The 49,360-nt window shown below is 59.5% G+C and carries 49 protein-coding genes, 4 tRNA genes and 4 rRNA genes; 22 read left to right on the top strand and 35 right to left on the bottom strand.

Annotation, left to right across the window (positions count from 1 at the left end; genetic code table 11):
* From PHP59_RS01370 to rrf (PHP59_RS01345), 6 genes are all read left to right on the top strand, one after another.
* Positions 1-124, top strand: a 16S ribosomal RNA gene (locus tag PHP59_RS01370); the annotation flags it as partial.
* A gap of 63 nt (positions 125-187) precedes the next feature.
* Positions 188-259, top strand: a tRNA-Ala gene (locus PHP59_RS01365).
* 109 nt (positions 260-368) lie between these two features.
* Positions 369-3,287, top strand: a 23S ribosomal RNA gene (locus PHP59_RS01360).
* Positions 3,288-3,359: 72 nt separating this feature from the next.
* Positions 3,360-3,431, top strand: a tRNA-Cys gene (locus tag PHP59_RS01355).
* Positions 3,432-3,436: 5 nt separating this feature from the next.
* A 5S ribosomal RNA gene (rrf, locus tag PHP59_RS01350) occupies positions 3,437-3,558 on the top strand.
* A 228-nt stretch (positions 3,559-3,786) separates the two neighbouring features.
* Positions 3,787-3,908, top strand: a 5S ribosomal RNA gene (rrf, locus tag PHP59_RS01345).
* Here rrf (PHP59_RS01345) and PHP59_RS01340 read toward each other — a convergent pair.
* Complete coding sequence (locus tag PHP59_RS01340) at positions 3,903-4,355, bottom strand: hypothetical protein (protein ID WP_300162428.1); 453 nt, start codon at positions 4,353-4,355, stop codon at positions 3,903-3,905. The genes rrf (PHP59_RS01345) and PHP59_RS01340 overlap by 6 nt on opposite strands.
* Positions 4,356-4,578: 223 nt before the next feature.
* On the opposite strand from PHP59_RS01340, the gene ppcA reads away from it, so the two are divergent.
* Together ppcA and PHP59_RS01330 are read left to right on the top strand one after the other, a co-directional pair.
* Entirely contained in the window at positions 4,579-6,045 is a 1,467-nt protein-coding gene (gene ppcA / locus PHP59_RS01335; RefSeq protein ID WP_300162425.1) for a phosphoenolpyruvate carboxylase, read from the top strand.
* 161 nt (positions 6,046-6,206) lie between these two features.
* A complete protein-coding gene (locus PHP59_RS01330; protein ID WP_300162422.1) occupies positions 6,207-6,776 on the top strand; it encodes a DUF5698 domain-containing protein in 570 nt (189 codons plus the stop codon).
* A 421-nt stretch (positions 6,777-7,197) separates the two neighbouring features.
* Here the strand turns inward: PHP59_RS01330 and PHP59_RS01325 are convergent, their stop codons facing one another.
* From PHP59_RS01325 to PHP59_RS01185, 29 genes are all read right to left on the bottom strand, one after another.
* On the bottom strand, positions 7,198-7,734 hold the full coding sequence (locus PHP59_RS01325) for a hypothetical protein (protein ID WP_300162419.1): 537 nt from the start codon (positions 7,732-7,734) through the stop codon (positions 7,198-7,200).
* A gap of 336 nt (positions 7,735-8,070) precedes the next feature.
* The gene (locus PHP59_RS01320; protein WP_300162416.1) at positions 8,071-9,369 is read right to left on the bottom strand and encodes a PQQ-binding-like beta-propeller repeat protein; all 1,299 of its coding nucleotides are present in this window, start codon (positions 9,367-9,369) and stop codon (positions 8,071-8,073) included.
* A 26-nt stretch (positions 9,370-9,395) separates the two neighbouring features.
* Positions 9,396-9,923, bottom strand: coding sequence for a hypothetical protein (locus PHP59_RS01315; protein ID WP_300162413.1), 528 nt, complete (start codon positions 9,921-9,923; stop codon positions 9,396-9,398).
* A gap of 460 nt (positions 9,924-10,383) precedes the next feature.
* Positions 10,384-12,063: a glutamate--tRNA ligase gene (locus PHP59_RS01310; protein ID WP_300162410.1), complete on the bottom strand. Its 1,680-nt coding sequence runs from the start codon at positions 12,061-12,063 to the stop codon at positions 10,384-10,386.
* Between the two features lies 1 nt (position 12,064).
* Positions 12,065-13,033 (bottom strand): polyprenyl synthetase family protein, encoded by a 969-nt coding sequence (locus tag PHP59_RS01305; RefSeq protein ID WP_300162407.1) that lies wholly within the window; start codon positions 13,031-13,033, stop codon positions 12,065-12,067.
* 13 nt (positions 13,034-13,046) lie between these two features.
* Positions 13,047-14,384 carry an RNase J family beta-CASP ribonuclease gene (locus PHP59_RS01300; RefSeq protein WP_300162405.1) on the bottom strand — a complete coding sequence of 446 codons (1,338 nt, stop codon included), beginning with the start codon at positions 14,382-14,384 and terminating at the stop codon, positions 13,047-13,049.
* A 20-nt stretch (positions 14,385-14,404) separates the two neighbouring features.
* Entirely contained in the window at positions 14,405-15,448 is a 1,044-nt protein-coding gene (gene fni, locus PHP59_RS01295) for a type 2 isopentenyl-diphosphate Delta-isomerase (RefSeq protein WP_300162440.1), read from the bottom strand.
* A gap of 51 nt (positions 15,449-15,499) precedes the next feature.
* The gene (locus tag PHP59_RS01290) at positions 15,500-16,255 is read right to left on the bottom strand and encodes an isopentenyl phosphate kinase (RefSeq protein ID WP_300162402.1); all 756 of its coding nucleotides are present in this window, start codon (positions 16,253-16,255) and stop codon (positions 15,500-15,502) included.
* Positions 16,248-17,117, bottom strand: a complete 870-nt coding sequence (mvk, locus tag PHP59_RS01285; RefSeq protein WP_300162399.1) for a mevalonate kinase — start codon at positions 17,115-17,117, stop codon at positions 16,248-16,250. Before mvk ends, PHP59_RS01290 begins: the two co-directional genes overlap by 8 nt.
* Position 17,118: 1 nt before the next feature.
* Entirely contained in the window at positions 17,119-17,907 is a 789-nt protein-coding gene (gene amrB, locus PHP59_RS01280; RefSeq protein ID WP_300162396.1) for an AmmeMemoRadiSam system protein B, read from the bottom strand.
* Positions 17,908-17,919: 12 nt separating this feature from the next.
* Complete coding sequence (rpsB, locus tag PHP59_RS01275) at positions 17,920-18,531, bottom strand: 30S ribosomal protein S2 (protein WP_300162393.1); 612 nt, start codon at positions 18,529-18,531, stop codon at positions 17,920-17,922.
* A 2-nt stretch (positions 18,532-18,533) separates the two neighbouring features.
* Positions 18,534-19,721 (bottom strand): phosphopyruvate hydratase, encoded by a 1,188-nt coding sequence (gene eno / locus PHP59_RS01270; RefSeq protein WP_300162390.1) that lies wholly within the window; start codon positions 19,719-19,721, stop codon positions 18,534-18,536.
* Between the two features lie 4 nt (positions 19,722-19,725).
* A complete protein-coding gene (locus tag PHP59_RS01265) occupies positions 19,726-19,896 on the bottom strand; it encodes a DNA-directed RNA polymerase subunit K (RefSeq protein WP_067052597.1) in 171 nt (56 codons plus the stop codon).
* 29 nt (positions 19,897-19,925) lie between these two features.
* Positions 19,926-20,000: transfer RNA gene (locus tag PHP59_RS01260), tRNA-Pro, on the bottom strand.
* Positions 20,001-20,189: a DNA-directed RNA polymerase subunit N gene (locus PHP59_RS01255; RefSeq protein ID WP_300162381.1), complete on the bottom strand. Its 189-nt coding sequence runs from the start codon at positions 20,187-20,189 to the stop codon at positions 20,001-20,003.
* A 32-nt stretch (positions 20,190-20,221) separates the two neighbouring features.
* Positions 20,222-20,623, bottom strand: coding sequence for a 30S ribosomal protein S9 (locus PHP59_RS01250; protein ID WP_300162378.1), 402 nt, complete (start codon positions 20,621-20,623; stop codon positions 20,222-20,224).
* Positions 20,624-20,634: 11 nt separating this feature from the next.
* Positions 20,635-21,063 carry a 50S ribosomal protein L13 gene (locus PHP59_RS01245; protein WP_083523470.1) on the bottom strand — a complete coding sequence of 143 codons (429 nt, stop codon included), beginning with the start codon at positions 21,061-21,063 and terminating at the stop codon, positions 20,635-20,637.
* Positions 21,064-21,068: 5 nt separating this feature from the next.
* Positions 21,069-21,437: a 50S ribosomal protein L18e gene (locus PHP59_RS01240; protein WP_300162373.1), complete on the bottom strand. Its 369-nt coding sequence runs from the start codon at positions 21,435-21,437 to the stop codon at positions 21,069-21,071.
* Entirely contained in the window at positions 21,438-22,262 is an 825-nt protein-coding gene (locus PHP59_RS01235; RefSeq protein ID WP_300162370.1) for a DNA-directed RNA polymerase subunit D, read from the bottom strand.
* On the bottom strand, positions 22,262-22,657 hold the full coding sequence (locus PHP59_RS01230) for a 30S ribosomal protein S11 (protein WP_300162367.1): 396 nt from the start codon (positions 22,655-22,657) through the stop codon (positions 22,262-22,264). The genes PHP59_RS01235 and PHP59_RS01230 overlap by 1 nt, the downstream gene beginning before the upstream one ends.
* A gap of 2 nt (positions 22,658-22,659) precedes the next feature.
* Positions 22,660-23,199, bottom strand: a complete 540-nt coding sequence (locus PHP59_RS01225) for a 30S ribosomal protein S4 (protein ID WP_300162363.1) — start codon at positions 23,197-23,199, stop codon at positions 22,660-22,662.
* Positions 23,200-23,215: 16 nt separating this feature from the next.
* Complete coding sequence (locus PHP59_RS01220) at positions 23,216-23,668, bottom strand: 30S ribosomal protein S13 (protein ID WP_300162360.1); 453 nt, start codon at positions 23,666-23,668, stop codon at positions 23,216-23,218.
* A gap of 29 nt (positions 23,669-23,697) precedes the next feature.
* Positions 23,698-23,782: transfer RNA gene (locus PHP59_RS01215), tRNA-Ser, on the bottom strand.
* A 96-nt stretch (positions 23,783-23,878) separates the two neighbouring features.
* Positions 23,879-24,853 carry a deoxyhypusine synthase gene (locus tag PHP59_RS01210; protein WP_300162357.1) on the bottom strand — a complete coding sequence of 325 codons (975 nt, stop codon included), beginning with the start codon at positions 24,851-24,853 and terminating at the stop codon, positions 23,879-23,881.
* A gap of 1,173 nt (positions 24,854-26,026) precedes the next feature.
* Positions 26,027-26,815, bottom strand: a complete 789-nt coding sequence (locus PHP59_RS01205; protein ID WP_300162354.1) for a CBS domain-containing protein — start codon at positions 26,813-26,815, stop codon at positions 26,027-26,029.
* Complete coding sequence (locus PHP59_RS01200) at positions 26,812-27,651, bottom strand: CBS domain-containing protein (RefSeq protein ID WP_300162351.1); 840 nt, start codon at positions 27,649-27,651, stop codon at positions 26,812-26,814. Before PHP59_RS01200 ends, PHP59_RS01205 begins: the two co-directional genes overlap by 4 nt.
* Before the next feature lie 6 nt (positions 27,652-27,657).
* Complete coding sequence (locus PHP59_RS01195) at positions 27,658-28,599, bottom strand: CBS domain-containing protein (protein ID WP_300162348.1); 942 nt, start codon at positions 28,597-28,599, stop codon at positions 27,658-27,660.
* 4 nt (positions 28,600-28,603) lie between these two features.
* On the bottom strand, positions 28,604-29,362 hold the full coding sequence (locus PHP59_RS01190; RefSeq protein ID WP_300162345.1) for a CBS domain-containing protein: 759 nt from the start codon (positions 29,360-29,362) through the stop codon (positions 28,604-28,606).
* Complete coding sequence (locus tag PHP59_RS01185; protein WP_300162341.1) at positions 29,359-29,922, bottom strand: CBS domain-containing protein; 564 nt, start codon at positions 29,920-29,922, stop codon at positions 29,359-29,361. The genes PHP59_RS01190 and PHP59_RS01185 overlap by 4 nt, the downstream gene beginning before the upstream one ends.
* Before the next feature lie 205 nt (positions 29,923-30,127).
* Between PHP59_RS01185 and PHP59_RS01180 the strand changes: the two genes are divergently transcribed.
* From PHP59_RS01180 to PHP59_RS01165, 4 genes are all read left to right on the top strand, one after another.
* Positions 30,128-30,769: an Era-like GTP-binding protein gene (locus PHP59_RS01180; RefSeq protein ID WP_300162338.1), complete on the top strand. Its 642-nt coding sequence runs from the start codon at positions 30,128-30,130 to the stop codon at positions 30,767-30,769.
* A 5-nt stretch (positions 30,770-30,774) separates the two neighbouring features.
* Entirely contained in the window at positions 30,775-31,146 is a 372-nt protein-coding gene (locus PHP59_RS01175; protein ID WP_300162437.1) for a DUF2073 domain-containing protein, read from the top strand.
* Positions 31,147-31,152: 6 nt separating this feature from the next.
* Positions 31,153-31,557: a Zn-ribbon domain-containing protein gene (locus tag PHP59_RS01170; RefSeq protein ID WP_300162335.1), complete on the top strand. Its 405-nt coding sequence runs from the start codon at positions 31,153-31,155 to the stop codon at positions 31,555-31,557.
* A gap of 184 nt (positions 31,558-31,741) precedes the next feature.
* Positions 31,742-32,866 (top strand): KamA family radical SAM protein, encoded by a 1,125-nt coding sequence (locus PHP59_RS01165; RefSeq protein WP_300162332.1) that lies wholly within the window; start codon positions 31,742-31,744, stop codon positions 32,864-32,866.
* 190 nt (positions 32,867-33,056) lie between these two features.
* On the opposite strand, the gene PHP59_RS01160 is transcribed toward PHP59_RS01165, so the two are convergent.
* The 3 genes from PHP59_RS01160 to PHP59_RS01150 all read right to left on the bottom strand — a co-directional run bounded on the left by PHP59_RS01160 (position 33,057) and on the right by PHP59_RS01150 (position 36,730).
* Positions 33,057-34,655, bottom strand: coding sequence for a PKD domain-containing protein (locus tag PHP59_RS01160; protein ID WP_300162329.1), 1,599 nt, complete (start codon positions 34,653-34,655; stop codon positions 33,057-33,059).
* 65 nt (positions 34,656-34,720) lie between these two features.
* Positions 34,721-35,815 (bottom strand): type IV pilin, encoded by a 1,095-nt coding sequence (locus PHP59_RS01155; protein WP_300162326.1) that lies wholly within the window; start codon positions 35,813-35,815, stop codon positions 34,721-34,723.
* A 9-nt stretch (positions 35,816-35,824) separates the two neighbouring features.
* A complete protein-coding gene (locus PHP59_RS01150; protein WP_300162324.1) occupies positions 35,825-36,730 on the bottom strand; it encodes a hypothetical protein in 906 nt (301 codons plus the stop codon).
* Between the two features lie 122 nt (positions 36,731-36,852).
* On the opposite strand from PHP59_RS01150, the gene PHP59_RS01145 reads away from it, so the two are divergent.
* Positions 36,853-37,854: a 4Fe-4S cluster-binding domain-containing protein gene (locus PHP59_RS01145; protein ID WP_300162319.1), complete on the top strand. Its 1,002-nt coding sequence runs from the start codon at positions 36,853-36,855 to the stop codon at positions 37,852-37,854.
* Positions 37,851-38,615, top strand: coding sequence for a polyprenyl diphosphate synthase (gene uppS / locus PHP59_RS01140; protein ID WP_300162434.1), 765 nt, complete (start codon positions 37,851-37,853; stop codon positions 38,613-38,615). The genes PHP59_RS01145 and uppS overlap by 4 nt, the downstream gene beginning before the upstream one ends.
* Position 38,616: 1 nt before the next feature.
* Here the strand turns inward: uppS and PHP59_RS01135 are convergent, their stop codons facing one another.
* Positions 38,617-39,213: an undecaprenyl diphosphate synthase family protein gene (locus PHP59_RS01135; RefSeq protein WP_366943697.1), complete on the bottom strand. Its 597-nt coding sequence runs from the start codon at positions 39,211-39,213 to the stop codon at positions 38,617-38,619.
* Positions 39,204-40,883, bottom strand: coding sequence for a DNA polymerase/3'-5' exonuclease PolX (polX, locus tag PHP59_RS01130; RefSeq protein WP_300162316.1), 1,680 nt, complete (start codon positions 40,881-40,883; stop codon positions 39,204-39,206). The genes PHP59_RS01135 and polX overlap by 10 nt, the downstream gene beginning before the upstream one ends.
* A gap of 102 nt (positions 40,884-40,985) precedes the next feature.
* On the opposite strand from polX, the gene PHP59_RS01125 reads away from it, so the two are divergent.
* From PHP59_RS01125 to PHP59_RS01090, 8 genes are all read left to right on the top strand, one after another.
* Positions 40,986-41,621, top strand: coding sequence for a metal-dependent transcriptional regulator (locus PHP59_RS01125; RefSeq protein WP_300162314.1), 636 nt, complete (start codon positions 40,986-40,988; stop codon positions 41,619-41,621).
* On the top strand, positions 41,618-43,468 hold the full coding sequence (gene feoB, locus PHP59_RS01120) for a ferrous iron transport protein B (protein ID WP_300162312.1): 1,851 nt from the start codon (positions 41,618-41,620) through the stop codon (positions 43,466-43,468). The genes PHP59_RS01125 and feoB overlap by 4 nt, the downstream gene beginning before the upstream one ends.
* Positions 43,469-43,474: 6 nt before the next feature.
* The gene (locus PHP59_RS01115; protein WP_300162309.1) at positions 43,475-44,173 is read left to right on the top strand and encodes a hypothetical protein; all 699 of its coding nucleotides are present in this window, start codon (positions 43,475-43,477) and stop codon (positions 44,171-44,173) included.
* Positions 44,170-45,345, top strand: coding sequence for a GTP-binding protein (locus PHP59_RS01110; RefSeq protein ID WP_300162306.1), 1,176 nt, complete (start codon positions 44,170-44,172; stop codon positions 45,343-45,345). The genes PHP59_RS01115 and PHP59_RS01110 overlap by 4 nt, the downstream gene beginning before the upstream one ends.
* 62 nt (positions 45,346-45,407) lie before the next feature.
* Positions 45,408-46,157 (top strand): diphthine synthase, encoded by a 750-nt coding sequence (gene dph5 / locus PHP59_RS01105; RefSeq protein WP_300162303.1) that lies wholly within the window; start codon positions 45,408-45,410, stop codon positions 46,155-46,157.
* On the top strand, positions 46,154-46,723 hold the full coding sequence (locus PHP59_RS01100) for a DUF357 domain-containing protein (protein WP_300162299.1): 570 nt from the start codon (positions 46,154-46,156) through the stop codon (positions 46,721-46,723). The genes dph5 and PHP59_RS01100 overlap by 4 nt, the downstream gene beginning before the upstream one ends.
* Before the next feature lie 108 nt (positions 46,724-46,831).
* Positions 46,832-47,857 (top strand): flippase-like domain-containing protein, encoded by a 1,026-nt coding sequence (locus PHP59_RS01095; RefSeq protein WP_300162296.1) that lies wholly within the window; start codon positions 46,832-46,834, stop codon positions 47,855-47,857.
* 42 nt (positions 47,858-47,899) lie between these two features.
* Entirely contained in the window at positions 47,900-48,349 is a 450-nt protein-coding gene (locus tag PHP59_RS01090; protein ID WP_300162293.1) for a bifunctional nuclease family protein, read from the top strand.
* Positions 48,350-49,360: the final 1,011 nt, after the last annotated feature.

Below are 49,360 nucleotides of genomic sequence, written 5' to 3'. Positions count from 1 at the left end.
TCAAACCACCCGAGTGGGGTTTGGATGAGGCTGCGGTTGTTGCCGTAGTCGAATCTAGGTTCCGCAAGGGGGGTTAAGTCGTAACAAGGTAGCCGTAGGGGAATCTGCGGCTGGATCACCTCCTAACGAAATCGGGAAGCGGTTGCTAAACAGACCGTAAAGTTGCCAATGCCAATGAAAGGGAAGAGGGCTCATAGATCAGTGGTAGATCGCCGCCTTTGCGAGGCGGAGGCCGAGGGTTCAAGTCCCCCTGAGTCCACTTTCAATGCACCTGGAGATGCGAATCACCAGGGAAGGGCCGAAGGTCAAATCAATGACCTGTCGAGGCCGTGTATAGGTATGCACAACGGGCGTCAAATGGGTTCAGCGGAAAGCTGGACAAAAACCTGTCAGTGAATGGCTCGGTTCGAGTGCCGATGAAGGGCGTGCCAAGCTGCGATAAGCTCCGGGGAGAGGCATGGAATCTACGATCCGGAGATACCCTAATAGGACATCCTAACACTTCGGTGTTGATCCGTAAGGATCGGGAACGCCCCGAATTGAAACATCTTAGTAGGGGCAGGAAAAGAAATCAACCGAGATGTCGTGAGTAAAGGCGATCGAAAGCGACAGAGTTCAAACTGAATCCCGCAAGGGAGATGTGGTGTGGTAGGCCTGCCGTCTGGTTGTTGCGACGAAGTGGAGGTCCTCTGGAATGAGGCACCAAAGAGGGTGATAGTCCCGTACACGTATGTCAATGCATCCTGGCAGTGTCCTGAGTACCGTGGGTTGGAATTCTCGCGGGAATCTAGGGGTCATCAACCTCTAAAACTAAATACAACTCGAAACCGATAGCGTATTAGTAGCGTGAGCGAAAGCTGAAAAGTAACCCTGATAAGGTGGTTAAAAGCGCCTGAAATTGACAGGTTATAGTGTGTTACGGCGCGAAAGGATCTTCCACATGAAGGAACCCGTCGCGAGGCGGTAGTACGGGTGTGGTTGCCAGTGTCGTAACTTACGTTTTGAAGAACGGGCCAGAGAGTTTATCTTGTTGGCGAAGGTTAACCGTAGAGGGGAGCCGAAGCGAAAGCAACATGTCCGTAGCCTTCGGGTGTGGGACGACGTATTAAAAGTGCGTGAAGTCAATGGGATAAGACCCGAAGCCGGGTGATCTATGCGCGGGCAGGTTGAAGCGTGACGAAAGTTGCGTGGAGGACCGCCTGAGGTTTTGATATGCAAATCATTCTCGTGACCTGCGTATAGGAGTGAAAGATTAATCGAACCCGGCATCCGCTGGTTCCTTCCGAAACATGCCGTAGCATGACCTGGCTGGAGATAGTCGGTGAGGTAGAGCACTGATTGGGGATCCCGGGGAAGAAATTCCTCGCTCCCCTGTCAAACTCCAAATTCCCCGACATCGTAGAAGGCTGGTAGTCCGCATTACGGGGTAAGCTTGTAATGCGTAAGGGAGACAACCCAGACCGTGGTTAATGTCCCTCAATGTAGGCTAAGTGTCAACACTGAAAGGCGTCCTAGGCCAAAAACAACTGGGAGGTGAGCTCAGAAGCAGCTATCCTTCAAAAAGTGCGTAACAGCTTACCAGTCTAGGTTTAGGGCACTGAAAATGGACGGGGCTAAAGCCTACTACAGAGACCACGGAGCACCGAAAGGTGATCTAGTAGGAAGGCGTCCTGCATGGGCAGAAGCAGGGGCGTAAGTTCCTGTGGACCGTGCAGGAATGAGAATTCTGGCAGTAGTAGAAGCATAGATGGGTGAGAATCCCATCCGCCGAAGGGGCTAGGTTTCCTCGGCAATGTTCGTCAGCCGAGGGTTAGTCGGTCCTAAGTTGCACCGTAATTCGAGTGTAGCGAAAGGGAAACAGGTTAATATTCCTGTACCATTTGATCTTTGCGAAAGCGCTGACGCTTTGGGATATACTGAGCGAGGTTGTCGCCTCGTCTAAGCACCGAAGCCGGGGGAGTACCGTTATGGTGAGAACCGGGTGAATGTGTAATGGGGTAACTCGGTCGCGTCCCGGAGCCCATGAAAAGGTGATCAAATGTCCGTACCGAGAACTGACACAGGTGCCCCTAGCTGAATAGGCTAAGGCGTGTCGGATTTAATCGTGTTTAGGGAACTCGGCAAATTGGCCCCGTAACTTCGGAAGAAGGGGTGCCTGCCTGGTGATCAGGCAGGTCGCAGTGACCAGGGGGCTCTAACTGTCTAATAACAACATAGCTGACTGCAACTCCGTAAGGACTAGTATAGTCGGTGATTCCTGCCCAGTGCGAGTATCTGAACACCGGTTTCAACCGGACGAAGGACTCGTAAACGGCGGGGGTAACTATGACCCTCTTAAGGTAGCGTAGTACCTTGTCGCTTAATTGGCGACTTGCATGAATGGATTAATGAGAGCCCTACTGTCCCAAACACGAATCCGTTGAACCTTTTATCCTGGTGCAGAGGCCAGGGACCCCAAATGGGAAGTGAAGACCCCGTGGAGCTTTACTGCAGCCTGTCGCTGTGTTACGGTTTTCCTTGCGCAGTGTAGATGGGAGATGTTAATCCGTCCCTTGCGGGGGGCGGGGAGTCAACGATGAGACACCATCCTTGGTTGGCTGTAACACTAACTCGTCTGAGGACAACGATAGGTAGGCAGTTTGGGTGGGGCGCCACACCCTCGAAAAAATATCAAGGGTGCCCCAAGGTCAACTCATGTGAGTCAGAAACTCACAGAAGAGTGTCAAGAGCAAAAGTTGGCCTGACGCGATTATGAATAGCAAATAATCGCGAGAGGAAACTCGGGTCTAACGAACCAATACGCCTTTTTGGTGAGGGCTATTGACGACAGAAAAGCTACCCCGGGGATAACAGAGTCGTCGCCGGCAAGAGCACATATCGACCCGGCGGCTTGCTACCTCGATGTCGGTTCTTTCCATCCTGGCTGTGCAGCAGCAGCCAAGGGTGAGGTTGTTCGCCTATTAAAGGGGATCGTGAGCTGGGTTTAGACCGTCGTGAGACAGGTCGGTTACTATCTATTTGGGGTGTTTGGAGTCTGAGGGTAAGAAAGAAATAGTACGAGAGGAACTTTCTTTCGTCGCCTCTGGTCGATCGGTTGTCCGACAGGGCAATGCCGAGCAGCTACGCGGCAAGGGATAAAAGCTGAAAGCATCTAAGCTTGAAACCCGGCCCAAAAAGAGACTCCGTTGAGGACATGGGTAAAAGACCCGCTTGATAGGCTTGGGATGTACGCATGAAGACCACGACATGTTCAGTCCGCAAGTACTAACGTCCAAATCCAACTATCCGTTGAACCCAGACGAAACCCGTTGTGCATACCTTTAAACACTATAATGTGTTACATTATAGAGGACACGGCTGCCAAGGTGGCGGAGAGGCTACGCGGTTGACTGCAGATCAACTACATCCCGGTTCGATTCCGGGCCTTGGCTTGGGTGATAGCGGCCATAGCAGTGGGGAAACACCTGGACTCTTTCCGAACCCAGAAGTTAAGCCCACTCACGTATTACCGTGTACTGAGTTGCGCGAGCACTTGGGAAAAGTAATTCGCTGCTATCCCCTTCCTTATGAATTATGACTGTTCTTAGATCATTCTGTTTGTATTTGAGTGTTTCCTGAGTGATTTTGTTTCTAGATTATTATTATTGATATAACTGTCAGGTTTTGTCATTTAGATCCGCCTTTTCTGCTCCTTATTACTTCTTTCTTGAATTAACTCATGTTTCTCTGTTCCGCAATTCCGCCCGCGTGCATATCCTTATATCCCATCATGCCGATTCTATAGTATATAGCGGCCATAGCAGTGGGGAAACACCTGGACTCTTTCCGAACCCAGAAGTTAAGCCCACTCACGTATTACCGTGTACTGAGTTGCGCGAGCACTTGGGAAAAGTAATTCGCTGCTATATTCCTTCTATGCAGTGAATGGTTGCCTGTTTTTTGTTTATTGTTATCTTCTTTATGCCGTGAATAAATTCTCTGCTTGAACTTCTTTCTGGCGTACTCCTGGGTCTGGTATCCAGTATCGTCCTCAATATAATCGGAGAGATGAACGATGCAGGCAAACTCTCTATGGCCTTTAGGCTGCAATACGTCTTGGTGTCGGTCTGGTCATCGGCGGCGGCCCTGTCGAACTGACGATCATTAACAGCCGTCCTGAAGAGTTTGCCTGCACCGTTCCTCTCATATATTCCGATATCTCGATTCCTCCGGGAGAAGAAAGAACTCTTGTGCTGCCGGCAGTTGCCTGTACTGTCCAGCATGGCGGAGACGTCATCCGGATCAGAGGTGCCCATGGAATGGCGCACTCTCCTCCCGTAAGGCCTGATACGATAATCATCTTCGACGGCGATCATTTCGATCCCGACGATTCGTTTGTCCTAACTCTTACGGGACGGAGGGACCACACACTGGTCATTGCCTCTGCCGGCACCTGATCTTCTTTATCCCTTTTCTTGAGAGGCACCATTATCTGGTATATTCTCATATATCATCTGGCACGCTGTCCATGTGATCGGTGTGACCACATCCCGGCCCCCCGCGGGCTTTGTCCCGCTTCCGGGATGTATGGTGATAGAGATGGCAGATATTCCACGAATTTCACGGTGCATGAGCACCCAGCACCCGGACAATGTCCACCTCCCGTTCTTTGCCGAGACCTCCGAACTCGGCGGCGACGACGAGGTGCAGGAGGCGTATTACAGTTACTCCCATCTCGGATGCAGGGAGCAGATGTGGGACTGCGAGGGAAAAGAAGTCGACAACTTCGTCGTCAAAAAACTTCTCTCCAGGTATGAATCTTTTTTCCGGGACAACCAGCTCGGACAAGATCTCTTTCTCACCCTGCGCGTCCCGAACCCTGAGGTCGAACGCGCCGAAGCGAAGATCCTCCTCGAAACCCTGGAGAGCATCCCGCGCTCCTTTGATGTGGCCCGTCTCTTCTCCGGGAATGACGTCCCTCCGATCTATGAGGTGATCCTCCCGATGACATCGTCGCACGTCGCCGTCGACAACATCTACCAGTACTACTGCGACTTCGTCGTCGGACAGCAGCACAAGCGCCTTGGCGGGAGGGACATGACCATCGCCGAATGGATCGGTCCTTTCTCTCCGCAGAAGATCAATGTCATCCCTCTCTTCGAGGACGCGCCGAGCATGCTCAACGCCGCCGGGATTGTCGGGCGGTACATGCAGGACAAAGACCTCACCTACCAGCGTATCTTCCTCGCGCGTTCTGACCCGGCCATGAACTACGGCATGATCCCGGCGATCCTTCTCAACAAGATCGCCCTCTTCCGCCTCCACCTCCTTTCCGAGGAGACAGGCGTTCCGATATACCCGATCATCGGCGTCGGTTCCGCGCCCTTCCGGGGAAACCTCCGTCCTGACACAGTCGAGCGCTGCGTTGCCGAGTATCCCGGCGTGCATACCTTCACCATCCAGTCGGCCTTCAAGTACGACTATCCCCTGGACATGGTCCGCCGGGCGGTCGCCGATCTCGAAGGGCAGAACACTACCATGCCACCCGAGATCGACGAGGACGACGCAGTCGCCCTCATCCAGAAGTACACCGGCGCCTACATGCAGGCGATCACCGGCCTCTCCGACCTCATCAACCGGGTCGCCACTTTCGTCCCGAGCAGGAGAAAGAGGAAACTCCATATCGGCCTCTTCGGCTACTCACGGAGCGCCGGCGGCATCTCCCTCCCGCGGGCGATCACCTTCACCTCCGCGCTGTACTCGGTCGGCCTCCCTCCCGAACTCCTCGGCCTCGACGCCCTCGACTCCGACGAGATCGAGTTCCTCCGCAAGGTCTATGTCAATTTCGATGCCGACCTTGCCGATGCCGCCCGGTACTTCGACCCTGAATCTGAGTATGTGCCCCCGTCCCTTGCAAAGGCTGTCCTCGACCTCGTCGATGTCGAACCCGATGCAGAGCACCGGGAGATCGCGGCCTCTATCCGCGGGGCCCTGAAGGAGAACCGGACTGCAGACGTCAGGTCAGGAATACTGCGGGCGGCAAATGTCAGGAAGTTCCTCGGATAACCTCTCTTTTTTCCCGCAGTGCGTGCGGGTAGACGATGCGACCGTTTTTCTCTTCCTGCCCTGGTTCAGGAGTCTAGTTTCCTGCCTCAAAAGAACAGTGTTATAGGGATAGAACTGGATAATAACCTGGTTCTGTTGTGTATCTAGGACGGTGAAATACTATGGATAGCCTGATCCTTGACTGGGTGCTCCTGCCCCTGCTGATCCTCTTTGCCCGGATCCCGGAGACAGTCCTCAAGACCCTCCGTCAGGTCTATGTCGGAAAAGGCCTGACATACCCCGCGGCGGCGACCGGTGTCGGTGAGATGACGGTCTGGCTCCTCTCGACTGGGATTGTCCTCACCCACCTTACCAGCATCGCCTGTATCCTTGCCTATATTGGTGGCTATGCGATCGGCACTGTTGTCGGGATGAACCTCGAACAGAGGATCAAGGTGGGGAATGTCATGGTCCGGATCATCGTGCGAGACGACGCCGATGCCGTCGTCACCGAACTGCGGGAACAGGGTTTCGGCGTCACCCGCGTCGACGGTTCAGGCTGTTGTGGCTCACGTGTAGCGGTGCTCTTTACCATCGTCCCGCGCTCCGTACTCCAGGACCTTCTTGACACACTGAAAACCTGCCATCCCCGGGACATCTTTGCCATCGAAGATGTCAGGACTGTCAAGGAAGGCGTGCACCTCTATCATAAACCAGAACAGAAGGGTATTCTTGCGTGGTTCCAGCGGTGAAAACCCCATCCGGGTACAGGCCCCGGCATTGTTCAGGTGTGGGAAGATCCCTCCTCCTCTGCCCCTTTTTTTCGTCTCTCCTGAGCACCTGCCAGTGATAGACCCAGACTGCAAGACCGACGAGGAGCATCGCCACCGCCCTGGGGAAGCCGGCATAATAGGAGGGCGCGGGTACGGTGCCGGCTGTGGGTAGACAAAAACCTCCAGCAGGATCGAACAGACGTCGACCACCCCGATGGCCATTACCAGGAGGGAGAGGAAGGTGACGACATAGAGGTACATCCTCCATGCGGTGATCCCGCCCTTCATCCCTCGCGCCTCCCCCGCCGGACGACATACGCGGCGGTGACGGCCATGGTGTGCGTTTTTGTCGCCTTTCCTGTCTCCCCGCTTTTTGAGTCGCCCTGTGGGAGGGCCAGGGTCACACGGCCGGTACCGCCCGTGACGAGGGCGCCGTTTTCAAAGACTTCGATCTCGTAGTCATAGCCATTTGGAACAGTGAGGCGGATGCTCCTTTCCGTAGATGCATTTTCCCTGCGAGGGTTTCGAGGACCGCTGACTCCCGTGCCGCCGTGATCCCTGTCTGCAGGTTGTAGACCTTCACCTTCGCCGCGACCTGGCCCGAGGGAGAGAACCCGATATTCTCCAGGCCAAGGAAGATATCCAGGGTGATGGGGTCGGCCTCCAGGTCCGGGGTCATCACGTCGATGGCCGTGACGGCAAGGAGGGAATGGGCGATCGTTTTCGCATGGGCGGTGCGGTCAGGGGGGGCGACGGCGACCGAACCTGTCACCTGCCTCCTCCCGTCCTGCCAGACCGAGGCCCAGATGTCGTAGTTATGCCCGTTTTCGAGTTTCATCGGGATTACCTCCCTGTGCGTCTTCCCCTCCTCCAGGCCCAGGCCCGAGACGCGCCTCTCGGTGACGACGCCGTCTGTGCCGGCATACTTCGCGCTCACCAGAACATCGACATTCTCCAGGTCGCCGTATCGGGCTTCGCTAAATCAGAGATTTGTCTGAACAGGGAATTTTTGAGTTCCTGTGTTCTCAAGTTCGCTGGCGCTCGCACTCCGCTATTAGGATAGGTGATTGAATGATCTTTTGTCTTTTCTGGGTCTTCAGTCTCTCTTCCCGAGGCCAATTCTAAAAAGGGGGTTTGGAGGCAACGAGCGTCATTCTATGAGATCGAGGATACATCGACCTGAGGATGGTATTTACCATGAATGCCAACCGCGGCGGTCGCCCGAAGATCCGTTTCATGAACGATTCTACAGGGCTGAAAAAAGGATGGGTTATTATTCTCTCCGCACCAGGAGGAGAGCGCCGGCGATCGCGGCACCAACCAGAGCGGTCAGCGGGAGGGCGGCGGCGCGGGTCGGTGTCGTCGCCGCCGGCGTTGTCGACGGCATCAGGGTGGCATTCACCGTGGCCGTGACCCCTGCCTCGACAGAGAAGGTCCCGCTCCACGTATCGTGGTCGCGGAGTTCTAGGAGGACAGTGTGATTGCCGGCCTCGATGTTGGGCACGGTGACCGGCGTCCTGCCCACATAGAGATTGTCGATGTGGACGGCCGCGCCCGCCGGCACCGAGGAGATTGCAAGCGATCCGGTCATAAGTGCGGTCGTCGGCATGGTGGTGACGGCAACGGTTGGCGTCGGGGTGGGCTCCGGTGCGGTGGTGTAGCGGCTGACCTCACCACCTGATGTTGCGATGGCGAAAGTGGTACCATCTGGAGTGAGAGAGATACCCCTGACCGCCGACCCGATCCCTTTGCTCCAGACAATGACCCCACTCCTATCGAAGAGGTACAGGGTCTGGTCGAGGGATCCTGCGGCGATCCTCTCCCCGCCTTCACTCGCCGAGACGGCAGTGGCCGACCCCATTGTCGGTACGCTCCAGAGGAGTGTGCCGTTTACATCGAAGAAGAGGACACGCGTATCGGCCGATCCCGCCGCCACGAATCTTTCGTCAGGCGATATCGAAACCCCGAGCACATCCGCGCGGGCCACCTGCGACCAGAGGAGCGAACCGCCCCGTTCTAAGAGATAAACTTTGTCGTCCTGTGACCCGGCAGCGATGAGGCCACCGTCAGGTGCGACCGCAACACCGAAGACGTCCCCGTTTGTGTGGTATGACCAGAGGACTTTTCCCTCTCCGTTGAAGAGATAGACTTTGTCGTCTGAACATCCCGCGGCGACGTACCCCCCGCCATCGGCGACCGCAACCGCATAGGCGCGTCCGGGCAGCACCGCACTCCACCTGAGGTCGCCCGACCTGTTGTAGAGATAGACTCTGTTGTCCGAGGACGCGACGCCGACTGCCGTCCCGTCGGGTGCGATAGAAACGCTGTTCACGGTCGCCTGTGCATTCCTCTGCCACACGACATTGCCGGAGGCGTCGAGAAGGGTGACCTTTGCATCGTCACCGCCTGCGGCGACGGCCGAACCGTCGGCAGAGACAGCGACGCCCTGCACCGTGACCGGTGACGTATAGGTCCAGTCAGGGGAGACCTCTGCCGCGACCACTCCGCCACAGAGAAGGCAGAGAGATACCGCGATGACGAATGCCCTGAGTATACGAGTGTACTGTGTCATCAGATGGAGTATCTAGATGCTCCTATTTAAGAACGGCGTATCCAGAACACCGCTGCCAGGCCGAGGACGACCCCCGCGGCACCCCATGACGCCTGCGTCGGTGTCGGGGTCGCGGGCGGGACCGTCGTCGTCGCCGGAGGAGGTGCGGTCGTCGCGGCCGTCGTGACGCCGCTCACCGTCTCGCTGGTGATCGTGAAAGTGCCGCTTGCCGTGGCGTCCCCCTCCACCCACTCGACAGTGATGGTGTAGGTCTCGGGCGGGAGCCCCTCGAAGGTGTAGGACCAGGTGTTGTACGGGTCCCCGGCTTCCACCGTCACGGTGCCGCTTGTGCCATAGAACCCCCCTGCCTCCTCTTTCGCGGTCGCCCCGAAACCCGAAGAGACGATATCGACGAGAAGTTCATTGCCCGGTGCGATGTTCGTCGTCCCACTGACGGTGAGGGATCCGTCTGGATCCTTTCCGACCTCTCCAATCTCCAGAGTGGCCGCCGCCGCTGCCGCCTGGACGAGAAGGAGTACGGCCGTAGCAATGAAGATGAGGCTTATAGTTCGCATGGGGGTGCATGGGGGGTGGCGGTATATATGGTGTGCGGAGGTGTGAACCCCGGGATGAAAAGTCGATCCTCCTGCGGGAATAACCTAAAGTCTTATGACTTGTTCTCAAGATCGCTGATGCTCGCACCCCTCGAAACTCGAAAAAATTGGCTTTGTAGAAAGCCTATTCTGGAGTGCCTCTGCCGGGGGGCTGCCGCCCCCCGGTCCCCCTGCCATTAGGATAGGGGTGGATGGCAGTCCCCTCTTCAAAATGCAGGATTTCACCCAACCGAGGTCCAATCGTGAGCGGGGGTCCGGGGGCGTAGTCCCCCGGTCTCGATTGAAGACGGTGGATTGGCGTCTCGTCTTAGGATTATGCTGCTCCCCGCTCAGAAAAAACTCAAGAGGTCCATAGAGTGGACTCCTCTCACAGAACAAAAATAATTCTTCAGATCTCGAAAAAAAAGAAAAAGATGTCTCTTCACCGGTGGGAGAAGTAGCCGACAACGCCCTTCTCGTCGGCCCGGTCGATCCGGACAAAGCCGACCCGCTCAAACTGGACGGTCTTCCCCGCATAGCGGGCAACCGCGGGCTCGCAGAGGCCGATGAGCGTGCCGTCCGGGGTGAGGACGGTGCAGGGGATGCCCGTTCCATCGGGGAGCCACTGGACGATCGGGGCCTTCGCCGCCCGCGCCGCCGCAAGGTCGTCGCCGGCATAAACCGCCTGTCCCTCGCCTCTCATCTCGATATTGAAGAGATCCTTCAGCCTGATCATCCCGGCGCTGGCGACCTCAGCCTCCGGCAGCACGACTGCGCCCTCAAAGGTGAGTTTCCGCACGCCGCGGCTCTCTTTGCCAGGGTACAGCGGGATCTCGGCTGTCTGTGCCGGTGCATCCTCGACAGTCACCCGTACAGGTTCGGGCACAAAGAAGAAGCGGTCTGACGACGGGTCGACGATCGCCTTGTTCTTCGCGTACAGATTTTCCCAGGAGAAGGAGATGTCAGTCTCGCCGATACCGATCTCGAGGACCGCCTCCTTCACCGCTTCGGGCTCGATGCCCCGGCGTGCGATCGCTCTCAGGGTGCCGAGGTGGATGTCGTCCCAGCCCGTGTACGTGCCGGCGTTGATTCCCTCGCGCATCGACGAGGTCGAGAGGACGACCCCCTCGATACCCATCCTGCCGTAGTGGCGGTACACCGGCGCCTTCCAGCCGAAGTAGTCATAGATGTACTGCTGGCGGCGGGTGTTCGCGATATGGTCCTTGCCCCGGATCACATGGGTGATGCCGAGGAGGTGGTCGTCGGCCACGACCGAGAAGTTCATCAGGGGATAGACGCGAGCATCGATCCGCGGGTGGGCCGGGCTGTCCACGATCCTGAAGATGGAGAAATCGCGCATCGCCGGGTCGGGATGCGTCAGGTCGGTCTTCACCCGCACTGTCACCTGCCCCTCGGCAAACTTTCCGGCGAGCATCTGGTCCCAGAGGTCCAGGTTCTCCTCGACAGTGTGGGAACGGCATGGACAGGCCGTCTTCGCGAGTTTCAGTTCCCTGAACCTTTCCGCGTCGCAGGTGCAGACATAGGCCCCGCCGAGTTCGATGAGCTGCCGGCAGAGATCGTAGTAAATCTCCATCCTGTCGCTCTGGTAGACGATATCGGTGATGCCAAGGCCCAGATTCCTGATGTCTTCCTGGACCATCTCATAGGCCTCGGGGTCTACCCGCCGTGGGTCGGTGTCCTCGATCCGCAGGACATACCTCCCGCCGTACCTCTTCACATAGGCATCGTTCAGGAAGGCCGCCCTGGCGTGCCCCAGGTGCAGGGGTCCGGAGGGGTTGGGCGCAAAACGCATCACGACACCATTTTCGGCGCCTTCAAGGGGCGGGAGCTCCTTCTTCGTCTCCTTCCTGACCTCGTTCATCTCGGCCACAAGTTCGGGAGCGATTTCCTGGAGTTTTGCCTGCCATGACTCCTTCGGCAGGGCCGCGACCTCGTCGAGCACCCCGGCGAGGAGGGCCGGGATATCCTTTGCATGCGGGCGGAGTTCTGGGTGGGTGCCGAGCACCTTCCCCATCACTGCCTTTGCATTCGGCACATTGCCATGTTTTACCGCGTTCTGGAGCGCGTAGATATACAGAACTCTCCTGACATCGGTGTCCATCTTAGAAACTCCGTGTCAGGAAGTAATCCGCGATTTCCTCAAGATATGTGCGTTCCATCGATTTGGGCAGGACAGAGAGAGAGCGCTTTGCCGTCGCGACCCTCTCCTCCGCGGCCCGCCGCACCTCGTCGATCACGCCCGCCTCTTCGAGTTCTGCGATCGCCGCGTCGATCTCGGTGCCGGTGAGAGTATGGCGGTACTTCGAGAGGTCGAGGCCCCTCTCCCGTGCGGTGATGGCGATGAGGGTCTGCTTCCCCTCGCGGAGGTCGGATGCCCTGTCCTTTCCGCTCGTCTCCGGGGGGGCCAGGAGGTCGATGAGGTCGTCCTGGATCTGGAAGGCGATCCCGGCATTCATGCCGTACTGGTAGAGAGAATCCACCTGCATGGCATTCCCGCCGGCAAGGGTTCCGCCGATCGCTGCCGCCGCTGCATAGAGGGCACCGGTCTTCTTCCCGGCCATTTCGATATAGTCGGCCGCCTCGACCTCTGCGCCCTTCTGCTCGAAGGCCATATCCTGGTGCTGCCCCTCGCAGATCTCCGTACAGGTCCGGGCAAGGAGTGTCACCGCCTTCACCCGCGCCCTGTCCTCGGCGAGGGCATGGGTGATGTACTCGAAGGACTTCGCATACAGCACGTCGCCCGCCAGGATCGCCGTCGGTTCGTCCCACTTCGTGTGGACCGTCGGCACGCCCCGCCGTGTCACGTCCCCGTCCATGATGTCGTCATGGATAAGGGTGAATGTGTGGGTCATCTCGACCGCGATCGCCGCGGTGATCAGGTCGTCGGCACGACCTGGTTTCACGGCGTTGGCTGCAAGGAGCAGCACCGCCGGGCGCAGGCGCTTGCCGCCCGCGAGCAGGAGATGGGCGCTCGCCTTATAGAGGTCGCCGAATACGTCTCCAAAATTCCGCTCGAGCGCGATGTCGACCTGCTCGGCGGTTTTCTCAAGATAGGTCTTCAGATCACTCATGACAAAACCTCGTTTATTTTAACAGGACCCTCTGCCCGTTTCTGAGCAGGTGGATGTCGTTGTTCAGGGTGTAACCGCACTCCTCGGCAAACCGCATGTACTCGCCGGTCATGTCGATGTTCCCGTGGGACGGGATGATGTGCTGGGGGTTCAGGAGATGGAGCAGTTCATAGTGGTCTTCACGGTACGCGTGGCCGCTCACGTGGATTTCATCGAAGATCCTGGCCCCTTTCATCTTCAGGAGGGTCTCGACGAGATGGCGCTGCCCGAAGTTCATGGGGTTGGGGATCACTTTGGCTGAGAAGAGGATCTTGTCGCCTTTCTCGACCTTGTACGGCGTGTCGCCATGGGCGATCCGCGTCAGGATGGCGCCGCTCTCACCCTGGTGACCGGTGACGATCGGGAGGAACTTGTCCTTCCCGGTCTTCATCATATGCCGCAGGGTGCGGTCCACCGTCCGCCTGTTCCCGAAGACCGAGAGGCTCTGGGGGAACGCGACCAGTTTGAGCTGTTCGGCCGCCGTCGAATACCGTTCCATCGAGCGGCCGAGAAGGACTGGCTTTCTCCCGATCTCATGGGCGCACTCGGCAATCGTCTTGATACGTGAAATGTGTGAAGAGAAGGTCGAGACGATTATCGCGTTCTTGTCGTCTTCGTAACTGGTGATCGTGTCCCTGACAAGGTCGCGTGCGATCCGTTCGCTCGGACACCTGCCCTTCTTCTCGATGTTCGTGCTCTCGACGATGAGGGCGAGCACCCCTTCCTTCCCGATCTGGCGGAGGCGGGCGAAGTCGGGCGGTTCGCCGATCACAGGCGTCCGGTCGAGCTTGAAGTCGTTTGCATAGACGACGGCGCCGTCTTTCGTGTGGAGCACCGCCATCACCGTGTCGATGATCGAGTGCTGCATCTTGACGAACTCGAGGGTGAGGTTCGGGGAGATCCGGTACCGGTTGCCCGCCTTGAGCACCTGGATTTTGTTGGTGACCCCGAACTTCTGTTCGCCCTGGATCTGCTGTTTGATCAGTTCGACCGTGTACGGTGTCCCGATAATGGGTGCGTTGTACCGGTGCGCGAGTTTCGGGATCGCCCCGATATGGTCGAGGTGGCCGTGCGTGCAGACGATCGCCTTCACGCTCCCTTCCACCGTGTTCATCATGGTGTCGTCGGGGATGGCCTTCATCTCGATCAGATCGAGGGAGTGCATATTCTCGATCTCCGCGTCCTCGTGGATCATGATCTGGTCGAGCCTGATGCCCATATCGAAGATGACGATCTCTTTTCCGCACCGGACGGCGGTCATGTTCCGGCCGACTTCGTTATAGCCGCCCACTGCAACAATTTCTGTATCCATTTTTTGTCTCCGTATGAATCCTATTCTTCGAGCATCTGCCGGGTCGTACCGGTGATATAAGCCCGTGTTTTCCTGAGATCGGCAACGCTGCCGGCTCCGGTGAGGAACATGGCGGCCCGCAGTTCCTGCAGGACCATTGATACGACCGCCGTAAGCGCCTCTTCTCCGTCCATCGCGGGTTTCAGCAGGGGCAGGGCCATCCCGCCGAGGTCGGCCCCGAGTGCGAGAGCCTTCGCGATGTCTATTCCATTCCGCACGCCTCCGGTGGCGATCACCGGGCCGCTTCCCGCCACCTCGCAGAGGCTCACCGCTGTCGGGATGCCCCAGTCGAGGAACGTCTTTCCGAGGGCCCGCAGACGATCTTCTTCGGCCCTCTCGACCTCGACCGCCGCCCATGAGGTGCCGCCGAAACCGCCGAGGTCGATCGCTGCGGCGCCTGCGCCCCAGATTCGGCCGGCCGTCTCCTTCGAGATGCCTGCTCCGGTCTCCTTGACGATCACCGGCGTCTTGAAGTCCTCGCAGAGGTCGGCGATGGCGGCGAGGCAGCCGCGGGCATCGTGGTCGCCCTCGGGCTGGATCGCCTCCTGCAGGAAGTTCAGGTGAACGCAGAGGGCGTCGGCATCGATCATCTCCACCGCGCGCTCGGCCCACTCTGCCCCGTGCTCCCGCAACTGCACCGCGCCGAGGTTGGCGCAGATGAAGGCATGAGGCGCCTCGTCGCGCACGACCGAGAAACTCTCTGCAAGATCCGGGTGTTCGAGGGCCGCGCGTTGCGACCCGACGCCTATTGCAAGGCCGAATCTCTCCGAAACCCGTGCGAGCCGCCTGTTGACCTCGGTCGTTGCAGGGTGGCCGCCTGTCATGGCAGCGATGAAGAGCGGCGCCGCAAGGCGTGCGCCGAGAAACCTGGTCTCCAGCCTGATCGCATCAAGGTCACATTCTGGAAGGGCAGCATGCACCAGTCTGACGTCTTCAAAGCCTGCGCTGCCGACCTCGACCTGCTTCTCGCAGCAGATCCGCAGGTGGTCCAGCTTCCGTGAGGACGTCTGTGTACTCTCTTTGATATGAATTCCTCCTGTTCTCTGGTGTGCCTGTCCCTGTCCTTCTCTTTTCTTTCACTTTCTGACTATCGTGCCGCCGTGACCCTTCCCGTCGAGGAATGCGGCCGTCCGGGAGACATGGAATATGTGTGATTCGATACCCTCGTCTGCGAGTGCGAGGAGTTCCGTGATCTTCCCTTTCATCCCGCCGGTCACGTCGGTGTTCCCTGAACACCCGATAGACAGACGTCCGACTGTGTCCCTTGTGATCACCGGAACCACCGCGCCGTTGTCAAGGACGCCGGGCACGTCGGTCGCAAGACCGACGCGGGCCGCCCCGAGGGCTACGGCAAGGTACCGGATGATCTGATCGCCTGAAATGATGCAGGCACCACGACTCGCGTCCATCACCACGTCCCCATGAAGAACCGGGGTAATGCCGAGCCGCACCAGTTGTACAATAGGTAGGTGCTCACAGGATATGAGGTGTCCGTTGTCGGCACGGCATCCGGCCAGGGGGTGGATGCCAACGGCGTCCACGCCGTGCTCACGCAGCGCGGCCACGACCGCCCTGTTGAGGCCGGCGACCGCCTCGTGGGTGACGGCGATCCCCTCTTTGTTTGCGGGGCCGACCCTCTCCTGGAGACGGTATCGGGCGGCTTCGGGGTGGCCGCATGACCCGGCCCCGTGGACCAGAACAAGCCTGAGGCCGGGCCGCTGTGCGATCTCTCCGGCAAGAGCGGCAAGGCGGGCATGATCGACGGCGCCGGTTCCGGCCTTGTCGGTAATGATGCTCCCGCCGAATTTTAGCAGAATAACCTTTTCATCCATCTTTCTCTTTGCGTATGCCGGTCGTGTCGATGGTGGTGATGATCGACTTTGCGCCTGTGGCGTCCATCGCCCCTGCGATCCGGCTCTTTGCGTGTTTCGGGCAGAGCGCCACCATACACCCCCCTCCGCCGGCGCCGGTGACCTTCGCGCCGAAGGCCCCGGCCGCGCGGGCGGTCAGGACAAGTTTGGAGAGGGCGGGGTGGCCGACGCCGAGTGCCTCAAGGAGGGCGTTGTTGACGTCCATGCAGTGACCGAGCTGCTGCGGTTTGTTCATGCACTTGATCGCCTGGGTGGTCACCGCCCCGATCGAGTCCAGGATCGGGTTGACGATGGCGGGGTGCTTCTGGTGCAGCTGTGCCACGTGCTCCACCATCTTTGCGGTCGAATGGGGGACGAGGGTGTTGCCGATGACGAGGTGGAGGCTCTGCGGCGGCAGGCGTCGTTTCGAACCCCGGGAGATGAGTACGATCCCGCCGAAGGTTGTCACATAGGTGTCGGTCGGGCTCGCTCTCCCGTTCTGGACTTTCTTCTCGATCGCAAAGGCGCGCTCTGCGATCTCGTCCTTTGTAAAGCCGAGGCCGAACTCGTCTGAGATGGCGGCGAGGGTAGCGGTGGTCACTGCCGCCGATGACCCGAGCCCTGACGAACTCGGGAGTTGCGACCTGATATAGACGCTCCCCTGCACCCCGGTCGAACGGAAACACTCGTCTATATAGGGAGAACGGACAGGTGCGGGGTTTTTTACCCTCCTCACCGTCACCGCCACGCGCGGCTTGATTGCCATCGCCACGCCTGGCTTCCCATAGACAACAGCGTGCTCTCCAAAAAGAAATACCTTACCGGGGGCGCTCCAGGTCGCCACTCTACACCACCGCTATGGCAGCATATCCAACGACAAGGGGGTCGCCGGTCACCTCTCCGCTCGTGGTATAGGTGAGCAACCTCCCTTCGGTCGCGCCGAATGCCTTGCATGCAAGGACCATCGTTGCGATCGGGCCGTACCCGCATGCGCTGACGTCGAGAAACTCGATCTTCCGGTAGAACTCCGGGACATCGAGAGTCTTCAATGCCTCGATCGCCTGCAGGTCCACATGGTGTGCGAGGTCATCAGGGATATAATGGGAGAAGTCGCTTGAGGCGACGATCCGCACCTCGCGTCCGGTCTTCCTGACTGCGGCCACGATCGCCTTTGCAAGTTTCTCCGCACTCCTGAGGCTCTGGTCGCCCATCATGATCGGTGCGATCCTGGCCCGCGGAAAGTGGTACTTGATGAAAGGCACCTGGACCTCGATCGAGTGTTCGGTAGCGTGTGCGTCGTCGTCGATCGGCACGCCGATCGCCTGCACGAGGTCGGCGTCGACGTCCACGATGCCAAGCGGGGTCTCCCATGGTATCGCCGAGGCGGAGGTCGTAAAACCGTGGTGGCTTGGCCCGATGATGATGAATGTCCCGTCAAAAGAGGGTGGTATGGCGGCATAAGCCCGGGCCGCCACGGCACCTGAATATGGATAGCCTGCATGGGGTGCGACGATACCGAGGGCGGCAGGCATGTCGGTCACTGGTTCCGGGGTGACCATGCCGAGAAACTGCTCGAGATGAGCGGGGTCTCCCGGATAGAACATGCCTGCGACGGTGCATGCCCTCGTCTGCATCTCTCTTCCTCCTTACAGTTCTGTCTCGAAGTCCTCGAGGGTATAGGAGGTGGAAACACCGCGGAGATGGAGGATCTCCCTGGTGAGGAGGTAGTAGACGAGGGAGAGTGCCTTTCTGCCCTTGTTGTTTGTCGGGATGACCATGTCGAGGTTGCTGGTCATGTTGTTCGTGTCGCAGAGGCCGATGACCGGTATCCCGTTCTGGATCGCTTCCTTGATCGCCTGAGCGTCGCCCATCGGGTCGGTGACGACGACGACTTCGGGCTCCACGTAGCCGTGGAAGTTCGGGTTGGTCATGAGACCGGGGATGTACCGCCCGATAGCCGCGGTGCCTCCGATGGCGTCGGCGAACTTCTTTGCCGGGTACTGGGCGTACTGCCGGGAGGCGACGATGAGAACCTTCGGGGCGTCGTAGCTGGCAAGGAACTTCGCCGCGGTCTTGATGCGCTCGTCGGTTGCTCTGATGTCAAGGATGTACAGTCCGTCCCCGCGCACGCGGTAGATGAACTTCATCATGTCCTGGCTCTTCTGCTGCGTGCCGATGTGGACTCCTGCGGCGAGGTACTCTTCCACCGGAACGAGGGGCTCGTTCAGCACAATTTCCATCTCAGTCTCTTCAACCATGTTTAGATCAGCTCCTCAATACGTATCAGTTCATTCAGTTTTGCGATTCTTTCTCCGCCCACGACCCCCGATTTCAGCAACCTGCATTCGAATGCGGTGGCAAGATGGGCGATAGTTTCGTCGGTCGTTTCTCCGGACCGGTGACTCATCACCGTGTCCATGCTGTGGGATTTTGCCAGGTGGACAGCCTCGAAGGTGTCGGTCAGCGTCCCGATCTGGTTGGGCTTGATCAGCACGCAGTTCGAGGCATCTGTCTCGATCCCGCGCAGGATCCGCTCGGCATTGGTGACATAGAGGTCGTCGCCGCAGATCAGGCACCGGTCTCCGACCTGCCTGTTGATTCTGGCAAAGCCCTCGAAGTCCTCCTCGACGAGGGGGTCTTCCACATAGGCGAGGTTGTAACGGTCCACCAGTTCGGTGATATAGGCGATCTGGTCTTCGGTCGTCCTCTTCATGTCACTGTACACATAGGTGTTTCCGTTCCACATCTCGCTGGATGCGACGTCGATACCCATGTCGATCGCGAAGTTCAGTTCGTCGGAGACGGCTCCGATAGCCTGGTTCAGGAGTTCGAACGCCTCTGCGTCGGAGATCCTCGGTGCCCATGCGCCTTCGTCGCCCTTGCCGCAGCCCTTGCCTGCCTTGACGAGCAACTCCTTCACCTTTTTATGGACGGCGGCGTTTGCAAAGACTGCCTCGTCTGCACAGGAGGCGCCGGTCGGGATGACCAGAAACTCCTGGATGTCGGTGGCGTTCGTGGCATGCGCCCCGCCGCCTATGACATTGCCGAGGGGCAGGGGGGTCTTCCGGGCGAAGGCCCCGCCAAGGTACCGGAAGAGCGGGATGCCGATCGAGTTCGCCGCAGCCTTCGCGCATGCGAGGGAGAGTGCGACTGCCACGTTTGCGCCGATGTTCGAAAAGTCCACTGTTCCGTCGGACTCGTGAAGGGTCCTGTCAAAACCGGCCTGATCCGCGGCGTCGAGCCCGACGAGCGTGGGGACGAGGTGTTCGCGTGCGGCGGGAACCGCCTCGCGTGGTGATCTGACCTTTGCCTCCCACGTCCCGGTGGATGCGCCGCTCGGTGCGGCTGCCCGGCCGAAGCCGCAACAGGTGTAGATCTCTGCCTCGACGGTCGGGTTCCCTCTGCTGTCCAGAATAGTCCTCAGTACGATCTGTTCAATATCGGTCATCAGATCACGCCTTTTTCTTTACCGTAATGGGGATCCGATCGTCCTCGAATTCTTCAAGTGCGATGTTGAGGGGATCAACATTGCTCGTCTGGATCAGGACCGGGGCACCCATCGAGATCTGGAGCGCGCGGGCTCCTACGATCCGTGCTTTCTCATAGCGAGTATATTGGTCCATGATGCATCCTCAAAACACATAATAGATAATGGGGTCGCTGAGATTCGAACTCAGGTCAGAGCGTCCCGAACGCCCTAGGATAGTCCAGGCTACCCCACGACCCCTTACTGGTACGGGTTGATGTCGTCCACAATCTCCTTGTGTGTGAGCAGCATCCGTCTGCAGCAGTAGCGTTCTAAACCGAGATCGTCGAGGATCTTTTTGGGATCCTCGCCTGCATCCCGCCGCTTTTTGAACTCCATCCAGGTAGAGGAGATCACTTTGCCGCATGTAAAGCATCTGACCGGGATCATATCTCGATTTTCCTCTATGGTGTTTGTCTGGCTCACCGATAAGACTTTTGGAACTTCGCGCGTGCGCCACGGCCGTGCGGCTTCTTGGCTTCCTTCTGCCTCGAGTCATTGACGAGGAGAGTGCGGTCATAGGTGATGAAGGTGTCCTTGACCTTGGGATCGTTGGTCCATTCGAGGATGCCGCGAGCAAGCGCGGTCCTGACAGCCTCGGCCTGACCCATCATCCCGCCCCCGCTCACTTCGATGGAGACGTCAACGCTATCGATGGTGTTCGGGATAAGGTGGAGCGGCTCGGAGATCTTCATGCGCACCAGTTCGGTCGCGTAGATCTCGAGGGGTACGGAGTTGATCCGTATCCGCCCGTTTCCTTCCTTGAGGGTTGCCCGTGCGATTGCGGTCTTTCTCTTACCGCTTGTATTTACGACCTTTGCCATCTTATTCACCTTCAGTACTTGGCCCCGAGCGTGGTGCTGATCTCACCGAGGGTGACATATCTCGGGTTGTTCAACCGCTCGATCCCTGCCTGTTCGATGGTCTCAAATTCGGCTTCCCTGCCCTGGAACTCGACCGGGACGCCGACATAGGCCATGACGTTCCTGAATGCCTCGGCTCCCCGCTGGCGCTTGTACGGGAGCATGCCGCGAACTGTCCGCCTCATGATGTGGTCCGGTCTTCTCGGGAAGAACGGGCCGCCTTCGCGCGAGCCGCGCTGACGCTTGTGGTGGTAGTTGCCGAGCACCATGGCACGGTGACCGGAAACGATTACCTTCTCGACGTTCACGATGGCGAACTTCTCACCCTGAAGTGAGCGCCGTGCGACGTTGCTTGCAAGCCGCCCAAGGAGCAGTCCTTCTGCATTGATGATCGTCACCATGATTCTCACCTCAGTATCCTCACGCCTGCACCCTTCGGGTTCTGTGCGACCAGTTCTTCAATGGTCATGCACGAGCCGTCAAGGCCGGTGATCTTGCCGATCGCGGACTCGGAGAAGTTGAGTGCCGCAACCGATACCTTCTGGTTCAGCACGCCGCTCCCGAGCACCTTGCCGGGGACCAGGATCGTCTCGCCGTCCTGGGCGTACCGGTTGATCTTTCCGATGTTGACCTCAGCATAGTTGTTGCTGGGTGCTTCCAGATTTTGTGCGATGACCCGCCAGACCTTCGCGTCGTTTTCCCGTGCCGTCTCTTTGAGCAGCGCAACGAGATACGAAAGACGGGGGTTCGTCTTCTGGTATGTTCCCTTTACCATCTAATTCACTCCGGCTATCTCGACCAACGTCTCTGAGAGATCCGTTGATTGCTTTCTGATGTATTCAAGTCCTTTTTCGATGATTGTCAGAACAGGCAACGAACCATCGCTTTCCACGACAAAGATGAACTTTGAAATGTCAGACCTGATGGTGATCGCAGGCTCGGTGCCGATACCGGTGGTCAGGCACGCTTTCTCGCAGAGTTTACAGAGGGAGCATGTCTCAAGTTTTCCATCGACCACTTGTGCCTGTCTATCCTTGATCTCAAGCACGCCGCGAGGGCACTCGTCGATGCACATGCCGCACCCGTCACAGTTCTCACCGATGGTGACAACGGGGTAGTTCTTGTACCCGCAGGCGGTGGTCGGTTCCCACTTGGCATGTACTCTCCCTGTGTTCAGGGTGGCGCGCGCTTCGAGCACGATCTTCTGGCCCTCGAAGAGCTTGACGATCGGGACGTTGTCGAGGACTGGTCGGGTTTCGGGGTCGTCCGAGATGAGGTCGCTGGAATATACCATCCCCGGGCCTTCAACACTCATGGTGAAGGTCACCGAGCAGAGCGGGCACCCGGCACCCTCGCACGAGCAGTCCTCTTGCTTGACAAATCTTGAAAGATCGGTCTTTATTGGGATTAGTCCGAGCCTGTGTGCCAGAATCTCATCGAAGAGCACGCTAGAGTTATCATAGATCTTTACGTCTTCGATGGCGAGCGTGGGCACCTCACCGATCATGGTGCGGCGCAGGGCATTCGCGAACGCTGGGGTGGCGCCGCTGAGGACGAACCTCGCGGCGTCATCATCAATTCTGGCAAATTCGATCTGCATCAGACTCTCCTTCCGCGTCTCCCGCCTTTCTGGCGAATTGAGTCGTGCGGGACCGGGGTGACGTCCTCGATCTTACCGATGCGGATGCCGGCACGGGCAAGGGCGCGGATGGCCGCCTGGGCGCCGGGTCCGGGGCTGCGCTGCTTGCCCTGACCGGGTGCGCGGACCTTCACGTGAAGGCCGACGAGGCCCTTTTCCCTGACGGAGTTGGCGACGTTCATTGCCATCTGCATCGCAGCATAGGGCGAACTTTCATTGCGGTCCTGCTTGACAACCATGCCGCCGCTGCTCTTGGTGATCGTCTCGGCCCCGGAGAGGTCGGTGACGGTGATGATGGTGTTGTTGAACGAGGCAAAGATGTGTGCAATGCCCCACTTTTCCTTATCGGCTGCCATGTTTACCTCCCGGTGATCCTGCTGCGTTCAGCGTGCGACTCGGCGGCGAGCGGTGAGTGGGCGTAGTATCCGATGGACGCCTCTTCGCTCCTCGGGACGAGGTAGCCGGGGATGGTGACCCGGTGGCCGCTCACGATGATGTGGCCGTGGGTGATGAGCTGTCTGGCCTGCTTCGGTGAGCGGGCGAGGCCCTTTCTGTACACGAGGGTCTGGAGACGGCGCTCGAGTGCCTGCTCGCTCTTCAGCGCGAGGATGTCCTCGATGTCGCTTTCGCCTGAAAGGAGGCCGTAGCGTTCGAGGTGGTTGAGGAGCTGCACCTTCTTGGTCTCGGCCTGTTTCAGGTCGGTACCGGCGGAACGAAGGGCAAGAATCTCACGGGTGGCCTTGCGGTACTTCCGGAGGGCGCTCTCGGCCTTCCAGAGTTCACGCTTGTTCCGGAGACCAAATTCAATGACGATCTTTGCCTCATCTTCAAGGCGCGTCTTCTCGAAGCGGCGCTTTGGTGTGGAGTACTGCTTGTGGTTCTTTCCTGGATATCCCATGGTCGTGCCTCCTCACTCAGTCCTTCTTTCTCTTTACGCCGACGGTCGTGCCTGTCCTTCCGGTGGACTTGGTGCGCTGGCCCCTGACCTTCTGGCCGGTCTCGTGGCGGATACCGCTGTAACTGCGGATCTTGCGCATCGTGTTGATGTCTTCCTCAAGCGTCAGGTCGACCTCGCTTGCAAGGAGGTGCCGGGGCTTGCCGGAGAGTACATCGATGGGCCGGTTCAGCATCCACGAGGGGACGCTTTCCGCGAATTCTTCGACTGCTGTACGGAGCTTCTCAACGTCCTCGTCCGACATCTTGCCGAGAAGGGCGTGCGAGTCGACCTGTGCCTTGTTGACAATATAGGTCGCGGCATGCCTCCCGACTCCCTTGATGCCGGTGAGTGCGATGAGGGCCATTTTTGTGCCGTCGAGATCAGTGTCTCTGATCCTGACGAAGTACTTTATTTCTTCTTCCTGATCCATCCAATCGCCTCAATTAGATGTGGTCAAAGCGCTGAGGGAGGGATTTGAACCCTCGAGTCCCAGGGGGACACAGGTTTAGCAAACCTGCGCCATACCAGGCTTGGCTACCTCAACTTGTCAATGTCGCATCCGTGGATACTCGCAACGCACAGCGCTGCTCCATGAATGATGTTCAGTTATATTAGGTTGAGAGAGTAATAAGGGTTGTGGTCAGCCCCGGGGGGCGTATGGCCGCACAAGGCCGCTGCCGATAAGGGCGGAAACGGCGATCGGGATTGCAATGGTGGCGTCGCAGAAGCACTGGACTCTCTTTGTCTCGGTTGACTCCTTCCCCCAGGAGATCGCCTCCTCGAAGGTGCACCCGGAGAGTCCGCCCCAGTGTGGGGCGTCGGTGGTGTACTGGACGGCGTAGGCGTGGCCGCCGAGGTCGCGGTCGTGCATGGAGGCGATCACCTGCGTCTGCTGGATGAAATTTTTCGGGACGCCGCCGCCGATATAGACGACTCCGGTCTTTTTTGACGTCTCGACGATCCGGGTGAGTTCGTCGGCGTCGGCGATCTGGTCGATGGCGATATCCACTCCTCTCCTCCTGGCGACGGTGAGGGCGATGCCGAGGGAGGAGTCGCCGAGGGCCGGGACGAAGACCGGCACTCCCATCTGCGTGCAGGTGGCGAGGATCGAGCGCCCGCCCGGGGCAACCTCCATGATGTGATGGCCGAGGCGGCTGAGGAAGTCGGCGGAGGAGGCATGGTAGGGGGCGAGTTCCGCGGCAAACTTCGCGACGCGCCGGTCGACGCTCCTGAACTCCTCTTCATAGGCGAAGACGTCGTAGATCCGGTCGATCCCCTGCCTGTACAGCGACTCGTCATCGACGTGATGGTGGCCGAGATAGTGGTTGATGCCGAGGTGTTCGGCGACGTCGTGGAAGATGTTGGCCCCTGTCGAGACGATGGCGTCGACGTACCTGTGCCTGACCAGTTCGATGAGGCATTCCTGCATGCCGGCAGGCACCATGGCGCCGGAGAGACCGAGAAGGATGGTGCAGTCGGGGTCCAGGATCATCTCTGACCAGACCCTGACAGACTCGCCGAGTTTTCTTCCCTGAAAACCGGATTCGCTCATTGCGGCAACAAGTGACGGTACATCTGTCGTCGGACAGACGGAACGGCGTGGGTTCATGTCCATGGCTGTTCTCCTGGGTTATAATCGGAATTCTATCTGATTAATCCATTGGTTTGGGTCAGATGGAGGAAAGAGGGGTGTATTCCTGATCTGGAGATGGAGGGATCGGGGGGTGGGGGGGATGGCAGGAGTATTCTCGACTCCCTTCGGTCGTCCCCCCCCCACATGAGGGTCGAGGGGAATGGCAATCTTCCTCATCATGATCTCCTCATCTTTCCTTCCCGACCCAATCCTGAGATGGCACATCTCTGTTCCGCTCCCCCTTGAAGTCCCTCACAGTCCGCCCCTGCGCGCCGCACCCGGGCCCCCCTATAAGATTCTCCTGTGGGGGGCCGTGGTTGGCGGCCGGTTGCCGTCGGCATCCCTGAGACGATCTTTTGCGTGCCGCATGTCCTGGATCGTATCCTGCTTTCTGGGGTTGGAGCCGGGGAAACGTCGGAGTGAGTCGAGAAGACCGTTGGTCTTTGAGGTAGTCCCCTGGAAGAGACACCCGTACACTGCCTTCCCCACAATCCAGGCCGGGGCAATTTTCTCGAACTCGCTCCGCTCGAATTTCGCTCAGGATGGATGGGATGCGGCAATCTCCCTCTTCAGGATGTCTCGTTCGCTCTTCCCGACCCTATCCCAAATGGGGGTCTGGGGGGCGAACGGAGTGAGTTGAGAAAATCTTTGATTTTCGAGAGATAGCCCCCGGCGCAAAGGTGTGGGAAGGCGTGGTGATCAGGCGTGCCACCCTCATCGTAGAATCTTTTCTGTAATCTCGCACCGGGGGGTTGTACCCCCCGGACCCCCCACGGTGAGGATAGGCCGGGGCGGCAATGAAGTGGTGGCCTGCTCCGAAGAGGGAACAAGGATCCGCTCACCAGAGACCAACAAGAATTTTCATCCCGTATGCTTGAGCCCGGTGTTCATGTTGGACTCTACAGAGCCCGATTTTCCGTCTTCTCATGCTCGCTATCGCTCGCACAGCGAAGACCTGATGGTCTTCTTGACTCCTTTCGGTCGTCCCTGCTCAGGATAGGTGGGGATATGGCAATCTCCCCCTCGGGATCACCTGTCTGCTCTTCCCCGGGACCAATCATAGGTCGGGGATCCGCGCCCCCCTCCCCACGACCATGGGGAGACATCACCCTCGGTATAGGGATTTCAACAGAGCAAAAAAAGTGGAAATGAGGTTCAGAGTGCCTGGATCAGGGATGTGCGGGTCACGATACCTGCAATGTGGCCGTTTCCGTCGGTGATGGGCAGGGAACTGATCTTTTTGGCGAGCATCGTGTCGATCACCTTGCCGACCGGCATGCTGGCGTTCACTGAGATGAGGGGTGCGGACATGATGTCGCGGACAAGCAGGTTCCGGATCCGGTGGTCCTGGTACTTCCCCTCCACGACCTCCCTGAAGGCGACCATCGCGCGGGCGACGTCGGTCTCGGTGACGATCCCGATCGGCGCTCCATTCTCGTCGGTGACGAGGAACCGGGCAATATCCTCGTCCATCATCCGGCGGCGGAGGTGGACGACCCGCTCCTCGACATTGATGGTGGAGGCCGGCTCCAGGATCTCCTTCACCTGTTTCGAGGGCTGCACCACCTTCAGCAGGTCGCCGTAACTGACCTGGCCGATGAGTTTGTGGTCTTCGTCAAAGACTACGACGATCTTTGCGTGCTGCAGGAGGGTGGGCAGGATCTCGATCCCCTGGTCGGGGTATGCCGCGGTAAACTCTCCCTCCACGGTGTTTGCGACATGGATCTTTGTCGGGGGGATGGTGGCATTCCTCTTCTTGCCGATCGTCTCGGCGATCGCCTGCCGGGAGATGGTGCCGACGACGGTCCCGTTGTCGGTAACGATCAGGGGGTCGATGTTCTCGTCAAGCATCTTGTCAAGGGCGTCAGTGATGGGCGCTGATTTCGCGATTGTTACCGGCTTTGCCATAATGTCCTTGATGTGGATGTACAGCTCTTCGCTCATTTTGCCACTTCCTGTAATATATTGTCCCTTTTCACGATCCCGAGGACCTCTGATCCTCGAACAATGACCACGCTGTTGATGCGGCGGTCGATCATCATCTGCACCGCGTCCGCGGCGCTTGTCTCAGGGGGTGCGGTCAGAACGGGGTGTGTCATCACGTCCTCGGCGACCGCGGAGGCCTCCTGGACATACCTGTATGCCTTTCTTCCACCAGATGCTTCTTTTCTCAGCATCTTTATATCTCTTTCCGGGATGCCGCCTGACTCGTCGCGGTAAATGAAGAACGCGAGGTTCGTTTCGGTAATGATCCCGGCGAGCGTCCCGTCATTGTTGACGGCGATGAGTTTTTCGTCCCTCTCTGAGAGGAGGTCGATGATATGGTCAAGGGAGTGGTAACGGCTCACCGTCACCGGGTTCTCCATAAGGTCGGAGAGCGGTGTCGTGAGCGAGCGTGCCGCGGCCGATCTGAGGATGTCCGATTTGGTGACGATGCCGATCACCTCACCGTCGTTCAGGACCGGGATGCCGCTGATGGACCGGTCGAGCATGAGGGCGGCGATCTCTCGCATGGGTGTGTCCGGGCCGACGGCTACAGGCTCTGGCGTCATCAGGACAGATATCGGAATGCGGTCAATCGGCCGTCTCCGCCAGATCGGTTCGGTCTGCCTGAGGCGGTAGGCGATGTCCTTTTTCGTGAAGATGCCGGCGAGTTTCCCGCCGTCCATCACCAGCACGCGGGAGATCCTGTGTTTGATCATCTGGTTTCTCGCATAGGCGACGGTATCCTCGGGCGAAACCACCCTGACCGGGGACGACATCACATCCTCTGCCTTCATCTCCTTTCACTCCTCATAAAATGCTTTCACAAGGTCGAATTCGGTTATCAGGCCGATCAACTTCCCTTCCTCGATGACCGGAAGGGCGCCGACCCCCTTCTGCAGCATCTTCAGCGCTGCATCATTGATGTTCGTGTTCGGGGTCGTGGTATACAACTCCGCCCCGGTGAGGGTGCGCACAGGCAGACCCATCACCTCGGCCACGTTGCCGGTCGAGAGGCGGGTAAAGATCTCCCCTGACCCGAGGTACTTCATGATGTCGGACGCCGAGATGATCCCGAAGAGCACGTCGTCCGAGACCAGGGGCAGGCGCCTGAAACCGTGGGCGATCATCTCTCTCGTGACCGACCCGATGGGAGTGTCGGGGCCGGTCACTCTGAGGCCCGTGCTCATGACCCCCTCCACGGTCACGTCCGTGTCCTCGGTGGCGAGGGCCTTCATCACGTCCCTCTCGGTGACAATCCCGGCGAGGGCCTCCTCCTCGTCCACGATCGGGAGGCCGCCGATCTTCTTCGTGACGATGATCTCGGCGGCCCCGGCGATCGTGGCGGTATGCGGCATTGTCGTCACCCGCTGTGTCATGACCTCCCGCACACTCTCATTGATCGCCGAAAGCAGGTTGCCGCTGTGCTTGACCCGTACAAGGTTGAAGCGGTCGCCGCCGCCGAGGAAGTCGATGATGTCCCGTGCGGTCACGATGCCGCGAAGACGGTGCGTGCCTGCATCGGTGATTGGAAGACGGCGGAAACCATAGGCCGTCATCGTCTCCACAGCACCGATGATGGTCATCGTCTGGGGGACCGAGATGACGCCACGGGTTGCAATCCCCATCACCTCGCCCTCGCTCCCGGCGATCCGTGATTTGAACTCGATCGGGCCGCGGTCGAGTTTGCCGGGCATTTTCAGCAGTCTGTCGCCCTGTTTCATCGTCTGATTATTCTTGTGCATAGCATCATTCCCTTGCAGAGAGACCATTCAGCACGCCATGCCGGTCGATCATGCCCACAAGAACATCACCGTCGAGGACCGGCATCTGGGAGAGATCATGTTCCACCATCCGTTCTGCCGCCGTCCTGATACTCTCGTCAGGCCCGATGGTGATCACGGGTGTGACCATCACGCTTTCGACCGGCACCTTTCCTCCGCTCTCCAGCGTCTTTCTCACCCTGCCGCTATTTAAGATATCTCTCCTTGAGATGATGCCGATGAGGTGCCGGCTCTTCATCACCGTGAAGGCGGCGATCCCTTCTTCGATCATCTTTGCATAGACCCTGCTGACCGGGTCGTCGGCCTCGCAGACTCCGGGGCTCCGGTGCATGTGATCGGCGACGGTGCCGCGGAGGTCTTCCCGCGTACAGAGGATCGGGAAGATCTCGGAGAGCAGGACCGCCCCGAGGACCTGCCCGTCGCTGTTCGTGATCACGGCCGAGTCGGATTTTTTCTCCCTGATTGCCCGTGCAACGACAATCAGCGAATCGTCGGGTTTCACCACCGCACCATCCCGGACAAAGCCCTCGATCTGGACGTCCGACTTGGTGGTGGTGACTTTCAGGGCATCGGTGATGTTGATATATCCGACATACCGCCCCTTCGTATCGGTGATCGCAATCTCGCGGAATGTGTCGTCCCGCAGGATCTGGCGTGCCCTGGTCATCGGATCCGCCGTGGTGAGCACCGGGACCCTGACTCTCACGTCGTCTGCCACCTTCATCTCAAGCGCTCCTCCTCCCTACAATCATTGCACAGCATCGTCCCGTCCATGGGGACCAGACTGTCACTCATCTTACCGCAACGGTCGCAGATGCCCATGGAATAATTTTCCTCCCGGTTGATGACGATCAGGTCTGACATAATCTCGTTGAGCTCGTTGGCGACGGATAGGAGGTCCCTGACCGTGACGATGCCGGTGACTTTGCCGTTCTCGACGACCGGGAGTCGTCTGACCCGGTGCCGTATCATCATCTGCGCAGCTTCCCCCACGGTTCTCTCAGAATCGATGGTGATGAGCGGCGTGCTCATGATCTCCCTGACATAGATGGAACTTGGCTTGAGGTCCTTTGCGACGACTTTGCAGTTCATGTCCTGTTCGGTGACGATCCCGATAGGGATGTTCCCTGAAAGAACGATGCAGCTGCCCACTTCGCTCCGGCACATGCGGGCTGCGGCCTTTGCGACCGTGGCCTCTGCCTCGATAGTGGTGGGGCTGCCTCTCATTACTTCTTTCAGCGGAACCCGTGTTTCGACGTATATGGTGTCTCGTGCGTTAGCCATGAGTTCACCCCGGAGGGTCGCTGTTTTCTGGATGATTCCAGATACCACTACCTAGGAGATTCCCCTATAAAAGAATACTGGCGGGTATTTTCAAATTCGAACATATATTCGCCCGGGTGATATTCACCCAATATAGGGGGATATTTATACCGGGGTGGATAATCATCTAATGAGTAACTGAAAAGTCTTGAATAGGGGATGAAGCATGAATTTTCTTATTCGCGCAAAGCTGACGGTATCTAATTTATTCCATGCCTTCTTCCGCAAAAAGAAGTCAAAGATTGGAATTTATGGGCCCCCCAATGCTGGCAAGACCACGCTTGCCAACAGGATTGTACGCGACTGGACCGGTGATGCAATCGGTCCGGTGAGCGAGATCCCCCACGAGACCCGGCGGGCCCGGCGGAAGGAGAACATCACGATCTCCGGTTCGAACGGCAATTCGATCATGATCGACATCGTCGATACCCCCGGCGTCACCACGAAGATCGACTACAACGAGTTCCTCGAGTACGGTCTTGAGAAGGACGAAGCGATCATACGGGCGAGAGAGGCGACGGAAGGTGTTGCCGAAGCGATGCACTGGCTTCGGGACGATATCGACGGTGTCATCTACATGCTGGACTCGACGCTGGATCCCTTTATGCAGGTGAACATCATGATGATCGGGATCATCGAGAGCCGGAAACTCCCGGTTGTCATTGTCGCCAACAAGATCGACCTCCCCGACGCTGCGCCCCAGCGGATCAGGAGTGCCTTCCCGCAGCATCCGGTCGTTCCGATCTCCGGCATGGAGGGAGACAATATCGAGATGCTCTATGAAAAGATGGCTGAGACGTTCAGGTGATCAGGATGATTCAGGGAGTTCAGATCGATTTCCTCTCGGCTGAAAGGATGGACCGGCTGACCATGATGGAGAAGGTTCGGCTGATCCTTGACGATGTACGGGACGGAAACATCGTCGTCCTGGAGAAGGGGCTTGCTCCGGACGAGCAGAGCAAACTCATCGAAGTGACGATGATGGAGATCAGGCCTGATGGATTCTCCGGGATCGAACTTGAGACCTACCCGATGAAGGCGGGAGGAGATGGTTTCGGTGGTTTCTTCTCCAAACTTGTCGGCAAGAAGTCGGAGTCCAGGCTCACGGTTATCGGCCCGGCGAACCAGCTCAAGACGATCAAGAAGGATGAGAACCTGATCCGCGCCTGGGTTTCGTCACGGTGAGGTGGAATGCCCCATAAGTGTACCAAATGCGGAAGGGAGTTTGAAGACGGCTCAACCGAGATCCTGAGGGGCTGCCCGAGTTGCGGCGGGAAGAAGTTCCTCTATATCGGTGAGTCGAAGAGGCACGATGACGTGCTTGAGGGGAAGACGATCGAAGAGCTCGCCTCGGAGACCGATACAGAGGAGATTGAGGTCCCCGAGACGCCTTCCCCGCCCCGCAAGACAGAGGAGGTCCGGGACCGTATAGGCAGGTATGACCAGGTCGAGGCGATCCGTGTCCTTGAGCCCGGCACCTATGAACTGAATATCGAGAAACTGGCCCGGGACGAGGAGATGGTCGTCGGATTCGGCAAAGAAGGGAAGTACTTTGTCGACATCTTCTCTATGGGCAAACGCAAAAAGAAGCAATAAAAATATCATTTCTTACGGTTTTCCCGGGATCTATACTTTTTTATACGGTGGGGGCCATAGGATCAGTGCTCACTCAGTACGCGGCAGAGATGTCCTTGTACCGATATTTTTTGACGCCGCGTGATGCCCGGTTATGCATTGAACTCCTTTCTGGATCTGACCGGGACTGATAGAGGTGAACATCATGAAACCACAATACCTGACACGAGTTGACCAGATCGACGCGCTGAACACGGGTGAGAAGGCCACCCTCAGGAAGGTGGAAGAAAAGTTCGCTTTCCGCTCGAACGATTATTATCTCTCTTTGATCGACTGGGACGATCCCATGGACCCGATCCGCAGGATTGCGGTTCCAAGCCCGCTGGAGTGCGAGGAGACGGGAGTGCTCGACCCTTCGCAGGAGAAGAACTACACGGTTGCCCCGGGCCTCCAGCACAAGTACAGGGAGACGGCCCTCCTCCTGGTGTCTGATGTGTGCGGGACTTTCTGCCGTTTCTGCTTCAGGAAACGGCTGTTTATGGACCGGGGTGCGGAGGTGACGAGGGACGTGACCGAGGAGGTCGCCTATATCAGGGACCACCCTGAGATCACGAACGTGCTCCTGACAGGCGGCGACCCCCTGATCATGGCGACGTCGAAACTCGAACCGATCGTCAGGTCGGTGCGGGCGATCGACCATGTGGGGATCATCAGGATCGGGTCGAAGATGCCGGCTTTCAACCCGTATCGTATCCTGGACGACCCGTCCCTGCTGGAGATGATCGGGAAGTACTCGACCGACGAGAAGCGGATCTATATCATGGCCCAGTTCAACCACCCGCGGGAACTGACGCCGCAGGCGGTGGAGGCGCTCGCCCTCCTCCAGAAGGCCGGGGCGATTGTCGTGAACCAGACGCCTCTCCTGCGTGGGGTGAACGACGACCCGGACGTCCTTGCAGAACTGTTCCGGAAACTCTCGTTCATCGGGGTGCCGCCGTATTATGTCTTCCAGTGTCGCCCGACTCTCGGGAACGGGATGTTCCAGGTGCCGGTGGAGGAGGGGTACCAGATCTTCGAGGCTGCCAAAGGGCGGGTCTCGGGGCTCGCGAAGAGGGCACGGTTTGTGATGTCTCATGCGACCGGGAAGATCGAGATCGCGGGGCTGTCAGAGGGGTGCGCCTTCTTCAAGTACCACCAGGCTGCAGACCCGGCAAATATCGGGAAGTTCATAGCGTTCCGCCGGAACCCGTCGGCCCTCTGGTTCGAGGACTATACAGAGCCGGTGACGGACGTGCCGGTGCCGGCAGAGTTCATGGAAGTCTCGGGGTAAAAATAGGTGCGGGGATCGTTAGTTTAACCCCCGCTCTCTCCTTTCCTCCCGTACGATAGAATGTCCTCTCTTGAGAGGCCATATCTGGTGGTATGACCGTTGGAGCATGATGACTCCGGTCTCAGGTGGGGGTAGTTTGTGCACTGTCCACTCGTGTACATCAGATTGTGGTCCGGTGATCTCCATCTGATTAGAATGGATAATCATCCGGATTGCTGATGTATTCCTCGATATTCTTGAAGGTGACTGTCGTTCCTCCGCTCTTCACGAAGAACCCGTCGCGGGCAATGACGACGCCCTCCAGGGATGCACCTTCAAAGGTTACCTTCCCGTTGGGTGCGAAGAAGATGCCGGTAACGCCACTGCCTCCCTTTCCTGTTATGGTAATATCTCCGGTTTGTGCAATGATGATGACGTTCGTCACCGTGTCACTCCAGGATGTGGATGAGTACCTGTCGGCATAGATCTTCATATTGCTCGTCAGGGCCCCGCCTGAGACATACCCTCTTGCCGCATACCAGTCCGTGGGTTTTGTGGTTGGTATCTCCTGATCCGGCATATCGAGTTCTGGCACTGTTGTCTGATGGATGCATTTCACGAGTATGGCCGGGCTCATGGTGGGGGGATGCGACAGTGTGCCTGTGTAATAAATGCGGGCATCATTCGCAATCCATGGTGTCCAATCCAGTGTAAGGTCTCCATCGACGTACACATTCCCGTGTATTCTGGCGTCTTTGAGGAAGAAATCGCCGTCAACGTACACGTCGCCGTAGATATTTCTGCTCCCGCTTCTTAACGTGAAGTCTCCGTTGATGGAGATATTTCCTGGTTCTGTTGTCGATCCAAGGCTGGTACTCCCTCCGTCCAGGGTAACGTCGCCATCGATGTAGATGTTTGACACCGCAATGGAGGCGCCCTGATTGATGTCCCCTGTATCCAGCCCTCCTGTAATAACAACAGTTGCCCCTGGACCATTGACATTATTTCCGCTGAAACTGAGGACGTTGCCATAGACGAAGACATTATTGTCGATGATGAAATTGATAAAGGACTCATTGACGGTGATGTAATCCGTCTTTGTCCTGGTGTCGGACCCGCCGGAATTCGTCACGGTCAGGCTGACTGTGTAGGTGCCCGGGGCTGTGTAGGTGTGTGCCGGGTGCTGCTCTGTCGATGTCTCACCGTCGCCGAAGTCCCAGGCCCACGATGTTGGGCCACCGGTGGAGTGGTCGGTGAAGTGCACGGCGAGGGGTGCGATGCCTGTCGTCGGTTCGGCGGTGAAGTCGGCGGCCAGGGGCGTAGGCGTGGGTTCTGTCGTTGGTACGGCTGTCGGTTCGGTGGTCGGCGGCACCGGTGTCGTCGTCACTGTCGGCCTGGCGGCCGTGCCGTTTTCGTAGAGGAGCCATTCGGAACCGGTCCGGCCGACGCCATCGGCGACGATCATGATCTCTGCGGCTGGAGATACGCCTGGAAGAATGAGGGCCTGTCCGGTTCCCCATGTCGTCCAGTCATGAGACAGATCGCCCGACGCGTTGATAAGAATGGTGTTGCCTGACAAAGGGATGCCGTTGACGAGGACGGTGAAATGCCCTCTTTCGAGGGGGTCGCCGCCGTCGTGGTAGAGATAAAGATCCTCGCCTTCGGGCTCCACGTGCGCAAGCATCGCGGGGGCCTTGTCGCCCGGTGGGTTTGAAAGGAGCATGACCCCGACACCCGCCGCCGCTGTCACGAAGACGGCGATGAGGGCGACGATGGCGATCAGTTCGCTGGCGGCGGTGTCTTTCTGCATCGGTTTTCCCTCGTTTTCAGGGGCTCTGTTAAAATTCGTCACTGGATCCATGCTCCTGCCTGGGGTCAGAGAGGGGGGGTGTACTCCTCCGCCCCGCCATTATAGAAAACGGATTTGTCGGTATGGCTGATGCCGATGAGGTCGAGGTTCATCGCACCAAATGAGTCGGGTATGAGATGCGTGAGGACGATCTCTCTACTGTCCTTCCAGCCACCGATGACGATATCGTCGTCGACTACGAAGTATGTCCATTTATTCTTCGGCTCGACCGAGAGGACGAGGGTGGAGGCCAGGCTATCGTACTGGGTGATCCAGATCTTGTTGAAGTCGATCGCACCCTCTCCGAGCAACTCGTCATTGACCCTGACCCTGACGTCAGGGAACTCAAAGGAAGTGATCGATGTTGCGCCGATAAAGATGCGACCTTTCTGGTCGCGTATGGACGTGATTTTGACCTGATCGCCGGGGGAAAGGGCCCGGTACGTTTCGCCGACCTGGATGGAGGACCACAGGCCGGTGACCCTGAATGCAAAGGAACCTCCGCCCTTGATTACCCCGCCCTTCGGGTTCTCTGTGATCAGGGTGATGTCGTGGCCTGTTGCAGGGTGCGGCGTCGTCGGTAGTGTGGTCGGTATCGTGGTTGGGATTGTCGTCGGCGTCGCGGTCGGTATTGTTGTCTGTGTCACTGTCGGTACCACGCCCGACCCCCCTGCGTCCACCTGCCCCCCTGTGTCCGCCGTCTCTCTCTGGTAGGAGGGTTCTGCAATGACGACCTCCCCACCCCCGGTATCGACGGCCAAGACGATGACCCTCTCAGGGGTGCCGGGGCCAGTGTACGTGAGAACCTCGCCGATCGACCAGAGTTCGTCACTCCCGGTGAGGGTGAACGCGGCAGTCCGGTCCTCAAGTCCGGTGCCGGTATCAACATAGATCCGGTACTTCCCTCTGGTGAGGGGGTCGCCTCCTTCGTGAAAGAGGACAAAAGAACTGTTGTTGGAATGTCCCGCGACGATGCTTGCGTGCGGCACCTCTGCACCATGGGGCTGGGAGAAGAGTGTCGCCGCCACGACTGCCACCGCGAGCACCACGAGAGCGATCAGAAGGACGCTCCCGATGACCTCAGAGACGCCGTCCTCGTTCTGGTTTTGCAGGTCTGTCATCTTCGTGCCTCATTCGATCAGGGACGCTGCATTAAAGATCGTCACTGCATAATCCGCCGTCGGGACGCGGAGAGCGACGTCTGGGGTCGTGTCGGATTCCGGGCCGTCGACCTGGATAGACACAGTGCCTCCGGCGTCGGTGCTGACTGTGTACCACGTCGCAGGGACGCCGCTGTTTCTGGCCGCCTCACGGAAGACGTGCTTAAGGGCCTGTGCCTTCCCGGCATCCCCGGTCTCAATTGCGATCGTCACATACTCGTATACCCCGTCAAGGCCGTACGACGGCATGTCTCGCAGCCGCGATTCGATCCGCACAGGCCCCGACCCGGCAAGGAGGGCCGAACCGGTGATGTTCACCGGGGCGAACGTCACGGAGGCCGAGGTATTCTTGATGTTGTAGATCGAGAGGGGGGGGGCCACCCGGACGGTCGTTCCCCCGTCCTGCGTCAGAAATACCGCGCCCATCTGGTAGGTCCAGGTCTGGTCGATCCAGTAGTTATTCCCCGAGACGTACTGTACCAGGCCGAGGGGGATCTTCACGCCGTCGGGTTTGTCACTGGTGGCGATCGTGACAGTCCCTGCGTCAGACCTGACCTCAACCGCACCCGACGACCCCACTGGAGTGAGGATGGGAAAGGAGAACGCCCCTCCTTCCGTCGCCGCCGCGCCGGTCCCGAGGTCGAAGGCCGTCGAGAGGGTGACACCGGTCTGTTTATTTATCCAGAGGGAGTCGAGTGCGATCTTGTAGTCGGTGAACCTGTCCTTCACCATGTTCATATGCGTGATCTCGTTCTCCCGCCCCTCTGCCGGCACCGCATAGAGCTGGTAAACCGAGAGCGCAAGCACGAGGACGCCGAGAAGGAGCACAAAGCCGACGACCTCCGAGAGGGCGTCCTCGTCCTGGGGGGAATGCATGGATCGCGTTTTTCCGGAGAGAGTATATATGCCTTTCAGAACAGTGCACCTACCTCGTGGGATAGCGTTAAGATTGCACGCGGTCACATATATGCTCCATCTGATCTCTGGAGACTATTGATATGATCGAACCTGACGACCGGATGCCACGTCTTGCCGACGGCTGCGTCCTCTGCTATGAAGGGGCCAAGATGGTCCTTTTCGTGACCGGGCGGTGCGGCAGGAACTGCTGGTACTGCCCCCTCTCAGACACGCGCCGGAATCTGGATGTCGTCTATGCGAACGACCGTTTGGTCGGGCGCCTCGACGACATCATCGAAGAGGCCGAGATGATGAGCGCGCTCGGTACCGGCGTCACCGGCGGCGAACCCTTCCTGGTCCTCGACGACGTCGTCAGGTACTGTCGTCTCCTCAAGGAGCACTTCGGGCCCGACCACCATATCCACCTCTATACTGGTATCGCCCCCAAAAAAGCGCAGCTCGAACCCCTCTGCGGGCTTGTGGACGAGGTCCGCCTCCACCCGCCGCAGGAGGCCTGGGCCGGGATCCTGAAAAGCCCGTACGCCGCCTCGGTGCGGACCGCCCGTGACCTCGGCTTTTCCATCGGGATCGAGGTCCCGTCCCTCCCTGGCCTCGAAGCCCTCGCAGCGATCCTGCCTGAACTCGACTTCCTCAATATCAATGAACTGGAGTGGAGCGAGACGAACGCCGATGCCATGCGCGAGCGGAACCTCGACCTGGAGGACGGCCTCCACAATGCCGTCGGCGGTGCGGTGGCATGGGCCGCCCCTCTCCTCGGCGACGAGAAGGTCCACTTCTGCTCGTCGGCCTTCAAGGACTCGGTCCAGTTGCGGGAAAGGCTGAAGAGGATCGCGGAGAACACGGCCAGGCCCTTCGACGAGATCACCGACGACGGCACGATCGTCTATGGCGTTCTGGAAATCGAGGGCGGGGAGATCCCGCAGGCCCTCAAGGAAGATATTTATGATCTCGAAGTCTCCGGTACCCATGTGGAAATGGCCTGGTGGGTGCTTGCCGAACTCAGGGAACGCCTCCCCGGCAAGAAGGAGATCGTGGAGCGCTACCCGAATGGCGGTATCATCCTGGAGGTGACGCCACTCTGAGCCTGAGGGAGAGGGTCGAACCCCTGTACGAGCGCTATCTCCAGTGGCAGTGCGTCCAGATCCCCGGTCATATCGCCATCATCCAGGACGGCAACCGGAGGTACGCAAGGCTTCTCGGCCTGGACACCATCGAAGGCCATCGCGCGGGCGCCGGGGTGACCGAGAAGGTGCTCGAATGGGCGCGGGAGATCGGTGTCCGGACGATCACCCTGTACTCCTTCTCGACCGAGAACTTCAACCGCGACCGCGCCGAGGTGGAGTATCTCTTTTCCCTCTTCAAGGAGAAGTTCGCCTCCCTGAAAACCGACGAGCGCGTCCACACAAACCAGATCCGGGTCCAGATGATTGGCGACCGCTCGATGCTCCCGCCCGACCTCCTCCAGACTATCGAGGCTGCGGAAGAGGCGACGAGGAACTACAGCCGGTACTACCTGAATATCGCCCTCGCCTATGGCGGCAGGAACGAGATCGTCCATGCCGCGAGGAAGATCGCCGCCGGTGTGCAGGACGGGTGCATCTCCCCTGACGAGATCACCCCGCAGACCGTGGAGGGCAACCTTTATGACGGCATCCATCTCCCTCCCGTCGACCTCATCCTCAGGACAGGGAATGAACGCCGGACCTCGAACTTTCTCCCCTGGATGGCAAACGGCAACGAGTGTGCGGTCTATTTTTGCGCACCATACTGGCCTGTCTTCAGAAAGATCGACCTTTTGCGTGCGATCAGGGTGTACGACCAGAGGATGCGGGGTTCCCGGTAGGTCAGGTGCCGTAGCGTCTGGCCCGTGCCTGGAAGTCTCTCAGAGCCCTGAGAAAATCGATTTTCCTGAACCATTTCCAGTTCACGTCTGAGAAGAAAAATTCCGAGTAGACCGACTGCCAGATGAGAAAGTCGGTAAGGTGACTGCCGCCGGTCTTGATCACGAGGTCGGGGGCGCAGTGATAGGTGAGGTGGCGCTCGATCGTTTCCTCGTCGATCGCCTCCGGCGGGGTGCCCTCTTCCGCTATCTTCCTGATGCATTCGGCGATCTCCTCGCGCCCGCTCTTGCCCGCCGCGACGGTCACGCACATCCCCTCTCCACTCGTCTCGATCTGGTCGCCCACATGGAGGCGGAGGCAGGCGATCGTCGCGACCTTCCTGAGGGCCGGGAGATAGGGCACAATCTCGGAGGGGTCTTGTGTCGAGATATGGAAGGTGGCGCCGCCAAGCCCGATCTCACGGCACCACTCGCTCACCTCGAAGACCTTCTCCGGGGCCTCGACCATGTCCTCTCCGGTGATCATGAAACATACCTGGCCGGGGAGTTTTTCGAGGTCGCGGCGAAGGATCTGCTCGTACAGCCACCTGATCACCGGCACCGCCCCGGTAGATCGGCAGGCCGCCGGGTATTGAGGACGTCTCCGGCACCGCACCAGCCCCGGCGTGCGAGGGCGACGCCGTAGTGCATGTGGCCGAGTTCACCGGCAGAATGCGCATCTGTCCCGATTGCCAGTTTCACGCCTTTCTTTTTTGCCTGCCTGATATAAATATCATCGATATCCATGCGCGCCGGCGAGGCATTGATCTCAAGGGCGGTCCCTGTCGTCGCCGCCGCATCGATCACCCGTGCCATGTCGATCGCCATGGCCGGCCGCCTCCCGAGGAGCCGTGCGGTCGGGTGACCGATGATGTCCACCTGCTCGTGTTCCATCGCCGCGATCACCCGGCGGGTCAGGGTGTCGGCGTCCTGTCTGAAGGCCGAGTGGACCGAGGCGACGACAAGGTCGCAGTCGTCGAGGACGGCCGCCGGCAGGGCAAGCCTCCCGTCGGCGAGGATGTCCACCTCGACGCCCGAGAGGAGGATGCAGGCGGCGGTGTGGTTCACCCTCCTGATCGCATCCTGCTGTTTCTGCAGGCGTTCGGCATTGAGGCCGTGCGCAACCCCGAGGCTTGCCGAGTGGTCGGTGACCAGGACATGCCCGTATCCTCTTTCCTCGCCCGCGGCGGCGACCTCGTCGAGGCTCATGGTCCCGTCGCTCCAGTCTGAGTGGACATGGAGGTCGCCCCTGATATCGGCCTCGTCGACGAGGGAGGGGAGGGCGCCGCGGAGGGCGCACTCGACCTCGCCGCGGTCCTCCCGCAGTTCCGGCGGCACGGCCGCCATGCCGAGGGCCGCAAAGACCTCTTCCTCTGTCCGGTAGACAGATAGCCGCCCTGTCGCCATGTCTGTCAGGCCGTACTCGTTCAGACGCATCCCCTGTGTCCGGGCGATCTCGCGGAGGCGGATGTTGAAGGCCTTCGAACCGGTGAGGTAGAGGAGCATCGCCCCCTCCTCGCCGGTGCGGGCGTACCTGATGTCGGCCTGCCTCCCCCGCATCCGCAGGGAGGTCTTTTTCTCCCCTTCCTCGACGACACTCTCCGCGAGAGCCCGCAGAGCCAGGTTCGCGTGGCCGGGGGGTGCGGTGGTGACGATGTCGATGTCGCCGATCGTGGATCGGCCGCGGCGCAGGCTCCCGGCAACACGCGCCTCGCCGGGGAGGACGGCGAGGATCGCGGCGGCGATTGCACTGGCCTCGGCGACGGTCATCCTTTCCGCGCCCTTCCTGGCCTCCTCGACTGCTCGCAGGATCTCCTGTTCCTTCTTCTGCCCGAAACCCTTCAGTGCCCTGAGCCGGCGGTTCCGTGCCGCCGCCTCCAGGTCGTCGATCCCCTCGATGCCGAGGTCCCTCCAGAGGCGGCCGACCGTCTTTGGGCCGACGCCATGGAGAGTGAGGAGGGCGGTGAGGCCGGCCGGCGTCGCTGCAAGGAGGCGGTCCCTCTCAGGGCAGGTGCCGGTCGCGGCGATCGCCCGGATCTTTTCGGCGAGGGCCTTCCCGATGCCGGGGATCGTCTCCAGTTCCTCCCTGTCCATCGCCGCCACAGGGCGGTCGAGCATGCCGATGAGTTCGGCGGCCCTGGCATAGGCCCTGACTTTGTACGGGTTCTCGCCGTGGATATCCAGCAGTTGGCCGATCTCTTCGAGCACCGCGGCCACCTGTCGGTTCGCCATCGCCATGCATGAGGGTGGTCTCCTCCCTATATAGGGGTTGGCGGAGGTTCTGGTTCTGCAGGGAAGCAAATCCATAAAATCCCCGGCCCCTACAATGTATGTATGAGTTCTTCTGTCCGGGAAGACTGCCTTGAGGCGATCCTCACCCTATCCGGCAAAGGTTGCCGGCCTGTGAGCGAAGCCGGGATCGGGGGAGCGGTGGATGCCGACACCGCCGAGGTCGTGGCGGCACTCCGGACTCTCGTCGCCGACGAGGACATCGTCCTGCAGGACGGCGGTTACCTGCTCACCCCGCAGGGGAAGACGGCTGCGGAGATTGTGTTCAGGAAACACCGCGTCCTCGAGTGCTTCCTTTCCGAGATGCTCGGTATGGACACGGGTGCGGCCTCGAAGGAGGCATGTGTCCTCGAGCACGGCGTTTCCGACGAGACGATCGACCGTCTCTCGACATATATCCAGGACCCGGGTCGCCACAGGGCGATGCGGCGGGGGGCCGGGGCCGGTCGACACTCCAGGCACACGCTCCTTGATTTCGCCGAGGGGGACACCGTGGAGGTCACGATGATCCGGTGTATCGGCAAGAACCGTCGGCTCATCGACCTCGGCGTCATTCCCGGTGAAAAGATTGTTCTTCAGCGCAAACTCGGGAACAATGCCGTCGTCGTGACGGTGAAGGGTGCCGACATCGCTCTCTCGCCCGAGATTGCCTCGACGATCTTTGCGGAGAAAACGGCATGAAGTGTGCCCTTGTCGGGAACCCGAGCGTCGGCAAGTCGCTCATCTTCAACCAGCTCACCGGCCTCGGCGTCGAGGTCTCGAACTACCCGGGCACGACCGTGGAACTGCAGCAGGGGAAGCTCTGCTACCGGCGTTTCCCCCTGGAGGTCGTCGACCTGCCAGGGATCTATTCTCTTGACGGCGATTCGCAGGAAGAGGAGCTGGTGCGCTCGTACCTCGTCCATGAACCGCCCGACCGGGTGATCGCCGTCCTCGACGCCACCCGGATGGAGCGGAACCTCTACCTCCTCCTCCAGCTGGCCGAGTACGGGATCCCGACGGTCGTGGTCCTGAACATGATTGACGAGGCGATGGAGCAGGGTCTCTCCATTGACCGCGAGCGGCTTTCCGAACTGCTCGGTCTGCCGGTGATCGAGACCGCCGCCTCTCTCGGGCAGAACATCGACCGGATCGTGCCGGCGGCCGTGCATGACGCGGCCGTCTCCGGGCTGTCCGTGCCGTACACCCCTGAGATCGAGGCGGCCATGCGGAGCATGGAGAAAATGTACGGGGCGCCGCGCCTTCCTGCCCTTCAGGCCCTCCAGGGAATCGGACACGACGACGGCCTCCTCGAAGGGGCGCGGGCGATCGCCGCAGAGATCGAGTCGCGCAATCACATGGCACCCGGCCAGATCATCGCCGCCAACCGCCACCTCTGCGCCCGGCAGATCTGCGGCGAGGTGGTCGGGGCGCGGGAACCGGACCGCCGTTTTTCCCTGGACCGGCTACTCACGAAGTCCTTTCCCGGGATCCCGATCCTTTTTGCCGTCCTTCTCTCGATGCTCCTCGTGGTCTTTACCGCCGGATCGTTCATCGAGGGAGTGATCGTGGAGGCCTTCTCCGTCTTTTTGATCGAGCCCTTTTCGGCCCTCGCCCTCCCTCCCCTCCTTCACACCATCGGGATGGCGGCGCTCCTTGCCGTTGTCGCCGGCCTCGGGATCGCCTTTCCCTTCGTTTTCATCTACTATATCCTCCTCTCCATCGTCGAGGACTCAGGCTACCTGACGCGTGCGGCTTTCCTTGCCGACCGTGCGATGCACAGCCTCGGCCTTCACGGCGGCGCCATCATACCGATGGTGATGGCCTTCGGCTGCAATGTGCCCGCGGTGATGGCGGCCGGGCAGTTGCGGACGACGAGGGAGCGGACGATCGCCGCTTTCCTGATCACGATGGTCCCCTGCTCTGCACGGACAGTGATCATCACCGGGATCGTCGCCGCCTTTGTCGGCCTCGGTGCCGCGCTTTCGGTCTATTTCATCGTCCTTGCCCTCATCATCCTGACCGGCATCTTCCTTGCCCGTTCGATCCCCGGCGGTCAGTACGGTATGATCCTGGAGATGGCCCCGCTCAGGCGGCCCGACGCCGCGCTCGTCATCAAAAAGTCCTGGCAGCGGATCAAGGAGTTCCTCTTCATTGCCATGCCCCTGCTCCTTGCAGGGAGCGTCGTCCTTGGCGCCCTCGACTACTTCGGCTGGGTCGCCGCCTTCTCCGAGGCGGTCACCCCGATCTCCGAGGGCCTGTTCGGACTCCCGGCATCGGCCACGACCGCCCTGCTCTTCGGCATCCTCAGGAAGGAGATGGCCTTTGAGACCCTTGCCGTTCTCTCCGGGACCGCGGACCTTGCCTCGGTGATGAGCGCGGTCCAGCTCTATACTTTCGCCGTCATCAGCGTCCTCTTCGTCCCCTGCATCTCGACGATCGCCGTGCTCCTGAAGGAGATGGGTGCGAGGGTAACGGTCGCGGTCTCGGCCTACACGATTGCGATCGGATTTTTTGCCGGAGCACTCATACATCTGATCACAGGGTAAGTGGCGATGGACCGGATCTGTGCAGATGTCAGGGAGATAGATGGTCGGATCGGCGAGATCAGGTCGCCCTCCAATATTCTCCTCCTTGCTCCGCCATTTTCCGACGCCGAACGCCTCGCCTATGCCCTGGTGCGCCCGGCAGAGGCCGATTATACTGTCGTCATCTCCACAGACGAGGACGCACCGAGCGTCTGCACTGCCTTTGGCGAGGACGACGGGCGGGTCTGGGTCCTGGACTGCATCACGAAGAGTGTGGTCCCTGGCGCCACCGACACCGAACTGGTGAAGTACGTCGGCAGTCCGGCCGACCTGACAGGCATAGGGATCAAGTTCACGAAGATCCTGGACAGCGTCCAGAGGGCCGGGGATGCAGGGGACGCGGCGCCCGGTCAGGTGCGAGTCTGTGTCAACTCCCTCTCCAGCTTTCTGATCTATACGAAGCTCGAAGCGATCTATCGTTTCTTCCACATCTTCTCTGCCCGCATCAGGAGGATGAACGGCATCGGGGTCTATCTCCTCAATCCGGAATCTGTCGACGAGAAGACGGTCTCCACCCTGAAGCAACTGATGACCGGGATCATCGAGGTGGAGGCATGCGACGGCGACCCCGGGGTCCATGCCCTGCGCTACCAGGACCTCTCGGGCAGGGTCTCCCCTCAGGTGCGCTACCACTTTGAGGGCGACGACCTGGTGGTGGAGCCATGATCCCGATCGGTATCCCGGCGCTCGACGAACTGCTGGGCGGCGGCATGCCGGTTGGGGCCGGGGCGCTCGTCTCCCTTGCCCCTGGCGTTGAGGGGCAGCAGGTGCTGTACAGCGCCCTCAGGAGTGTGCATGACCTGGGCCGGCGCTGCCTTGTGATCGTCCCGTACACGACGGCAGGCGCGTATTGTGCCGACCTCTCGGGGACGCCCTATGCCCTCTCCTCGGAGGAAAACCTTGTCTTCCTCGATGCCTCCGTCTTCGACGCGATCCACGGGAGCAGGGCGGCCACTCCCCTTTCTGAGGCGGCGGCGTGGGATGACCTCGTCGCCTCCCTTGCCGCGGACTGCGGGATCGATACCGTCTTCCTCTACTGCAACCGGATCTGCGATGCCCTCGGGACTGAGGAGGCCCTCGCCCTCTTTGCCGGGGTGTGCCGCAGGCTCGGTCTGACCCTCTATGTGGAGTACCTCAACCTCTATGACCGTGACCACCTCGGGGCGCTTTCGGCCAACCTTCCCTTCGACCTGGTGCTCTCGGTAGGCGAGGGATTTGAGAATTTCCTTTTTTTGAACCACTTCAGGATAGAACACCTGGCCTGGGCCTGCGTCCCTGATATGCCCCTTCCCTTCGTGGTCAGGGACGACGGCTACTTCATCCCCTATCTCCCGAAGATCGTCGTCACCGGCCCGGTGGACGCGGGGAAGACCACATTCATCAGGACACTCTCGGAGACGTCGGTCTCGTCCGATCGGGTGGGTGTTTCCGGGTCACCGACGACGGTGGCGATGGACGTCGGCCATCCCCATGTCGCATGCCGGGGTTTTGACCTCACCCTGATGGGTACGCCCGGTCAGGAGCACTTCGGGCCGATCATCAGGCACCTGCTCACCAACGCGACCGGCATCGTCTTCATGGTTGACGGCACCAGCACGGCGTCTTTCGGCCGGGCGCGTGCGATCCTCGACGAGATCAGGGAGATGGGTGCGCCCTTCGTCGTGGCTGTGAACAAGGGGGATCTTCCTGAGAGGGTGCCTGACCGGGACCTGCGAGTGGCCCTCTCCCTCCCTGAGGAGACGCCGCTCCATTCCTTCTCGGCCCTGGACCCGGACGGGGCGATGGGCGTGCTCGACGCCCTGGTCTGTCTGATCACCCGGAGCACAGATCAGGCGTGAGGCCGCGTCTCCCTCCTCTCCACAAGATAGATGTGCCCTGTACCCCCCATGAGTGATGCACTATGCTGACATTTATCGGACTTGGCCTCTATGACGAGACCGACCTCTCCCTGAAGGGTCTGGAACGGATCAGGCTGGCTGATCATGTTTTTCTCGAACACTATACCTCGGTGCTGACCGGGGCGACGCCCGAGAAGATGGAAGCACTCTTCGGGAAGAAGGTGCGGTACCTGTACCGTGACGATGTCGAGGGACATCCGGAGTCTTTTCTTGCGCTGGCGAAGGACGAGGACGTCGCTTTCCTGACGGCCGGTGACCCGATGGTCTCGACCACTCACATCGACCTGCGGATCAGGGCGGCGGCGATGGGGGTCGAGACGGGGATCATCCACGGCGCCTCGATCGTGAGCGCGGTCTGCGGGCTGACCGGGCTTCAGAACTACAGGTTCGGCAAGTCCTGCTCCCTCCCGTTCCCGTACGGGAAGTGGGCACCGACGACGCCGATCGAGGTGATCGAGCACAATCTGGCAGAAAATCTCCACACCCTGGTGTACCTGGACATCCAGCCTGACCGGTACATGCGTGTCCCTGAGGCGGTGGCGATGCTGGAGAAGATGGCAGCGGACCGCGGCATCTCGGTCCCGCTGTATGTCGGCGTGGCGCGGGCCGGGTCGCCTGCGCCTGTCGTCGCGGCCGGTACGGCTGAGGCGCTTGCCGGCGTGGACTTCGGCGGCCCCCTCCATATCCTCGTCGTCCCGGGCGAACTCCACGTGATGGAGAGGGAATATCTCTCGGCCTTTGCTGGCTTATGACCTCTCCCTTCTCCGTTGATGCCCTGGAAGCGGCTCTCTGTGCGATTGTCCCTGCCGTTCCCCGGGAGTCGGCGCTTGGACGGGTCGAGGCCTGTGTCCTCAGAATGGCTGAGTCGTACCTCTCGGACGGGCGGGTCTTTGCGGCGCGGGGCGACCTCGTGAATGCCCATGCAAGTTTTGCCTACGCCTCTGGCTGGCTGGACGCCGGGGCATATCTCGGCCTGTACGGCGGGCGGACTGTCCCTTCCTCGTACGACTTTGCGGCATCGATCCCGCCGTCCCTTGCCGGCCACCTTGAGGAGAAGACTGCCCGGTACGAGCGTCTCCTCTCGCAGGCCCTCTCGTCTGTCGAACCGGCCCCCGACGCGGAGACCCCGATGTTCTCCGCCGCATGCCGGGTGCGTGAGGCAGGTCGGTCGGCCCTTGCAGAAGGGCAGGGCCATGCCAGGGGCGGGCGGCGTGCTGAGGCCCTTGGGTGGTATTCGTACGGGTACGGATGGCTTGATGCCGGGGTCCAGGCCGGCCTCTTTGCGATTACCGGCTCACGGGAGATATTCACAGTATGAATGCCCGTTTTGTGCCGTCAATCCTCAAAGGGTTTATAGTACCGTCCCGTAACGTTAGAGGAGCAAATACCGTACCCTGCTGATTTCGGGGGTGCTTGCGGAGGCCGGATGAAAAAGTCTCAGTGGAAGTGGCTCGGGGTATCCATTGCCTTCAGCACTATCGTGCTCATACTTGTCCTGTATTTTACGTTCGACGAGACCACGCTGGAGTATCTCGCACGGCTCAATCCTTTCTACCTTCTCCTTGCCCTGCTGGCCCATATCGTCGCACTCGGCTTCTGGGCTCTCCGGATGAAGGCGATGTCCCGGTCTCTCGGGTATGATGTCGGCTTTTTCCACTGTCTCAATGCGGTCTTTGCGAACCTCCTCATTGCGGCGATCACGCCCTCCCAGGCAGGAGGGGAACCGGTCAGGGTCCATGAACTCTACCGTGCCGGTGTGAGCCTCGGCGATGCCACGGCGGTCGTGATCATGGAACGGATTCTGGACGGCGTGGTCCTTGCGGCCATCAGCGTCGTCACGATGGTCCTTCTGGGCCAGCAGTGGCAGAGCCTCGGGGGCGGGAATTCGACGCTGGTCTATGCATCCTGGGTGATCATCGCCGCACTCGTCCTCCTCTTTGTCTACTCTGTCAGGAACCCGGAGGTGTTGAAGGGCTGGCTTCGGCGGATCTCGGTGTGGCTGGAGCAGAGGAAGTCGAGGAGGAACGTGGAGAAACTGAACCTCCTCCTTGAGCGGATCGATACCGAGGTCGATAACTTTCATAGCGGCCTGAGCAAGTTTGTCAACCACGGGAAGGCGGGCCTTGTCTGGGGAGCGGTTTTTACGGCCCTCTTCTGGATCGTTGAGTTTGGTATCGCCTCGATCATCCTTGTTGGCCTCGGGGAAAAGCCGTACCTGGTGGAGTCGTTCATCGCCCAGATCATCATCGCCCTTCTGATGATGATACCCCTGACGCCGGGCGGGTCCGGGATTGCCGAGGTGAGCGCCACCTCGATCTACGGGATATTCGTGAACTCGTCGATCGTCGGCGTTTTCGTCCTCCTCTGGCGGATGATCTTCTATTACTTCAATATCGCCGTCGGCCTCGCGGCGAGCATCGGCATCCTCAAGCGCGAGGTGGCCAGGCACTGACCTGCCACAACCCTTAACTCAGATGAGGATGTTCCCCTTCCTATGGGCACGATGGAGGTGCGGGTGAAGGGGGTCTTTCTGGCGACCGGAGCGGCCGGGGCTGTGCCGGCCGTCCTCCTCGCCCTTTCGGCGGGGAGGTCGATTCCCATCTATATCGGCCTGTGGGAGGCGATATCGATCAATAATGCCCTGAACCATGACGTCCTCCCGCGCCCGGGGACCCATGACCTCTTTGTCTCGATGCTGGAGTCCTTCGGCATCGGGGTGGTCAGGCTGCACATCGACGACCTGCGTGAGGGTATCTTCTATGCCCGCCTGATCTCGGCACGGAACGGTGCCGAGGAGAGTCTGGACTGCCGGCCGAGCGATGGGATCGCGATCGCCCTTCGGGCGGGAGCGCCGATCTCGGTCGAGGAGAGGGTGGCCACGGATGCAGGGATAGAAGAGGCCGATCTCCCGGGTTTTGTCGACCTTGCCACCTATCTCTCCTGAGGGAGAGATTTTTGAAAAATCGACTCTGTTGAATCGGGCATGAGTCGGGAGCACGCCTCAGGCATACCGCATGAAAATTGTTCTGAGGAGTTCGTCTGGTCAACGTGCCTTCCCGCACGCTTGCGCCGGGGGCGCTGCCCCCGGGCCCCCGGGATTACGATAGGACGGGGAAGGCAGAGGGCGAACCTTTTCTGAAGGTGGTTTTGTCCTCTCCATCTCCATCATGGGGTGCTCGTTGAGAGTCAAAACCTCATGAAAACCCGGAGAACGGATCTTCTGGATCATTTTCATGGTAAACCTTCATACTGGGGGTATCGCCAGAGTCCGGATCGGGACTATATCCAGCCCCGCTCCCTCCCCCTCCCCGACACCAGGGGGCCGGGAGTGGAAGAAACATTGCCCCCGATCATATCGGCGACCTGGGGGCGTTGAGTCCTGCCGGATTTCATCCTGTTCTGCCCACAGCCCCCGGTATGCCCGGATCGCCGGATCTCCCCGGTATGGCCCTGAATGAGAAGCGGGATCCCCTGTTCGGAGGCAGATCCGGGCGTATTTGGCCCGCCGTGTCCCGCGGGTCACACCCTCACGCTCTGACATGCAGGGGTCATGGAGATAGGACCCGGGGGATTTCTACAGACCTCAAAAATCGGCTTTGTAGAATCAGGCATGAGTCGGGAGCACACCTCAGGCATACCGCATGAAAATTGTTCTGAGGAGTTCGTCTGGTCAACGTGCCTTCCCGCACTGCCCCCGGACCCCCGGGATTATGATAGGGGGGGGAAGGCAGAGGGCGAACCTTTTCTGAAGGTGATTTTGTCCTCTCCATCTCCATCATGGGGTGCTCGTTGAGAGTCAAAACCTCATGAAAACCCGGAGAACTGATTTTCTGGATCATTTTCATGGTAAACCCTCATGTTCAGGTTGATGTTGCCCCCGAGAATTTCATTGAGTGGGTGTGGATCCACTGCCTTCCCCTACATCTGAACCGGGGGCTATCGCTCGAAAATCAAA

Origin of the sequence: Methanofollis sp. (assembly GCF_028702905.1) — an archaeon.
In the GTDB taxonomy this organism is placed as follows: domain Archaea; phylum Halobacteriota; class Methanomicrobia; order Methanomicrobiales; family Methanofollaceae; genus Methanofollis.
Note: the sequence above shows the minus strand (reverse complement) of the source record. Positions and strands in the feature narration are given on the sequence as shown.

Bases quoted from the DNA above. Each gene is read 5' to 3' on its own strand.
- PHP59_RS01340 (WP_300162428.1), bottom strand. From the start codon at position 4,355: ATGATCGCCGTCGAAGATGATTATCGTATCAGGCCTTACGGGAGGAGA.
- ppcA (WP_300162425.1), top strand. From the start codon at position 4,579: ATGGCAGATATTCCACGAATTTCACGGTGCATGAGCACCCAGCACCCG.
- PHP59_RS01330 (WP_300162422.1), top strand. From the start codon at position 6,207: ATGGATAGCCTGATCCTTGACTGGGTGCTCCTGCCCCTGCTGATCCTC.
- PHP59_RS01320 (WP_300162416.1), bottom strand. From the start codon at position 9,369: ATGACACAGTACACTCGTATACTCAGGGCATTCGTCATCGCGGTATCT.
- PHP59_RS01315 (WP_300162413.1), bottom strand. From the start codon at position 9,923: ATGCGAACTATAAGCCTCATCTTCATTGCTACGGCCGTACTCCTTCTC.
- PHP59_RS01310 (WP_300162410.1), bottom strand. From the start codon at position 12,063: ATGGACACCGATGTCAGGAGAGTTCTGTATATCTACGCGCTCCAGAAC.
- PHP59_RS01305 (WP_300162407.1), bottom strand. From the start codon at position 13,033: ATGAGTGATCTGAAGACCTATCTTGAGAAAACCGCCGAGCAGGTCGAC.
- PHP59_RS01300 (WP_300162405.1), bottom strand. From the start codon at position 14,384: ATGGATACAGAAATTGTTGCAGTGGGCGGCTATAACGAAGTCGGCCGG.
- PHP59_RS01290 (WP_300162402.1), bottom strand. From the start codon at position 16,255: ATGGATGAAAAGGTTATTCTGCTAAAATTCGGCGGGAGCATCATTACC.
- amrB (WP_300162396.1), bottom strand. From the start codon at position 17,907: ATGCAGACGAGGGCATGCACCGTCGCAGGCATGTTCTATCCGGGAGAC.
- rpsB (WP_300162393.1), bottom strand. From the start codon at position 18,531: ATGGTTGAAGAGACTGAGATGGAAATTGTGCTGAACGAGCCCCTCGTT.
- eno (WP_300162390.1), bottom strand. From the start codon at position 19,721: ATGACCGATATTGAACAGATCGTACTGAGGACTATTCTGGACAGCAGA.
- PHP59_RS01265 (WP_067052597.1), bottom strand. From the start codon at position 19,896: ATGGACCAATATACTCGCTATGAGAAAGCACGGATCGTAGGAGCCCGC.
- PHP59_RS01255 (WP_300162381.1), bottom strand. From the start codon at position 20,189: ATGATCCCGGTCAGATGCTTTACATGCGGCAAAGTGATCTCCTCTACC.
- PHP59_RS01250 (WP_300162378.1), bottom strand. From the start codon at position 20,623: ATGGCAAAGGTCGTAAATACAAGCGGTAAGAGAAAGACCGCAATCGCA.
- PHP59_RS01245 (WP_083523470.1), bottom strand. From the start codon at position 21,063: ATGGTGACGATCATCAATGCAGAAGGACTGCTCCTTGGGCGGCTTGCA.
- PHP59_RS01240 (WP_300162373.1), bottom strand. From the start codon at position 21,437: ATGGTAAAGGGAACATACCAGAAGACGAACCCCCGTCTTTCGTATCTC.
- PHP59_RS01235 (WP_300162370.1), bottom strand. From the start codon at position 22,262: ATGCAGATCGAATTTGCCAGAATTGATGATGACGCCGCGAGGTTCGTC.
- PHP59_RS01230 (WP_300162367.1), bottom strand. From the start codon at position 22,657: ATGGCAGCCGATAAGGAAAAGTGGGGCATTGCACACATCTTTGCCTCG.
- PHP59_RS01225 (WP_300162363.1), bottom strand. From the start codon at position 23,199: ATGGGATATCCAGGAAAGAACCACAAGCAGTACTCCACACCAAAGCGC.
- PHP59_RS01220 (WP_300162360.1), bottom strand. From the start codon at position 23,668: ATGGATCAGGAAGAAGAAATAAAGTACTTCGTCAGGATCAGAGACACT.
- PHP59_RS01210 (WP_300162357.1), bottom strand. From the start codon at position 24,853: ATGGACATGAACCCACGCCGTTCCGTCTGTCCGACGACAGATGTACCG.
- PHP59_RS01205 (WP_300162354.1), bottom strand. From the start codon at position 26,815: ATGAGCGAAGAGCTGTACATCCACATCAAGGACATTATGGCAAAGCCG.
- PHP59_RS01200 (WP_300162351.1), bottom strand. From the start codon at position 27,651: ATGAAGGCAGAGGATGTGATGTCGTCCCCGGTCAGGGTGGTTTCGCCC.
- PHP59_RS01195 (WP_300162348.1), bottom strand. From the start codon at position 28,599: ATGCACAAGAATAATCAGACGATGAAACAGGGCGACAGACTGCTGAAA.
- PHP59_RS01190 (WP_300162345.1), bottom strand. From the start codon at position 29,362: ATGAAGGTGGCAGACGACGTGAGAGTCAGGGTCCCGGTGCTCACCACG.
- PHP59_RS01185 (WP_300162341.1), bottom strand. From the start codon at position 29,922: ATGGCTAACGCACGAGACACCATATACGTCGAAACACGGGTTCCGCTG.
- PHP59_RS01180 (WP_300162338.1), top strand. From the start codon at position 30,128: ATGAATTTTCTTATTCGCGCAAAGCTGACGGTATCTAATTTATTCCAT.
- PHP59_RS01175 (WP_300162437.1), top strand. From the start codon at position 30,775: ATGATTCAGGGAGTTCAGATCGATTTCCTCTCGGCTGAAAGGATGGAC.
- PHP59_RS01170 (WP_300162335.1), top strand. From the start codon at position 31,153: ATGCCCCATAAGTGTACCAAATGCGGAAGGGAGTTTGAAGACGGCTCA.
- PHP59_RS01165 (WP_300162332.1), top strand. From the start codon at position 31,742: ATGAAACCACAATACCTGACACGAGTTGACCAGATCGACGCGCTGAAC.
- PHP59_RS01160 (WP_300162329.1), bottom strand. From the start codon at position 34,655: ATGCAGAAAGACACCGCCGCCAGCGAACTGATCGCCATCGTCGCCCTC.
- PHP59_RS01155 (WP_300162326.1), bottom strand. From the start codon at position 35,815: ATGACAGACCTGCAAAACCAGAACGAGGACGGCGTCTCTGAGGTCATC.
- PHP59_RS01150 (WP_300162324.1), bottom strand. From the start codon at position 36,730: ATGCATTCCCCCCAGGACGAGGACGCCCTCTCGGAGGTCGTCGGCTTT.
- PHP59_RS01145 (WP_300162319.1), top strand. From the start codon at position 36,853: ATGATCGAACCTGACGACCGGATGCCACGTCTTGCCGACGGCTGCGTC.
- polX (WP_300162316.1), bottom strand. From the start codon at position 40,883: ATGGCGAACCGACAGGTGGCCGCGGTGCTCGAAGAGATCGGCCAACTG.
- PHP59_RS01125 (WP_300162314.1), top strand. From the start codon at position 40,986: ATGAGTTCTTCTGTCCGGGAAGACTGCCTTGAGGCGATCCTCACCCTA.
- feoB (WP_300162312.1), top strand. From the start codon at position 41,618: ATGAAGTGTGCCCTTGTCGGGAACCCGAGCGTCGGCAAGTCGCTCATC.
- PHP59_RS01115 (WP_300162309.1), top strand. From the start codon at position 43,475: ATGGACCGGATCTGTGCAGATGTCAGGGAGATAGATGGTCGGATCGGC.
- PHP59_RS01110 (WP_300162306.1), top strand. From the start codon at position 44,170: ATGATCCCGATCGGTATCCCGGCGCTCGACGAACTGCTGGGCGGCGGC.
- dph5 (WP_300162303.1), top strand. From the start codon at position 45,408: ATGCTGACATTTATCGGACTTGGCCTCTATGACGAGACCGACCTCTCC.
- PHP59_RS01100 (WP_300162299.1), top strand. From the start codon at position 46,154: ATGACCTCTCCCTTCTCCGTTGATGCCCTGGAAGCGGCTCTCTGTGCG.
- PHP59_RS01095 (WP_300162296.1), top strand. From the start codon at position 46,832: ATGAAAAAGTCTCAGTGGAAGTGGCTCGGGGTATCCATTGCCTTCAGC.
- PHP59_RS01090 (WP_300162293.1), top strand. From the start codon at position 47,900: ATGGGCACGATGGAGGTGCGGGTGAAGGGGGTCTTTCTGGCGACCGGA.